The sequence below is a fragment of the Neorhizobium sp. SHOUNA12A genome (assembly GCF_023006505.1).
Lineage (GTDB): Bacteria > Pseudomonadota > Alphaproteobacteria > Rhizobiales > Rhizobiaceae > Neorhizobium.
In genome coordinates, this window is sequence record NZ_JALBGV010000050.1 from 1 (window position 1) to 43,564 (window position 43,564).

45 protein-coding genes are annotated in these 43,564 nt (G+C 60.9%); 21 read left to right on the forward strand and 24 right to left on the reverse strand.

The annotated features are described in order from the left end of the window. The 4 genes from MOV63_RS20615 to MOV63_RS20630 all read right to left on the reverse strand — a co-directional run. Nucleotides 1-1,281, reverse strand: a 1,281-nt coding sequence (locus MOV63_RS20615; protein ID WP_247036379.1) for an ATP-binding protein, incomplete at its 3' end; no start/stop codon positions are given. Between the two features lie 31 nt (nucleotides 1,282-1,312). Next, entirely contained in the window at nucleotides 1,313-2,011 is a 699-nt protein-coding gene (locus tag MOV63_RS20620) for a response regulator (RefSeq protein ID WP_247036380.1), read from the reverse strand. A gap of 14 nt (nucleotides 2,012-2,025) precedes the next feature. After that, the gene (locus tag MOV63_RS20625; RefSeq protein ID WP_157885245.1) at nucleotides 2,026-2,493 is read right to left on the reverse strand and encodes a MarR family winged helix-turn-helix transcriptional regulator; all 468 of its coding nucleotides are present in this window, start codon (nucleotides 2,491-2,493) and stop codon (nucleotides 2,026-2,028) included. Between the two features lie 254 nt (nucleotides 2,494-2,747). After that, nucleotides 2,748-3,419: a DUF1236 domain-containing protein gene (locus MOV63_RS20630; protein WP_247036382.1), complete on the reverse strand. Its 672-nt coding sequence runs from the start codon at nucleotides 3,417-3,419 to the stop codon at nucleotides 2,748-2,750. A 167-nt stretch (nucleotides 3,420-3,586) separates the two neighbouring features. Here MOV63_RS20630 and MOV63_RS20635 point away from each other — a divergent pair, with 167 nt between their 5' ends. Together MOV63_RS20635 and MOV63_RS20640 are read left to right on the forward strand one after the other, a co-directional pair. Beyond that, nucleotides 3,587-3,793 (forward strand): hypothetical protein, encoded by a 207-nt coding sequence (locus tag MOV63_RS20635; protein WP_247036384.1) that lies wholly within the window; start codon nucleotides 3,587-3,589, stop codon nucleotides 3,791-3,793. 70 nt (nucleotides 3,794-3,863) lie between these two features. After that, a complete protein-coding gene (locus MOV63_RS20640; protein ID WP_247036386.1) occupies nucleotides 3,864-4,541 on the forward strand; it encodes an MBL fold metallo-hydrolase in 678 nt (225 codons plus the stop codon). 56 nt (nucleotides 4,542-4,597) lie between these two features. On the opposite strand, the gene MOV63_RS20645 is transcribed toward MOV63_RS20640, so the two are convergent. Together MOV63_RS20645 and MOV63_RS20650 are read right to left on the reverse strand one after the other, a co-directional pair. Continuing rightward, nucleotides 4,598-4,813, reverse strand: a complete 216-nt coding sequence (locus tag MOV63_RS20645; RefSeq protein WP_003494703.1) for a cold-shock protein — start codon at nucleotides 4,811-4,813, stop codon at nucleotides 4,598-4,600. Nucleotides 4,814-5,342: 529 nt separating this feature from the next. After that, nucleotides 5,343-6,293 carry an EAL domain-containing protein gene (locus MOV63_RS20650; protein WP_247036387.1) on the reverse strand — a complete coding sequence of 317 codons (951 nt, stop codon included), beginning with the start codon at nucleotides 6,291-6,293 and terminating at the stop codon, nucleotides 5,343-5,345. Nucleotides 6,294-6,510: 217 nt separating this feature from the next. On the opposite strand from MOV63_RS20650, the gene MOV63_RS20655 reads away from it, so the two are divergent. From MOV63_RS20655 to MOV63_RS20665, 3 genes are all read left to right on the forward strand, one after another. After that, nucleotides 6,511-7,713, forward strand: coding sequence for a pyridoxal phosphate-dependent aminotransferase (locus MOV63_RS20655; protein ID WP_038588280.1), 1,203 nt, complete (start codon nucleotides 6,511-6,513; stop codon nucleotides 7,711-7,713). Nucleotides 7,714-7,811: 98 nt separating this feature from the next. Continuing rightward, a complete protein-coding gene (locus tag MOV63_RS20660) occupies nucleotides 7,812-8,090 on the forward strand; it encodes a type II toxin-antitoxin system Phd/YefM family antitoxin (protein ID WP_038544178.1) in 279 nt (92 codons plus the stop codon). A 2-nt stretch (nucleotides 8,091-8,092) separates the two neighbouring features. Further along, on the forward strand, nucleotides 8,093-8,479 hold the full coding sequence (locus MOV63_RS20665) for a type II toxin-antitoxin system VapC family toxin (RefSeq protein ID WP_247036394.1): 387 nt from the start codon (nucleotides 8,093-8,095) through the stop codon (nucleotides 8,477-8,479). Between the two features lie 39 nt (nucleotides 8,480-8,518). Here MOV63_RS20665 and MOV63_RS20670 read toward each other — a convergent pair whose 3' ends face one another. The 4 genes from MOV63_RS20670 to MOV63_RS20685 form a co-directional block, all read right to left on the reverse strand. Then, a complete protein-coding gene (locus tag MOV63_RS20670; protein WP_247036396.1) occupies nucleotides 8,519-9,745 on the reverse strand; it encodes a PQQ-dependent sugar dehydrogenase in 1,227 nt (408 codons plus the stop codon). A 206-nt stretch (nucleotides 9,746-9,951) separates the two neighbouring features. Next, the gene (locus MOV63_RS20675) at nucleotides 9,952-10,386 is read right to left on the reverse strand and encodes a DUF3597 domain-containing protein (protein WP_247036397.1); all 435 of its coding nucleotides are present in this window, start codon (nucleotides 10,384-10,386) and stop codon (nucleotides 9,952-9,954) included. Nucleotides 10,387-10,491: 105 nt separating this feature from the next. Continuing rightward, nucleotides 10,492-11,610 carry a 5-methyltetrahydropteroyltriglutamate--homocysteine S-methyltransferase gene (locus MOV63_RS20680; protein WP_247036399.1) on the reverse strand — a complete coding sequence of 373 codons (1,119 nt, stop codon included), beginning with the start codon at nucleotides 11,608-11,610 and terminating at the stop codon, nucleotides 10,492-10,494. Between the two features lie 169 nt (nucleotides 11,611-11,779). Further along, nucleotides 11,780-12,886 (reverse strand): calcium:proton antiporter, encoded by a 1,107-nt coding sequence (locus MOV63_RS20685; protein ID WP_247036401.1) that lies wholly within the window; start codon nucleotides 12,884-12,886, stop codon nucleotides 11,780-11,782. Between the two features lie 232 nt (nucleotides 12,887-13,118). Here MOV63_RS20685 and MOV63_RS20690 point away from each other — a divergent pair, with 232 nt between their 5' ends. Further along, the gene (locus tag MOV63_RS20690) at nucleotides 13,119-13,382 is read left to right on the forward strand and encodes a DUF2188 domain-containing protein (protein WP_038544166.1); all 264 of its coding nucleotides are present in this window, start codon (nucleotides 13,119-13,121) and stop codon (nucleotides 13,380-13,382) included. 5 nt (nucleotides 13,383-13,387) lie between these two features. Here MOV63_RS20690 and MOV63_RS20695 read toward each other — a convergent pair whose 3' ends face one another. Beyond that, on the reverse strand, nucleotides 13,388-14,296 hold the full coding sequence (locus MOV63_RS20695) for a LysR family transcriptional regulator (protein ID WP_247036403.1): 909 nt from the start codon (nucleotides 14,294-14,296) through the stop codon (nucleotides 13,388-13,390). Between the two features lie 99 nt (nucleotides 14,297-14,395). Here MOV63_RS20695 and MOV63_RS20700 point away from each other — a divergent pair, with 99 nt between their 5' ends. Then, the gene (locus tag MOV63_RS20700) at nucleotides 14,396-15,415 is read left to right on the forward strand and encodes an NAD-dependent epimerase/dehydratase family protein (protein WP_247036405.1); all 1,020 of its coding nucleotides are present in this window, start codon (nucleotides 14,396-14,398) and stop codon (nucleotides 15,413-15,415) included. 54 nt (nucleotides 15,416-15,469) lie between these two features. On the opposite strand, the gene MOV63_RS20705 is transcribed toward MOV63_RS20700, so the two are convergent. From MOV63_RS20705 to trxB, 4 genes are all read right to left on the reverse strand, one after another. Beyond that, the gene (locus MOV63_RS20705; RefSeq protein ID WP_247036407.1) at nucleotides 15,470-16,591 is read right to left on the reverse strand and encodes an alkene reductase; all 1,122 of its coding nucleotides are present in this window, start codon (nucleotides 16,589-16,591) and stop codon (nucleotides 15,470-15,472) included. Between the two features lie 39 nt (nucleotides 16,592-16,630). After that, on the reverse strand, nucleotides 16,631-16,927 hold the full coding sequence (locus MOV63_RS20710) for a helix-turn-helix transcriptional regulator (protein ID WP_038588257.1): 297 nt from the start codon (nucleotides 16,925-16,927) through the stop codon (nucleotides 16,631-16,633). A 619-nt stretch (nucleotides 16,928-17,546) separates the two neighbouring features. Continuing rightward, a complete protein-coding gene (locus MOV63_RS20715; RefSeq protein ID WP_366518582.1) occupies nucleotides 17,547-18,443 on the reverse strand; it encodes a LysR family transcriptional regulator VtlR in 897 nt (298 codons plus the stop codon). Nucleotides 18,444-18,458: 15 nt separating this feature from the next. Then, complete coding sequence (trxB, locus tag MOV63_RS20720; protein ID WP_038544158.1) at nucleotides 18,459-19,433, reverse strand: thioredoxin-disulfide reductase; 975 nt, start codon at nucleotides 19,431-19,433, stop codon at nucleotides 18,459-18,461. A 235-nt stretch (nucleotides 19,434-19,668) separates the two neighbouring features. On the opposite strand from trxB, the gene MOV63_RS20725 reads away from it, so the two are divergent. Next, entirely contained in the window at nucleotides 19,669-20,136 is a 468-nt protein-coding gene (locus MOV63_RS20725) for an Lrp/AsnC family transcriptional regulator (RefSeq protein WP_038544156.1), read from the forward strand. A 27-nt stretch (nucleotides 20,137-20,163) separates the two neighbouring features. Here the strand turns inward: MOV63_RS20725 and MOV63_RS20730 are convergent, their stop codons facing one another. Continuing rightward, complete coding sequence (locus MOV63_RS20730; RefSeq protein WP_247036411.1) at nucleotides 20,164-20,943, reverse strand: glycosyltransferase family 25 protein; 780 nt, start codon at nucleotides 20,941-20,943, stop codon at nucleotides 20,164-20,166. Nucleotides 20,944-21,285: 342 nt separating this feature from the next. On the opposite strand from MOV63_RS20730, the gene MOV63_RS20735 reads away from it, so the two are divergent. Then, nucleotides 21,286-22,311 carry a glycosyltransferase gene (locus MOV63_RS20735; protein ID WP_247036413.1) on the forward strand — a complete coding sequence of 342 codons (1,026 nt, stop codon included), beginning with the start codon at nucleotides 21,286-21,288 and terminating at the stop codon, nucleotides 22,309-22,311. On the opposite strand, the gene MOV63_RS20740 is transcribed toward MOV63_RS20735, so the two are convergent. Both MOV63_RS20740 and greA read right to left on the reverse strand, forming a co-directional pair. Then, nucleotides 22,295-23,353 carry a glycosyltransferase family 4 protein gene (locus tag MOV63_RS20740; RefSeq protein ID WP_247036447.1) on the reverse strand — a complete coding sequence of 353 codons (1,059 nt, stop codon included), beginning with the start codon at nucleotides 23,351-23,353 and terminating at the stop codon, nucleotides 22,295-22,297. The genes MOV63_RS20735 and MOV63_RS20740 overlap by 17 nt on opposite strands. Before the next feature lie 31 nt (nucleotides 23,354-23,384). Further along, nucleotides 23,385-23,861: a transcription elongation factor GreA gene (gene greA / locus MOV63_RS20745; RefSeq protein WP_038544152.1), complete on the reverse strand. Its 477-nt coding sequence runs from the start codon at nucleotides 23,859-23,861 to the stop codon at nucleotides 23,385-23,387. A gap of 318 nt (nucleotides 23,862-24,179) precedes the next feature. On the opposite strand from greA, the gene MOV63_RS32645 reads away from it, so the two are divergent. Together MOV63_RS32645 and MOV63_RS20750 are read left to right on the forward strand one after the other, a co-directional pair. Continuing rightward, nucleotides 24,180-24,305 (forward strand): hypothetical protein, encoded by a 126-nt coding sequence (locus MOV63_RS32645; protein WP_258719255.1) that lies wholly within the window; start codon nucleotides 24,180-24,182, stop codon nucleotides 24,303-24,305. A gap of 150 nt (nucleotides 24,306-24,455) precedes the next feature. Continuing rightward, complete coding sequence (locus MOV63_RS20750; protein WP_247036415.1) at nucleotides 24,456-25,490, forward strand: alpha/beta hydrolase; 1,035 nt, start codon at nucleotides 24,456-24,458, stop codon at nucleotides 25,488-25,490. A gap of 6 nt (nucleotides 25,491-25,496) precedes the next feature. Here MOV63_RS20750 and carB read toward each other — a convergent pair whose 3' ends face one another. Then, a complete protein-coding gene (carB, locus tag MOV63_RS20755) occupies nucleotides 25,497-28,982 on the reverse strand; it encodes a carbamoyl-phosphate synthase large subunit (RefSeq protein WP_247036417.1) in 3,486 nt (1,161 codons plus the stop codon). Nucleotides 28,983-29,259: 277 nt separating this feature from the next. On the opposite strand from carB, the gene MOV63_RS20760 reads away from it, so the two are divergent. Further along, nucleotides 29,260-30,447 carry a glycosyltransferase family 87 protein gene (locus MOV63_RS20760; RefSeq protein WP_247036419.1) on the forward strand — a complete coding sequence of 396 codons (1,188 nt, stop codon included), beginning with the start codon at nucleotides 29,260-29,262 and terminating at the stop codon, nucleotides 30,445-30,447. Here the strand turns inward: MOV63_RS20760 and MOV63_RS20765 are convergent. Beyond that, nucleotides 30,411-31,214 carry a LytTR family DNA-binding domain-containing protein gene (locus MOV63_RS20765; protein ID WP_247036421.1) on the reverse strand — a complete coding sequence of 268 codons (804 nt, stop codon included), beginning with the start codon at nucleotides 31,212-31,214 and terminating at the stop codon, nucleotides 30,411-30,413. The two genes, MOV63_RS20760 and MOV63_RS20765, sit on opposite strands and share 37 nt — an antisense overlap. A 111-nt stretch (nucleotides 31,215-31,325) precedes the next feature. On the opposite strand from MOV63_RS20765, the gene MOV63_RS20770 reads away from it, so the two are divergent. The 3 genes from MOV63_RS20770 (at nucleotide 31,326) to MOV63_RS20780 (ending at nucleotide 34,168) form a co-directional block, all read left to right on the forward strand. Then, nucleotides 31,326-31,808: a DUF2306 domain-containing protein gene (locus MOV63_RS20770; RefSeq protein WP_247036423.1), complete on the forward strand. Its 483-nt coding sequence runs from the start codon at nucleotides 31,326-31,328 to the stop codon at nucleotides 31,806-31,808. 145 nt (nucleotides 31,809-31,953) lie between these two features. Further along, entirely contained in the window at nucleotides 31,954-33,165 is a 1,212-nt protein-coding gene (locus tag MOV63_RS20775; protein WP_038544143.1) for an MFS transporter, read from the forward strand. A gap of 94 nt (nucleotides 33,166-33,259) precedes the next feature. After that, nucleotides 33,260-34,168, forward strand: coding sequence for a neutral zinc metallopeptidase (locus MOV63_RS20780; RefSeq protein ID WP_151043290.1), 909 nt, complete (start codon nucleotides 33,260-33,262; stop codon nucleotides 34,166-34,168). Nucleotides 34,169-34,456: 288 nt separating this feature from the next. Here MOV63_RS20780 and MOV63_RS20785 read toward each other — a convergent pair whose 3' ends face one another. Continuing rightward, on the reverse strand, nucleotides 34,457-34,939 hold the full coding sequence (locus tag MOV63_RS20785) for an SRPBCC family protein (protein ID WP_247036425.1): 483 nt from the start codon (nucleotides 34,937-34,939) through the stop codon (nucleotides 34,457-34,459). A 47-nt stretch (nucleotides 34,940-34,986) separates the two neighbouring features. Here MOV63_RS20785 and MOV63_RS20790 point away from each other — a divergent pair, with 47 nt between their 5' ends. Further along, a complete protein-coding gene (locus tag MOV63_RS20790) occupies nucleotides 34,987-35,310 on the forward strand; it encodes a helix-turn-helix transcriptional regulator (RefSeq protein ID WP_247036427.1) in 324 nt (107 codons plus the stop codon). Here MOV63_RS20790 and MOV63_RS20795 read toward each other — a convergent pair. Together MOV63_RS20795 and MOV63_RS20800 are read right to left on the reverse strand one after the other, a co-directional pair. Then, nucleotides 35,307-35,786, reverse strand: coding sequence for a DUF2938 domain-containing protein (locus tag MOV63_RS20795; RefSeq protein WP_247036428.1), 480 nt, complete (start codon nucleotides 35,784-35,786; stop codon nucleotides 35,307-35,309). The genes MOV63_RS20790 and MOV63_RS20795 overlap by 4 nt on opposite strands. Nucleotides 35,787-35,869: 83 nt before the next feature. Beyond that, entirely contained in the window at nucleotides 35,870-36,241 is a 372-nt protein-coding gene (locus tag MOV63_RS20800; protein ID WP_247036431.1) for a phospholipid-binding protein, read from the reverse strand. 282 nt (nucleotides 36,242-36,523) lie between these two features. Here MOV63_RS20800 and MOV63_RS20805 point away from each other — a divergent pair, with 282 nt between their 5' ends. From MOV63_RS20805 to MOV63_RS20815, 3 genes are all read left to right on the forward strand, one after another. Further along, nucleotides 36,524-37,783, forward strand: coding sequence for a TCR/Tet family MFS transporter (locus tag MOV63_RS20805; RefSeq protein WP_247036433.1), 1,260 nt, complete (start codon nucleotides 36,524-36,526; stop codon nucleotides 37,781-37,783). Nucleotides 37,784-37,911: 128 nt separating this feature from the next. After that, the gene (locus MOV63_RS20810) at nucleotides 37,912-39,309 is read left to right on the forward strand and encodes an MATE family efflux transporter (RefSeq protein ID WP_051899768.1); all 1,398 of its coding nucleotides are present in this window, start codon (nucleotides 37,912-37,914) and stop codon (nucleotides 39,307-39,309) included. Nucleotides 39,310-39,367: 58 nt separating this feature from the next. Then, nucleotides 39,368-39,772 carry a hypothetical protein gene (locus tag MOV63_RS20815; protein WP_247036435.1) on the forward strand — a complete coding sequence of 135 codons (405 nt, stop codon included), beginning with the start codon at nucleotides 39,368-39,370 and terminating at the stop codon, nucleotides 39,770-39,772. A gap of 12 nt (nucleotides 39,773-39,784) precedes the next feature. Here MOV63_RS20815 and carA read toward each other — a convergent pair whose 3' ends face one another. Further along, nucleotides 39,785-40,990, reverse strand: a complete 1,206-nt coding sequence (gene carA, locus MOV63_RS20820; protein WP_247036443.1) for a glutamine-hydrolyzing carbamoyl-phosphate synthase small subunit — start codon at nucleotides 40,988-40,990, stop codon at nucleotides 39,785-39,787. 324 nt (nucleotides 40,991-41,314) lie between these two features. Between carA and MOV63_RS20825 the strand changes: the two genes are divergently transcribed. Both MOV63_RS20825 and dnaG read left to right on the forward strand, forming a co-directional pair. Then, entirely contained in the window at nucleotides 41,315-41,767 is a 453-nt protein-coding gene (locus tag MOV63_RS20825; RefSeq protein WP_038544126.1) for a GatB/YqeY domain-containing protein, read from the forward strand. A 419-nt stretch (nucleotides 41,768-42,186) separates the two neighbouring features. Further along, nucleotides 42,187-43,564, forward strand: a 1,378-nt coding sequence (gene dnaG, locus MOV63_RS20830; protein WP_247036445.1) for a DNA primase, incomplete at its 3' end; no start/stop codon positions are given.

Here is a 43,564-nt window from a genome sequence, read left to right on the forward strand (position 1 = left end):
CAGGCCGAGGCCGGTGCCGGACGCGTTGAGGTTGCGGGCCTCGTCGAGGCGGTAGAACGGCTTGAAGACATCCTCGCGCGACCCTGCCGGAATGCCGGGGCCGTCGTCGTCGAGCGTCAGCGTCAGCCATTTGGCGCTGTGCCGCGCGTCCACATGCAGCGATTTGGCGTAACGCTCGCTGTTGGACACGAGGTTGGCGACCAGCCGGGTGAAGGCGTTGGGGCGCACGGCGATCTCGTCCTCGCCGTCGATCTCGTAGGTCATGGTCTTGCCGTGCAGGGTAAATTCCAGGCACAGCTTTTCCAGCAGCTCGCTCAGGCGCAACTCGCCGAAGTCCTCTTCAGCTTCGCCCTTGGCGAAGGCGAGATAACCTTCCAGCATCGACTGCATATCGTCGACGTCCTGGCCCATGCCGGCCAGTTCCGGCTTGTTGCCGGCGAGCGCCAGCTGCAGCTTGAAGCGGGTGAGGATGGTCCTCAAGTCGTGGCTGATGCCGGCGAGCATGGCGGTGCGCTGTTCCATCTGCCGCTCGATGCGTTCGCGCATCTGGATGAAGGCAAGCCCGGCGCGGCGGATTTCTTCAGCGCCGCGCGGGGAGAAGCCGTCGGTCCTCTGCCCCTTGCCGAAGCTCTCGGCAGCGCTCGCAAGCGTCAGGATCGGCCGGATCTGGCCGCGCAGGAAAAGGATAGAGATGATGACCAGAACGAAGGCGGCGCCGATCATCCAGACGAGGAAGATGTGGGTGTTCGAGGCATAGGTGGAGCCGCGGCGGACGAAAACGCGCAACACCCTGGTGTCGAACTTGATGCGGATCTCGACGAGTCGGCTGTCGCCCACCGTATCGATCCAGAAGGGCATCTGTATCTGGCGGGTGATCTGCTCGGCGAGGATGTCGTCGAGGATGGCGAAGAAGGGGCGGGAGCGGGGCGGCGGCAGCTGGCCGTTTTCCTCGACCGCGATGGTGAGGTTCAGCGCGTCGCTGGCGATGCGGCTGATGGCATCATAGTTGCTATCCTGGGGATAGGCCTGGATCACCTCGATAATGCCGGCGATATCGCGGACGGTGCTTTCCGACAGGCGGTCGGTGACCATGCGCCAGTGCCGTTCCATGAAGACGGAGGCGACGACGCCCTGCAGAAGCAGCATCGGCAGGATGACGATCAAAAGCGAGCGGGTGTAGAGCCCGGTCGGCAGGCGGCGGCGCAGCCAGCGGGTCATCGGCCGCCAGCCCGGCAAAGTGAGCCGGTCCATGTCGCGCTTCAGAGAGTCGAAAAATGCCATCCTGCCTTCAGCCTGTGCCGGGTCTCTTCGGCTAATCGATACTCAGCCTGTATCCGATGCCGCGCACCGTCTGGAGATAGACGGGATTGGCCGGATCCTCCTCGATCTTACGCCGCAAACGATTGATCTGCACGTCGATCGTGCGCTCGCCGACCTCCGCGTCATCGCCGATCAGCTCGTGGCGGGGAATGGTATCGCCGGCGCGCAGCGCGAAAAGAAGCATGATCTCCTGTTCGCGATCGGTCAGCCGGATGGTTTCGGCGGCCCTGCGCAATTCCTTGCGCGGGATCGAGAAGGTGAAGGGGCCGAACATGATCTGCTCGATCTTCGGCGTATCAGGCGAAGTGCTGCGGCGCAGGATATTGTTGATGCGCAGGACCAGTTCGCGCGGATCGAAGGGTTTCGACAGATAATCGTCGGCGCCCGCTTCGAGACCGGCGATGCGGGATTCCGATTCGGCGCGGGCGGTCAGCAGGATCACCGGCACCGTCTTCTTCTGGTAGAGCGATTGGGTGAGGGAAATGCCGGATTCGCCGGGCATCATCACGTCGAGGATGATCAGATCGAAATGCAGGCCTTCGAGCTTGCGGCGGGCCTCGGCTGCATCGCCGGCGACGGTGATGCGAAATCCCTGTTCCATCAGGTAGCGGTTCAGGAGATCGCGGATACGCGTGTCGTCGTCGACCACGAGAAGATGAGGCGCATCGTCGGAAGGCTGCAGTTTCGTCATCTCAAAGGTCCCACTTAATCCATATCGCTGTCGACAGGCTCGAGGCTTTCGTCGCGGCCGCGCATGCGGCGCAGGAATTCCTTGACCGAGGCCCGCGTGTCCGGGGTCAGTTCCTCCATGGCGCGAGCGATACGGCGCGATTGCGGCTCGGAAAGGGCGAGCGCCAGTTCACGGCCTGCAAGGGTCGGGTAGAGCCTGCGTTGGCGGCGATCCTTGGCGCCGGCCATCTGGCGAATATAACCCGATTCGATCAATTGCTTGAGCACGCGCGCGAGGCTCTGCTTGGTGATCTGTAGCGTATCGAGAAGGTCGGTGACCATCATGCCCGGTTGGCGGGATACGAAATAGACGACGCGGTGGTGGGCGCGGCCCATGCCGATCTTGGCGAGGATCGCATCCGGATCGGACACGAAATCACGGTAGGCGAAGAAAAGCAGTTCGATGGTCTCGAAGTCGATCTGGGCTTCGTCGACTGCCGGCATTGTCGGCAGGACCTTCTTGACGGCTTTTCCCGTCGATGCGCGCGACACTCGCGTTTCCTTTCCCTTTATGGCTCTTGTGCCCACGCTCAGATGCCCGTGGAGCCGAAGCTCTTATTTGCTGATTTCACAGTGTAACCTGACGCATGTCATAAAGCGCGAACAGGCTGAACAATCAACAGCATTTGTTGGGGAAGGCGAGTGGCCGCGGGCCATGGGACAAGGGCGCTGCCAGACAGCGCCCCTTGCGATAAAGCTCACTCGTAGATGTGGACGATGCGGCGGGTGCCGGGATCGACAAGAACCGGGCGGTCGTTGACCACGACATAATCATAATCGTAATCGGGCACTTGCCGGACCACGACACCGGGCGGCAACGTCGCGCCGATCGCCACTTCGTTGCGGACATAGACCGGCTCGGCCGGGTGCTCTTCTATATAGCTGATCACGGTTTCCGGCGGGTCGACAGGCTCGACGGCGCCGACTGGGCCGAGCAGGATATCGCCCGGACCGGGGACGGGGGCCGGCGGAGCGACGCTTGCGGTCGTCTCATGAGCGACGCCTGCAGTCGTCTCATAGGTGACGGACGGCACTTCGTACTGGGTGCGATATTCCTCAACCGCGACCGCCGAGCCGTTGTGGCGGATTGTCAGGTATTCCGCGTAGACCCAGCCGCGCATGCCGTTGACGTCGATGCGGCACCATTTGCTACCCTTGAGGCAACCGTCCATCATGGCCGGGCTGCCGCGGGTGGCCATCCCGATTTCGGGATAGTTCTGGCCGGGACCGGAGCGGACGATGATGTCCGAGGCGGTCGTGGTGGTCATCTGCGCCTGGGCGGGCAGGGCGAGCGCCGAAAGGACGGCGCCGAGGCCCAGCCATGTCAGGTCCCGCCACTTCAATTCCGGGCATTTCAACCAAGTCGTCATGGATTTTCTCCTCATGTTGACTGGCAGGGTAACACCCCGCGTGTCCGGTGGTTCCGCCGAATGCGGGTGGATTCTGCAAGCTGTGGCGGGGGGCCACAGCTATAAAGAGGCACGGAACCTTTATGCCGCCAGTCCATTGATCCCGCCATAAACACCGGAGAGACCTCATGACGACCCAGACGATGACCGCCCAGACCTTTGCCGCGCTGCCCCCGATCCGCATGGAAACATTGAGCCCCTCACATCCGCTCAAGAGCTTGCTGATGACTGTTTTCGTGCTGAAGATCTTGGTTGCGGCTTTCCTGATCGCCACCGTATCGCTCGCGCCACCGGTTTCCCCTGACGCCCATTACACGACCCTTGCCTCGAATTGATCTTTTCGGCTGAAATGCCCTGCGTTTATCGGTATACCCCGGCAAGCATCATCGTTTAGGCCGAGGCACCATGGGCAAGTTACAGGCCGGAATCACTCCGGTTACGCCATTCCAGCAGAACTGCACGATCCTCTTCGACGACGAGACTAAAGAGGGCGTGGTCGTCGATCCGGGCGGCGATGTACCGACCATCCTTCAGGTCATCGAGGAAAACGGCGTCACCCTCAAGGAGATCTGGTTGACGCACGGGCATATCGACCATGCGGGCGGCGCGGACGAATTGCGCGAGGCGCTCGGCATCCAGGTGATCGGTCCCCACGAGGCGGACCTGCCGTTGCTGCAGCGCCTTGAGACGCAGGCGGAAAAATTCGGGGTGAAGATGGCGGTGCGCAACGTCGTGCCGGACCGCTGGCTGAACGAAGGAGACAAGGTTTCATTCGGCGAGCATGTGTTCGAGATCTTCCATTGCCCCGGACATGCGCCCGGGCACGTGATCTACTACAACCGGGCCCAGGGTTTTGCACATCTCGGCGACGTGTTGTTCAACGGCTCGATCGGGCGCACGGATCTGCCGGGCGGAGACCACGATACGCTACTCGCCTCGATCCGCGACAAGGTTCTGCCGCTCGGCGACGAGGTCGGATTCATCTGCGGCCACGGGCCGGGCAGCAGGATTGGCGACGAACGGCGCACCAATCCATTCCTGCGCGGCCTCGGTGGACCGAAGCCGCAACACACGTCGGTTTAAAAAAAACCCGGCATCTTCTGCCGGGCTTCAACTCGAAATGGCAAGCCTCGGAAGGCTTAGCCGGCGATCTGCAGATTGACGGCCTTGGGGCCTTTGCCGCGACGATCCGGTTCCGTGTCGAAGCTTACTTTCTGGTTTTCCGACAATCCGGACAGGCCGGAAGCCTGTACGGCAGAGATATGAACAAAGATATCGGCGCCACCATTGTCAGGCTTGATAAAGCCGAAGCCTTTGTCGGTATTGAAGAATTTTACAGTGCCAGTCTCGGCCATGCAGCAGGTCCTTTTCTCTCTGTCCGTGTTCAGCGGCGGACAGCATCACAGTGTAGCCCCGAAGGGCGGCGGCAGGCAGCTTTAAGAAAGGGTCCCTGTCTTTACCGCGATGACCGGAAGGAATTGCTTTGAAATCTCCGCCCCCGGTCTACCGCCCGAAGTCTTAGCGCCTTCGGAGCGCGTCATTATAGGTCTTCCCATGCTCGTAAATTGCCCGAACTTGCACAGAGTGCTGTGTTTATCGAAAATTGGCAAGAAAAAGTTTTTTGAACTGTTGCCACAATGAGAAATTGCAGATCGCCAGAACCCCTGAAAATGCGGGCTTTGCGCGTTTCTTTGCGCCCCGGGAACGCAAATCCATCGCCGGCAATGCTTCCTTAACCCTGTTCTGTGCCATTTTGGCGCTAAGGGCGCGAAAAGAAAAAATTTCGCCATTCAAAGGTTTCAGGCGGCGCGAAGGCTGCTTAGGTATCGATGATCGCCGCCACGGCGGTAGCCGTCCAGGGCGTGAAAATTGCCGTTTGCCGCATCATTCGCCGTTTGATTGCCGGCGGCCGAAGGCACGGGCAGGTCTTGCGAATACCGGCTTTGGGAGAACCGGAGGAGGGGCAACGACTGCGGCCCGGCCGATGCCGAGTGTGATGTCGTTGCCGCTTGCCTGGGGCGGCGCGAAGTCGGCAAAACTTTCTGGAAAGTTCTCGTTGAATGTCGTCGGTGCCAGTTCGGGCCGGGCAAGGGCATACCCCTGCATCAGCGGCACGCCGAGTTCCTCGCACAGATCCACCTGCCAGAGCTCTTCGAGCCCTTCGAAGATGGGGTCGATACCATCGTCGAGCATCTGCCGAACGATGACGCGCAGCAGCGCGTAACCGGCGGAATTGTCGAGGAAGTCGCGCACCCAGGCGGCCTCGAATTTCACGTAGTCCGGCTTGATGCGCTTCAGACGGTCGAGATCGGAATCGCGGGCGCCGTAGTCGTCGATGGCGATGCGAAAGCCGACCGCCTGCATGTGCTCGGTGAAGGCGACGACAATGTCATCCGACGCACCGGATCTTTCGGAGATCTCGCAGACGATCCGATCGGGCGCCAGGCCAGCCTCGTGGCTGGCGACCTTGATGCGATCGACTTCCTGGCGCATTTCCTGGGACGTGCGGAAGAGGCCGGGATGGAACTTGACGAAGATCCCGGCGCGGGACCGGTTCAGCCGGCCGGTGTTCAAGATGTGAATGGTGCGCAGGATGCTGTCGACATCGGCCATGTCGACGGGGGACACGAGCGGAAAGAACTCGGCCGGCGACACCGGTTCGTTGTCGCGGGAGGCGCGCAGCAGACCCTCGAAAGCTTCGATTTCAAGGCCGGTTTCCGGACCGGAGCGAAGGATCGGCTGCAGCGCGGATTGCAGCAGGAAAGGGCCGTAGACGGTGGAAAACGACCCGTTGTCGCTGCGAACCAGATTGGCGAAGATGCTTCTCGGCGTCATGCCCGTGCCCGTCGATTTCCGTTATCCATCCCTTCTGGTTGTAGCAGCCAAGGGTTACGCGGCTGTAAACAAGGTTTCGAAGGTTTTAATCAGCTTCTTTCATGGTTCTCATTCAAGCTTTGTGCTTGAAACGGCGTCATAGTTTAGACATAGAGCGTACGGGCGGTTTTCGGCGCGCGATGCCGCCTTGTTCCAACAGCTCTTCAGGACGAAGATTATGGCCTTTCTTGCCGACGCACTTTCCCGCGTAAAGCCCTCTGCCACCATCGCCGTTTCCCAGAAAGCCCGTGACCTCAAAGCAAAGGGCCGCGACGTAATCGGGCTCGGCGCAGGCGAGCCGGATTTCGATACGCCGGAAAACATCAAGAAAGCCGCCATCGACGCGATCAATCGCGGCGAGACCAAATATCCGCCGGTCTCCGGCATTCCGCAGCTTCGCGAGGCGATCGCCAAGAAGTTCAAGCGCGAAAACAATCTCGACTACACGCCGGCCCAGACGATCGTCGGCACTGGCGGAAAGCAGATTCTTTTCAACGCCTTCATGGCGACCTTGAACCCTGGCGATGAAGTCATCATCACCGCACCCTACTGGGTTTCCTATCCGGAGATGGTTGCCATCTGCGGTGGTACCTCGGTGATCATCAAGGCGAGCCAGGAAAACAACTTCAAGGTGACAGCCGCCGATCTTGAAAAGGCGATCACGCCGAAGACCAAGTGGTTCCTGTTCAATTCGCCGTCCAACCCGTCGGGCGCGGCCTATAGCCATGACGAACTCAAGGCGTTGACCGACGTGCTCCTCAAGCACGAGCATGTCTGGGTGCTGACCGACGACATGTACGAGCACCTGACCTACGGCGACTTCAAGTTCGTCTCGCCGGCGGAAGTGGAGCCGAAGCTCTACAACCGCACGCTGACGATGAACGGCGTTTCCAAGGCCTATGCGATGACCGGCTGGCGTATCGGTTATGCGGCCGGCCCGCTCGAACTGATCAAGGCGATGGATATGATCCAAGGCCAGCAGACGTCAGGTGCCTGCACGATCGCTCAGTGGGCTTCCGTCGAGGCGCTCAACGGTCCGCAGGATTTCATCCCGGCCAACAAGAAGATCTTCGAAGCGCGCCGCGACCTGGTGGTATCGATGCTGAACCAGGCGAAGGGCATCGTCTGCCCGTCTCCGGAAGGCGCCTTCTACGTCTACCCATCCTGCGCCGGTCTGATCGGCAAGACTTCGCCGTCGGGCAAGGTCATGGAGACCGACGAGGATTTCGTCACCGAGCTTCTGGAAACCGAAGGCGTGGCCGTCGTCCACGGTTCGGCCTTCGGCCTCGGCCCCAATTTCCGCATTTCCTATGCGGCTTCGGAAGAACAGCTCGAAGAAGCCTGCAAGCGGATCCAGCGCTTCTGCGCAAACTGCAAGTAAGCTCTGGCGATTTCTGCACGAAGCCCGCCGGCGACGGCGGGCTTCGTCGCTTTCAGGCGTCCGTTGACCACGGGGGCGACCGGACATACATTTCGGTTATGAAAACCGTTTCTCTTCGCGAAGCTCAGGACCGCCTCGACGAACTTGCCCAGGATGTGGAGCAGGGCGAGACCGTGACGGTGACACGGGACGGCAAGCCGGTGTTCGATATCGTGCCGCATATCGAGGCAGTGGAACCGGAAAAGAAGGGCGGCATCAATCTTGAGGCGGCGCAAGCCTATCTGCGCGCCAGGGGTATTACCAATCCCTTCCCGTATATCGCCGACGACTTCGACGATCCGCTGCCGGAAGATTTCCTGCTGAGGCCGCTGCCTTAGTGATGCGATGTCTGCTCGACACACATATGGTCATTGCCGTTCTGCGGAACGACATCCATAAACGTTTTCCTGAAGCGGGTAGTCTGGTTATTTCGCAAGGCTTTTCTGGATTCGTCAGCGTCGCCAGCCTTTGGGAAATCGCAATTAAATCCCGATTGGGAAAGCTGGATCCCGGAATGGAGTTGGATGCCATGCCGGGAGCCGTGAATGATACGGGCCTCACCATCCTCCCCATCGACATCCCGCATGTTATCACCGCCGCCGAGCCGGAACCTGATACGCGCGATCCCTTCGACCGGCTTCTGTTGGCGCAATGCCAGGTCGAAGGGCTGCAGCTCGTGACGATCGACCGGGCGCTTGTCGGGCATCGTCTGGCATTCAAATTCTAGGTGAGGCGGCATCCGAGGGCGCCGCCTGCCGAATGCTCATCAGCTCTTGGTCAGCTTCACGATCGTCGATTCCCCGCCGCCGCGCTGTTCGGTCACCGCATAAACGGCGCCGTCGGGGCCGACCTTGACGTCGCGGATGCGGGCGCCGAGCGGTACGCGTTCCTCATAGGCCACCTTGTCGCCGTCCATGTGGACGACGACGATGCCCTGGGCGACGAGGCCGCCGATCAGGAAGGAGTTCTTCCATTCCGGGATGGCGTCGCCGTCATAATAGGCCATGCCGGACGGAGCGATCACCGGGTCCCAGAAATAGACCGGCTGTTCCGTCTCCTTCATGGCGGTGATGCCCTTGCCGATCGGCCTGCCGCTATAGTCGATACCGTAGGTGACTTCCGGCCAGCCGTAATTCTTGCCGGCTTCCGGGCGGTTCAGTTCGTCGCCGCCGCGTGGACCGTGTTCTACTGTCCAGAGACGGCCCTGCCCGTCGAGGGTGGCGGACTGCAGGTTGCGGTGGCCGAGCGACCAGATTTCCGGCCGGGCGCCCTGGCGGTCGACGAACGGATTGTCGGGCAGCGCCTTGCCGTTCATGTCGATGCGAAAGATCTTGCCGAGGCCGCTCGCAATATCCTGGGCCTGCACGCGCGGTTGCGGATCGGAACGTTCGCCGACCGTCACGTAGAGTTCGTTGTTGGGGCCGAAGGCGAGGCGTGAGCCGAAATGCTTGTTGCCGTCGTAGCTCGGCATCTGGCGGAAGATGACTCTGAGATTTTCCAGCCTGCCGCCGCCGCGATCGTCAGGAACGAGCTTGGCCGAGGCGACCGACGTGCCGTTGCCGTCGTCGCGCTGCTCGGAGAAGGAGAAGAAGATCATGCCCGAGGTCGCAAAGTCCGGGGCAAGCGCCACGTCGAGCAGGCCTCCCTGGCCGCCGGAAAGCACTTTCGGCACACCTTCGATCTTCGGTCCCGCTTCGCCCTCTTCCGAGATGATGTGCATGGCACCCTGTTTGGCGGTTACCAGCATGCGGCCGTCGGGCAGGAATTCCATCGCCCAGAGATGCGGCAGGCCGTCGGCGACCACTTCCTGGGTGATCTTCGGCATCCGGGCCGGCTGCGGAGCACGCGTCTGGTTGGCGAAGGCGGGTTTCTGGTCGCGAGCGTTTGGCGCTTTGGTTTCCGCGGGCTGGCCGGCGTTTTGGGCAAAAACGGGGCCGGCGACCAAGGCAAGCGAGAGGGCCGAACCGGTCAGGAGAAGACTGAGGCGTTTCATCATGGACTCCCTTTCAATGGGCGGATTACCGCCGAGGCCTGCAATGACACCCCGCACGCGGCGAAGGGGTATCGGGCAATGGCCTTCATCTAGGGCGTTCATCGGCAAGCGCCGAACACAGTTCGTTCAAGATTATTTTATTGACGTGCCGCGAACAAAAGCCCGCCGGTGAAAGCGGGCTCGATGCGTTCGGGGGAGGTCGAGGATCAGTCGGCGAGTTCAGCCGGGACCTTGCCACCGTTTTCGGCGAGTTTTTTCATCAGCGCCTTGTGGAGCCAGACGTTCATTGTCGCGGAGTCGTTGGTATCGCCGGTATAGTGCAGCTCGGCGGCCAGTTCCTTGCGGGCGCTGAGGCTGGAGTCCAGATCGAGGGCCTTCATCAGGTCGACGATCGACTTGCGCCAATCGAGCTTCTGACCACTCTTCTTGACGGCGGCGTCGAGTATGGGCGTGATGTCGACCGGAGCCGACGAGGAGGGGGCTGCGGGCGCTGCCGATGGGATCGGCGTCGGATTGGCCATCGGTGCAGCGGATGCGGAAACCGGAGCGGCGGGTTTCAGAGGTTCGGCGGGCGTGGCGGACTGCGCCGCTTCGGCATGACCGCCCCAAATCGCGTTCTTGATCTTGTCGAATATACCCATTTTAAAAGTCTCCCTGAGTTTATTTGTCAGGAGAACGTCGGGCGGTGACGCGAATTCTCAAGAGCCGGCCGCAGTTAAATCGATACCTGCGGCCGGAGGAGTGGATCAGGCCGTGCCCCAGATGGCTTCGGCGGTCTGAACGACGAGTTCCAGCTTGCGCTTCTGGTCGTCCTCGGTGATCGAATTGCCTTCTTCGGTCGAGGCGAAACCGCATTGCGGCGCAATGCCGAGCTGGTCGATGTCGACGAACTTGGAGGCTTCGTCGAAGTGGCGGCGCAGCGAGTCGAGCGTTTCCAGTTCGCCGGTCTTGGTGGTGATGAAGCCCGGATAGACGCGCTGCTTGGAGCCCTTCTGGAGCAGGCTCAGCGGCTGCAGGCCGCCGGCGCGCTCGGTGTCGTATTCCATGAAGAACATGTCGACGCCGGTCTTGTTGAAGATCGCGTCGGCCGCCGCATCATAGCCGCCTTCGGCAGCCCAGGTGGAGCGGAAGTTGCCACGGCACATATGCATGCCGATCAGCATGTCCTTCGGGCGATCCTTGATCGCTTCATGCATGGTCAATGCGTATTTCTCGATCAGCCAGTCCGGATCGTAGCCTTCCTCACGCTTCATGGCGCGCTGCTTCTCGTCGCCGAGATAGGCGAAGTAGATGTCGTCCATCTGCAGATAACGGCAGCCGGCGTCGTAGAACTTCTGCACGGCCTTGGCATAGGTGCGGGCGAGAGCTGCGAACAGCGCTTCCTGATCCTGGTATTCCGGATAGGTGACGTCAGCACGAGCGGTGCGGTAATGGGCGACGCTCGGGCCGGGGATGGAGATTTTCGGCGTCACCTTGGTGTTGGCGGCGAGGAACTTGAAGTGTTCCAGATGCGGGTGATCGTCCGGGAAGTCGAGCTTGCCGTTGATGGTCGGGAAGGTCGGCGGCAGTTTGACGCCGTGGAAGGTGACGCCTTTGTGGGCTTCGCGGGTGACGAATTCCATGCCGTCGAGCAGGCCGAGGAAGTCGTAGTGCCAGAAGTGGCGACGGGCTTCGCCGTCGGTCACGACCTTCAGGCCGACGCTTTCCTGCAGCTTGACGAGTTCCCGGATGCCTTCGTCTTCGACGGCCTTCAACTCGTCCGCGGAAATGCTCTTGTCTTCATAGAACTTCTTGCGGGCGTCCTTGACGGACGCGGGACGCAGCAGCGAACCGACGTGGTCGGCTCTGTAGGGAGGTGTAGACATTTGAAATCTCCTTCATGCGCAACATGGTGATCGCGCCCATTGCTGGACAACCGGCTGTGAAGCCGGCCTTCGCCGCGGCGGACACGACCATATTTCAGACATTGATTCAACCTCTTCACGACCCGATTCCGTTCCCGCGCGCAAGCCTTTGACGCGGAATCTTTTTCGCTTAGAGGCCCAGTGCCGTCAGCATCACGAATGTCGCAAAGAGAACGAAGTGGGTCATGCCCTCGATGGCGTTCGTCTGCCCGTCGTTGAGGTTGATCGCGGCGGCGATCAGGGTGACGGTGACCATGACGGTCTGGACCGGCGTCATCGCCATGACGAACGGCTGGCCACTGTAGAGCGCGATGCCCTCCATGACAGGCACGGTGAGGATGACGGTCGACAGCGACGCGCCCATGGCGATGTTGACGACGGACTGCATGCGGTTGCGCAGTGCCGCGCGCAGGGCGGTCAGGATTTCGGGCGCTGCGGAAATCGCCGCAACCACGACAGCCATCAATGTCAGCGGTGCCCCGCTGCCCTCCAACCCGGCATTCATGAGCGTAGACATGAATTCGGCAAGGAAGCCGATGATCAGGACGCCGACAAGAATGACGCCGATGGAGATCGCCGCGGATTCATGCTCGGCTTCCGCCTGCGGCGCCTGTGTGCCGGTTGGCGGCTTCGCAGCGCGCGGATAGGTGTAGCTGAAGAAATAGCTGTGCGGCCCGACCTGCATCTTCAGGAATACCGCATAGAGCGCGATCATCGCGCAGATCGTGAAGGCGGAATAATAGTGCCAGCGGTCGCCGGGGATGAATTCCGGGACGATCATGGAAATGCCCATGGCGGTCAGGATCATCACGCTGTAGGTGCGGCTGGAATCGTCGTTATAGGGCTGCTCGCCATGGCGCAGGCCGCCGAGCAGGGCGGCGAGGCCGAGGATGCCGTTGATGTCGAGCATGACGGCCGCATAGATCGTGTCGCGCACCAGGGTAGGGGAACTGGTGTTTCCCATCATGATGGCGAGGATCAGCACCTCGACCGCTACCGCCGACAGCGTCAGGATCATCGTGCCATAGGGATCGCCGACCTTGTGGGCGAGTATTTCGGCATGGTGGGCGACACGGGTGGAGGCGAGGATGATGATGCCGATCAGGACGGCCGCGGCGATCAGCGACGCCGTTTTGCCGGCCTCGAGCACGGAATGCTCAATGGAATAAGCGACGAAACCAGCCGCCAGCGCGACGATGAGAAACCTTTCCTGCTTCAGCAGGGACAACAAACCCACATTCCGCTCCTGACCTTGGCCGATGACAATCTAATGCGGCAACCTGCGGCATCAAGCACGGTTCCGCTTTCGCCTCGAAGATTTGCGGTCGGCGGTCTTTGATGCCATAATTTATGACGTGATTTGCGATGTGGCTTGGAACTTCGTGGCACCTTTTCAATTTTTCACGCCGATGCCGCGACAGGACAAGGATCCGAATGGATCAAGGCAGCCATGAAAGACAGGAGGGAGTATGACCAAGGTTACCTATAAAGTCGTGCCGCATGATGGCGGCTGGGCCTATCGGCAAGGCGACGTCTATTCGGAAACCTTTCCTAGCCATTCAGACGCTTTGCAGGCGGCCCGCATCGTAGCGGCCGAACAGCAGGTCGGCGGAGAGCCGGAAGAAATCAGCTGGCAGGACGAAAAGGGCATCTGGCACACCGAATACAGCGAGGGTGGCGACCGGCCCGAGGCCGAGGTCATGGATGGCGACGAGGCGCCGACCACCCACTGAAAACGTCAGCCGCGGACATAGTCTAGCAAGCCTTTGGTCAGCGCGTCGAAGGTGACGCGCCAGCGGGGCGACGATTTCAGGTTTTCGTGCATGGCGACCCAGGTATCGAGCGGCAGTTCGAAGACGCCGGGCAACACCCGGATCAGATCCGGGTCACGCCGGGCGATGCCGACCTGACAGATGCCGATGCCGACACCGCCGCGGATCGCCGCCAGTTGCGCGAGATTGTTGTCCGCCCGGTAGCTCCAGCGGATATTTTCTATATCGGGAAAGGCCGGGGAGGTCATGCGGATACGGTCCGCAGCGGCGCGAACGAAGGCGGTGGGGCGATCGAAGCCGACCAGCCGGTGGGTGGCCAGGTCTTCAGGGCTTTGCGGAACGCCATGTCGGTCCAGATAACGGCGATGAGCAAAAAGCCCGAGAGGGATTTCGCCGATATGGCGGGTGACGAGCGCGTCCTGGGCCGGGCTGGTCATACGCACGGCAATATCCGACTCGCGCCTTAAAAGGTCTTCCAGCTCGTCCGACAATGACAGCTCCAGCTCCAGCCCGGGATATTCGTCCTGGAGAGCCGCCAGGATTGGCGGGAGAACCTCAACGCCGATCACTTCGCTGGCGCTGATCCTCACCGTTCCCCTGACGGTTCCGATCTCGCCCGAGGCCAGCCGCTGCATGGCAGCGGCCGTGATGGCGAGGTTTTCCGCATAGGGTTTCATCGCCAGCGCCGGTTCGGTCGGCAGCAGGCCCTGCTGCGAGCGAGTGAAGAGCTGGAAGCCCACGGCCTCTTCCAATGCATCGATATGGCGGCCGACGGTCGGCTGGGTCAGACCGAGTTCGCGCGCGGCGGCAGACAGCGAGCCGAGCCGCAGGACGGCGAGGAAGGTGCGGTAAAAGTCCCAGCTGATGTCATTCATTTTTGTATGGATGCCAAAGAAATTCTGCCAATTCCGTATAGGGGCGAATGGCGCGATAGTCCAGCCAACGAAACGCATGCAGCTGGAAGGATTGCCGCCATGTCGGAACTATCGAACTCAAACCCCGTAAAGCCTATCGCACTGGTTCTCGGTGCCACCGGCGGGATCGGCGGCCATATGGCGCGCGGCCTTGCCGCGCGTGGCTGGACCGTCCGCGCCCTTAACCGCAAGGCCGGGGGAGCGGCGAAGCGCGAACCTCGCTTTCACTGGCTCCAGGGCGACGCGATGAATGCCGCCGATGTCCGCCGCGCCGCCCAGGATGCCAAGCTGATCGTCCACGCGGTCAATCCGCCCGGCTACAAGGATTGGGAAAAGCTGGTCCTGCCGATGCTAGACAACACGATCGCAGCGGCCCGCGCCGTCGGCGCCCGCATCCTGCTGCCCGGCACGGTCTATAATTACGGGCAGGATGCCTTTCCTGAGATCACCGAGGAGAGCCCGCAGAACCCGGTAACGCGCAAGGGCGCGATCCGGGTCGAGCTGGAACGCCGGCTGGAGGTTGCGTCGAGCGAGGGTGTGCCGGTGCTGATCGTGCGGGCTGGTGATTATTTCGGCCCCGGTGCAGCAAACAGCTGGTTCGCCCAAGGCCTGGTGAAACCCGGCAAGCCGGTGACCTCGGTCAGCCGGCCGAATGCCCAGGGCATCGGGCATCAATGGGCCTATTTGCCGGATGTCGCCGAAACCATGCTGCGGCTGATCGACCGGGAGGGTGAACTACCGCGTTTCGCGCGTTTCCAGATGCGCGGCTTCTGGGACCGGGATGGGCGCGAGATGATCGCGGCGATCGGCCGGGTCGTCGGGCATCCGATTAAGGTGAGGGCGTTCCCGTGGTGGTTGTTGAAGCTCGGCTCGCCCTTCGTCCCGATCTTCCGCGAACTCGGCGAGATGCGTTACCTCTGGAAGGTGCCGGTGCGGATGAGCAATGACAAACTGCGGGCCTTGCTCGGTGAAGAGCCCTCGACGGCCATCGATGAGGCAGTTCGGACGACGCTTGTCGATCTCGGCTGTATCGAGCCCAAGCCGACCAAGGCTGCAAGGCCGGTGGTGCTTTTAGCCTGAGCGGTATTCTCAAAAGGAAAGGGCCGCTTTTAGGCGGCCCCGTCTCTGTTTCAATCACGCAACGGCTTCGAGTACCGGATAGTCGGTATAGCCCTTGGCGCCGCCACCGTAGAAGGTGGACTTGTCGGCCTCGTTGAGCGGCGCATTGTCCTTGAAGCGCTGCACGAGGTCCGGGTTGGCGAGGAAGAGCTTGCCGAAGGCGACAGCGTCCGCATAACCGCTTTCGACGGCCTTGGAGGCGCTTTCGCGGTCATATCCGTTGTTGACGAGCCAGCCGCCCTTGCCGCCTGCCTTGCGGTAGACATCCTTGAGTTCCTGGTAATCGAAGGGCTTGTCGCCCTGGAAGAAGGCGCGGTCGCCGCCGGTCGCCCCTTCGATCACGTGAATGAAGGAGAGGCCGCGAGGACCGAGCTGCTTGACGACATAGTTGAAGACGGCTTGCGGATCGGGGTCGCTGACGCCATTGGCCGGTGTCACCGGCGACAGGCGGATGCCGACGCGACCGGCGCCGATTTCCTTGGTGACCGCGTCGACGACTTCGAGCAGGAAGCGGGCGCGGTTCTCGATCGAGCCGCCGTATTCGTCCGTGCGCTGGTTGGCGCCCGACCTCAGGAACTGGTCGATCAGGTAGCCGTTGGCGCCGTGGATTTCGATGCCGTCGAAGCCGGCGTCGATCGCGGCGCGGGCGCCCTTGGCGAAATCAGCGACGATGCCGGCGATTTCCGCATGTTCCAGCGCGCGGGGAGCGGAGGTATCGACAAAGGTACCGTTGCCATCCGGATTAATGATGTAGGTCTTGCCGCCGGCGGGAATGGCCGAGGGCGCAACGGGAGCGCCGCCGTTCGGCTGCAGGGAGGTGTGCGAGACACGACCGACATGCCAGATCTGGGTGACGATCTTGCCGCCTCTGCGGTGGACGGCATCGGTCACCTTCTTCCAGCCTTCGATCGCCTGCGGCAGATAAAGGCCCGGCACGTCCGCATAACCCTGGCCCTGCTGGCTGACCGGAGTGCCTTCGGTGACGATCAGACCCGCGCTGGCGCGTTGTTCGTAATAGGTGACGTTGAGGTTGTTGGGGATCGCTTTCGGCGAACGGTTGCGCGTCAGGGGAGCCATGACGACGCGATTGGCGAGTTCGATATCGCCGAACCTGGTCGGATCAAAAATGCTTGTCATCGGAAATTCCTTATGCGGTTGGGAGGAGGGGCGGAGGGATCAGAGGGTCGATCTGAGATCGTCGAGGAAGGCCGCGATGGTTTTTTCGTCGCGGTGGTAGAATGCCCATTGGCCGACCCGGTCGATTTTGACCAGGCGAGCTTTCTCGAGCGTCGAAAGATGCGCCGAGACCGTAGATTGGGAGAGGCCGCAGCGTTTTTCGAACTGGCTGGCGCAGATGCCCATTTCGAGCGGATGCGCCTGATCGCAAAAATGACGTTCCGGCTCCTTCATCCATTCCAGGAATTCGACCCGGGTCGGATGCGCCAGCGCTTTCAGAATTTCCGTCTTGTCCATCGTCAGGATCCAACATCGGAGTTCCCCGATATATAGATCGTCTTGAGCCGATTTAAAGGAAGCAATTTGCGGAGAAGCGAAGGATTGTAAAAAAAAATGGGCCGCCGGATCGCTCCGAGGCCCAATAATTGTGAAGGTCAAAACCTCCAGAGGGGAACAGCCAGCACAAACAACCAGGAGGTCGTCATAGCGCGCCGGCTCAACTCAATATGGGGAGCCGAGTTTCGCTCGACAAGGGTGCGGATGGGATATTGAACAGAAGTTTTTGGCAAGGATGGTTATGAGTAACCAGCGGGATGAGCCAATTCAGGATTTTGGGCAAAAAAAGAGGGCCACTGGATCGCTCCAGGGCCCTATAAGTGTGAAGGTCAAAAAAAACCTCCAGAGGGGAACAGCTGCTGCGGCGGAACTGGGAGGAAAAGCCGCCATATGCATCAGCTATGTGCGATATGGTGGTTTTTTGTGCAGTGAACAATAGTCTTTTGTGCAGGCCAGCCATGCGCAAGCTGCAATGCTTTTATTTCACGCGCTCAATGGTTACATATCAGGCGGCCGCAGAAGCGTGAAACTCTCTGGATTTTAGGGATTTTTTTCGCCGAACGCAGCCCACGCGCGAGCCTCAGAAATTCCAGTTGCGAGCCTTGCCGACCACGAAGTCGCGGAAGACTTTCAGCTTCGCGGCGTTCTTCATTTCATCCGGATAGCAGAAATAGGTATCGAAGGACGGGATGTCGGCATTGATCGCCAGCTGGATAAGGCCCGGGTCGCGGCCGACGATATAATCCGGCAGGCAGGCGATTCCTATCCCCAACAGGCAGGCGCGCTTGATCGACGTCTGGCTGTTGATCTGCAGGTGCGGGGCGCGGGTATTGTCCGACGACCGGCCGGCATATTCCAGCCAGTTGACGTCGAGCAGGTAGTTCGGCGCCGGTTCCCCGAAGGTGATGATGCGATGGTGGTCGAGATCCTCGACGGATTGCGGCTCGCCATAACGGTTGATGTAGGAGGGCGCTGCATAGACGTGCATGTGCACGGTGAAGAGCTTTCGCTGGATCAGGTCGGACTGCACCGGCTGGCGAAGCCTAATGGCGCAGTCCGCATGGCGCATGTTGACGTCGACTTCCTCGTTGTCGAGGATCAGCTGGATCGACATTTCCGGATAGAGCTGCAGGAATTCCTGCACCTTGTCGGTGAGCCAGCCCTGGCCGAGACCGACGGTCGTCGTCACGCGCAGCTTGCCGGACGGCTTTTCCGTCGTCTCGGTAAGCTGCATCTTCACGGTTTCGAGCTTCAGCAGCACATCGTGGGCGGTGCGGTAGAGCAGTTCGCCCTGTTCGGTGAGAATCAGGCCGCGCGCATGGCGGTGGAAGAGCTTTACGCCGACATCCTGTTCCAGTGCGCTGACCTGACGGCTGATCGCCGACTGGGAAAGATGCAGCTTGTCGGCCGCATGGGTGAAGGATCCCGCCTCCGCCGCCGCGTGGAAAATGCGCAGTTTATCCCAGTCGAGCGGCACACCCATCGTTCAACGTCACTCCGCGGCTATGGCGACCGGCTGGATGCCGGAGAGGTAGCGTTCGGCCTCGAGCGCTGCCATGCAGCCCATGCCGGCGGCGGTGATCGCCTGGCGGAAAGTGTCGTCCGTCACGTCGCCGGCGGCAAATACGCCGGGCACATCGGTGGCGGTCGAATCGGGAGCCGTCCAGAGATAGCCGTTCGGCTTCATCTTCAGCTTGCCCTTGAAGAGTTCGGTTGCCGGCGCATGACCGATTGCCACGAAGACGCCGTGGATCGGGAAGTCCGTGACGGCACCCGTCTGGGTATTGCGCAGCTTGACGCCCTCGACGGAGGGCGGCATCGGCGCCTTGGCCGGCTTGCCGGTGATTTCGGCAATTTCGGTGTTCCACAGCACATTGACATTGACGCGCTGGGACAGGCGTTCGGTCAGAATCTTTTCCGAACGGAAACTGTCGCGGCGATGCACCACGGTCACCGACTTGGCGATATTCGACAGGTAGAGCGCTTCCTCGACGGCGGAATTGCCGCCGCCGACCACGATCACGTCCTTGTTGCGATAAAAGAAGCCGTCGCAGGTGGCGCAGGCGGAGACGCCAAAACCCTGGAACTGCTGTTCGGTTTCAATGCCGAGCCATTTTGCCTTGGCGCCGGTCGAGATGATGATCGTCTCGGCGGTCCAGACCTGGCCGGAATCGGTGCGCACCGTGAACGGGCGATGGTTCAGCTCGACTTCGGTGACGAGGTCGTTGACGATCTCGGCGCCCACATGGGTCGCCTGCTTCAGCATCTGCTCCATCAGCCAGGGGCCCTGGATCGGATCGCCGAAACCGGGATAGTTTTCGACATCCGTGGTGATCATCAACTGGCCGCCCTGTTCCATGCCGGCGATCAGAACCGGTTTCAGCATGGCGCGCGCTGCATAGATGGCGGCGGTATAGCCAGCCGGGCCGGAGCCGATGATCAGGACCTCGGTATGACGGGAGGACATGGATTATTTCCTTTCAAAGACCGGTCGACGTTTCTTTGCCCCTCATATAGGTGGTCGATGTCCGGTCTGCCGCTGTAGAAGCGCCATGTAAGATCGATCCATGCAGCAATGCAAGGGCAGCCTTGCACTAACAACAGATCAGTTGGCATGGAACACGAATGCCAGGCGCATCGAGACATATTCTTGCGTAAAATTCGTCTTGCGATAAAAGCACTGCAGAACGAAGGGGACTTCTGTGCTTCGCGCCGATCTTGATGCCATCGACATAAAAATCCTGCGGGAATTGCAACGCGACGGGCGTATGACCAATGTCGAGCTCGCCGAGCGCGTCGGCATTTCCGCGCCGCCCTGCCTGCGCCGTGTGCGCAAGCTCGAAGAGGCCGGGATTATCGAAGGCTATCACGCGCTTCTCAACGCCCCGAAACTCGGCGTCGATCTCGTCGCCTTCTGCATGGTCGGGCTGAAACGGCAGTCGGACGCGGACTTGAAGGCCTTCGCCGCGAAGGTGCAGCAATGGCCGATGGTGCGCGAGGCCTGGATGGTCAACGGCGACAGCGATTTCCTGCTGCGCTGCGCGGCCCAGAACCTCACCGTCTTCCAGGACTTCGTCATCGAAGTGCTGACCGCCGACCAGCACGTCGACACCGTCCGCACCATGCTGACCATCCGGCAGGTGAAGCATCTGGGCCTGGTCGAGATCTGAGGCGCACCGGTATGGCGAATCGCTTCGTCACTTGCTCCCGGCTGACCGAAACCGCTTTTTGTGGATGAAGGCAATCAGCTTGTCTTCCATCAAGCGCCGCTGCTTGGCGAACGCGTAGAACCATTTCCGCTTGTTGGTTTTTCTGGCGCGGCCCGAGCTCGCCAGGATTTCGCTGGCCGCATCCGTTGTCGTGACGGGCGAGGGCCAGAATGAATAACCGTGGCCGGTGCGGGTCAGCCAGTGGCGGAAATAATTGTCAACCGGGGCGAACATCTTGCCATGCTCCTCGACGAAGAGCCGGGCGCCTTCGCGCGACCAGACGATCGCACTCGTCGTCATCGGGAAGTAATGGGCTGCCACCAGTTCGCAGTCGTGGCCGCCGATGCCGTAGCGGGAAAGGGGGGTGGCGATCTTGAGTTTGTTGTTGCCGATATTGATCAGCCGCCAGTCGGGATCGACCTTTTCAAGATCCGGGAGCGCCGCTTCGAGCAGTTCGACCGGGTTGCAGAGCGGCAGTGCGTCGTCTTCCAGCACCAGAGCATAACGGGCGTTGGATTTCAGGAAATGCTCGGCGACCTTCAGGTGGCTGCGATAGCAGCCGATTTCGCCGCCGACGAGGGTGCGGCCCATGTAGCTCTGGGCCCGCTCGGCGTCGTAATCCGGGATCGTCGCGAGATCGAATTTGCGGCCGTCGACGGCGGATATCCGCTCGAAGGCGATGCCGAAGGCTGAAAGACGGTCGCTGATGGTCTGCAGGCGGTCATTGCTGCCATCCAGATTGATGACATAGGTCTCAAGCGATTGCATTTTTCCCTTTTCCGCCAAGGAGGCGCAGCGGCTTTGGTCCGCCACTTCCGCTTCCGTCGCCGGTAGACTTGTGATGATGTAACGATGTGGTCGAAACTGTTCAGACGTTGCTATATCGCGGCCGTATCGTTTTTGGAACAGCGGCGCGTTTATGCCTGATAACATCGTCGAATTGCGGGCTGAAGTCCTTCGGCAGCGCATGCGCAGCAGGCCCAACATTTCAGGGACAACCATTCGCCTACCCCTTGCGCAGGTTTTTCAACCGTAACATATAGGCGGCGCTGCCTATAGATGCTGGTTTCCGGTACAAAGCGGCGGAAACAGACAGGCGAGGCGACATCGATGCGGGTTCACCAGTATATTTTCGGCAAGGACGGCGGGGCGGAGAAGTTCTTCGTGCATCTGGTCGGCGCGCTTGCGCGGCGTGGCGTAGAGCAGACGGCCGTAATGCGCTGGAACCGCCGCTGGAAGCCGGATGTCGAGGCCCATGCCAAGGTGATCGAGAGCAATTTCCGCAACCTGTCGATCGACCGTATCCTTCTGCCGATGAAGGTGCTGTCCATGGCAAAGCGGGACAAGGCCGACGCGATCATTTCCTGGTCCACCCGCGGCGCCCGCCTGATGCCGGACTATAAGGGCGGTATCAAGCTCTCCCGTCTTGGCGACTATCCCACCCACCTCGGCTATTTCAAGAATTCCGACATTCTCGTCTGCAACACGCCGGGCATTGCCGACCATGTGCGCAATAATCTCGGCTGGACCCGCGGCGTCGAGGTGATCTCGAACTTCACGGACACGTCGGTCGTGGCGCCGATCGCGAGGTCGGTTGCCGATACGCCGGACGGTGTGCCGCTGATCATGACGATGGGCCGTTTCGTCAAACGCAAGCGGTTCCACCTGCTGATCGAGGCGATGACGGCGGTGCCGGGCGCCTATCTGTGGATCGCTGGCGACGGCGAGGAGCGGGAAGCGCTGGAAGCGGTCATGCGCGAGCACAAGATGGAGAACCGGGTGCGGTTCCTCGGCTGGCACAAGGATACGCGGCCGTATCTGGCCGCCGCCGACATCTTTATCATGCCATCCAGCCATGAGCCGCTCGGCAATGTCATTTTCGAGGCATGGGCGCAGAGCAAGCCGGTGATTTCGTCGCGCTCGGAAGGTCCGTCCTGGTTCGTGCGCGATGGTGAAAACGGCCTGCTCGTCGATATCGATGACGTGGCCGGGTATTCGCGCGCCATCAACCAGGTGATCGCCGACCCGCAGTTGGCCGCGAGCCTTGGCGAACAGGGCAGGGCGACGCTGGTCGGGCAGTTTTCGGAAGAGGCTGTGGCGAACGCCTATATCGAGCTTTTCAAGCGGAAGCCGTGATCCGGTAGATATTGCCGAGCAGCTTTGCTTCGCCCTCGATGCTGAAATTTTCAAGCGCGTGGGCGCGGGAGCGGATCGAGGCAGCCTTGCGGCGGTGCTCGTCGTCCATGAGGGCGGCGGCCGCTTCGGCCATCGCATCGACGCTGTCGCGGGCGATGATCAGGCCGGTTTCTTCCTCGCCGGTCACCAGCAGTTCCGGGAAGGCGCCGACATCGGTGGCGATTACCGGGACCGCGGTCGCCATGGCTTCCAGTGGCGTCAGCCCGAAACCTTCCCAGCGCTGCGGCGCGATGAAGAGGTCGAGGGCGCGATACCATTCGTTGATATCGGTATGCTCGCCGACAAACAGGATGCGGTCGGCAAGGCCGGCGGCGGCGACCTTCTTCTTCAACCCATCCTCGAAATCCACATGCGGGCCGGTGGCGCGGCCGGCGACGATCGCCGACCAGTCCTTGCGCTCGGCAAGCACTTTGATCATCGAACCGACGAAAAGATCGGTGCCCTTCTGGCGGCGCACGCGGCCGAAACAGCCGACAATCTTCTGTGCGGGATCGAGACCGCGGGCGCGCTTGGCCTCGGCCTTGTCCGATGGTGGTGAGAAGCGGTTGGTGTCGATGCCGTGCAGCACGACGGTGTTCCTGACCGTCAGATAATCGGCCGTCTTGCCGCTGGTGGCGATCACGCCGTCCATTTTCGAGACCAGCCATTTCGTCCAGCCGGTATGGCGGCGCTGCGAGGCTGAGGTGAAGACGATCTTCATCGGCATGCGCAACACGTCACGCATGAAAATTGCCGGCAGCATCTCGATATTACGGCGCGCATGCCAGATCCGGCACCGCCTGCCGCGCGGCGGCGACCAGAGGCGGAAGAGGTCGCGGTAGCGGATATGCGGCAGATCAGCGGGCAGGCCGGGGCCAAGCGCTGCGACCTTCTGGCCAAGCGATCTCTGGACGGGGACGAGCTGGATGATTGTCGACGTGACGCCGGAGAGGCGCCGCTTGAAATTCGGCGCGATGACTTCGACGTCACGGATATCGATGATGGCGGGATCGCCGTTTTTGCCCACGGGCGTATCAGCCCCAGGAAATGGCGAGGATGGCGTAGGCCTTGGAGCCGCCGGGAGCGACCACTTCGATGGAATCACCCTTTTCCTTGCCGATCAGCGCGCGCGCAATCGGCGAAGAGATGGAGATGCGGCCGGCCTTCACGTCGGCTTCCTGGTCGCCGACGATCTGGTAGATCTTTTCCTCGTCGGTGTCCTCGTCGACCAGCTTGACGGTGGCGCCGAACTTGATCTTCGAACCGGACATTTTCGACAGGTCGATGACTTCCGCACGCGCGGTCAGGTCTTCAAGCTCGGTGACGCGGCCTTCGTTATGGCTCTGGGCCTCCTTGGCAGCATGGTATTCTGCATTTTCCGAAAGGTCGCCATGGGCGCGCGCTTCCGCGATTGCCTCGATGATACGGGGGCGCTCCTCCTGCTGGCGCCAGCGCAGCTCCTCCTGCAGCTTGGAAAAGCCACTCTGCGTCATCGGTACCTTTTCAACCATTTCCTTGTCCTTCAGGCGTATGCCCGCGGATGCCGCGGACACAAAAAGAAACAGGTTCCGGAGCGAAACTTCGGAACCATCGTAAAATCAGAATGTAGGTCACTATAACAGGATTTCGACAGCGAGCGCTAGGAATTTCGAAACCTTGTCCGTGTGCCCCTACGTCGGCATGTGGGTACAAGCGGCACCATTTGTCAATGACTTGACGGGCGAAAAAGGAACATTTGGCGAACATTCCAATGAAGAAGTCGCCGAAAGAACGAAGGTCTTTTCCTTTCCTCTGGCATCATCCGCTCTTCCGACCACACGATGGAGGAGATGGTTCGGATCTTCGTTACGGTGCATCCGTCCTATCTGCTGCGCATTCCCGACGAGGGCAGGAAGGCGGAGGAGCTTGCCCGATTCAGGCAGGACATGAGCCGGATCAAGCGCTTGGCGGCGTGAACGGAGAGACTGATTCAGGCGGGAATTCTGCTGTACAATCGGGGCTTGGATCCGTGCGGGTGTTTTTGGAAATATTAAATTAAAGGTTGTGTCTTTTGTGGATGTTGTTCTAACTTAACTGCGATGTGAGGGGTGGTTCCGGGGGCGACAATGACCAGCACATATATAATTTCTGCGAGAAAGCGTGAGGGCACCAACTTCACCGAAGAGCCAGGGCCGATAAGGTTTCTCAAGGTTCCGAGCGGCGTCAATCATTACGATGCCAGTCATGTCATTTCCAGCAGCAAGGATTGGGTCTCCGAAGTACAGGGGCTTGCGGATGGAGACGAGAATCCAAATTCGATTGGCCCGAGTGGCGACGTGCTCATATTCATTCATGGCTATAACAATGCCATTCCCAATGTGATCGAGCGTGTCAGGCAGCTAAAGGAAGATATGAAGGCTGAAGGTTGGCGCGGTGAAATCGTCGCGTTCGACTGGCCTAGCGACAATCAGACACTGAACTATCTTGAGGACCGATGGGATGGTGCGGCCGTCGCTGCCGAGCTTGTCACCAAGGGCATCCTTTTGCTCAGCCAGGCACAGAAGGCCGGCTGTCAGACTAACGTGCACCTGATAGCCCATTCCGCAGGGTGCTATGTCACCCTTGAGGCTTTTGCGCAGGCCGAGAAGAAAGGTGAGCTCTTCAAGAGCGATTGGCGCATGGGTCAGGTAGCTTTTATCGCGGGTGACGTCTCCAGCGATAGTCTTGCTCTGTCAAGCGATTGGAGCCAGCCCATGTTTAGGCGGATCATGCGCTTTACTAATTATTCCAATCCGTTTGATTCAGTGCTCGCTGTCTCCAATGCGAAGAGACTCGGCGTTGCTCCACGCGCGGGGCGTGTTGGCTTGCCGGCCGTCGTCAATTCGAAAGCGGTGGACGTCGATTGTGGTGATTATTTCGAGGGTGTCGATCCGAAGTCGCAGCCGAGTCTCGGCTCCTGGACGCATTCCTGGCATATTGGCAATCGGCTGTTTGCCCGAGACCTCTCCATGACACTAGAAGGTGCAATTGACCGCCAGGCCATTCCAACCCGGAAAATGAAAAATGGCCGCTTGACCCTTCAAGAGGGAACACGGCCAAAGTTCCAGGGCGACTGGCATATCAAGGACGATGCGAAGACGGCGTCCGCTCGCATCGCCTGATATGGCTCAGAAATAGCTCTGCAGCGGCCGGACTTCCAGATTGCCGGCTTTCAGCGCCTTGATCGCGAGTGCCGCGGCTTCGGCGCCGGCCATGGTGGTGTAGTAAGGCACCTTCTGCATCAGCGTCGCGCGGCGCAGCGATTTGGAATCGGAGATCGCCTTGTTGCCGTCCGTGGTGTTGATGACAAGCTGGACCTGGCGGTTGCGGATCGCGTCCTCGATGTGCGGACGGCCTTCCAGCACCTTGTTGATGCGGGTGGAGGCAATGCCCTGTTCGGCAAGGAAGCGGGCGGTGCCGCCGGTTGCCAGCACCTTGAAGCCGATATCGGTCAGGATGCGGATCGCCGGGAGCACGCGGGCCTTGTCCTCGTCGCGCACGGAGACGAACACCGTGCCGTCGCGCGGCAGTTCGACACTGGCGCCGAGCTGCGACTTGGCGAAGGCGAGCGCGAAATCCGTGTCGAGGCCGATGACTTCGCCGGTCGAACGCATTTCCGGGCCGAGCAGCGTGTCGACGCCGGGGAAGCGGGCAAACGGGAAGACGGCTTCCTTGACGGCGATATGCTTCAGGGCGCGCGGATCCGGCTTGGTGCCGTAGGCGGCAAACGTCGCGTCGAGCTTTTCGCCGGCCATGACGCGGGCGGCGATCTTGGCGATCGGCGCGCCGATGGTCTTGGCGACGAAGGGCACGGTGCGCGAGGCGCGCGGGTTGACTTCCAGCACGTAGACGATGCCATCCTTGATGGCGAACTGGACGTTCATCAGGCCGACGACATGCAGCGCCTTGGCCATGGCCTTCGCCTGGCGTTCCAGCTCGTCGATCATCTCGTTGGAAAGCGTGCGTGGCGGCAGCGAGCAGGCGCTATCACCCGAATGGATGCCGGCTTCCTCGATATGCTCCATGATGCCGGCGACATAAACGTCGGTACCGTCACAGACACAATCGACGTCGACTTCGATGGCGTTGCTCAGATAGCTGTCGAACAGAAGCGGGTTCTTGCCGAGCAGTGTGTTGATCTGTCCGGTCTTGTCGTTCGGATAACGCTGCTTGATGTCTTCCGGTACCAGGCCCGGAACGGTGTCGAGCAGGTAGGTCTGCAGCATCGATTCCGAATGGATGATCTGCATGGCGCGGCCGCCGAGAACGTAGGACGGGCGCACGACCAGCGGGAAACCGATTTCGGCGGCGACCAGGCGGGCCTGTTCGACGGAATAGGCGATGCCGTTGTTCGGCTGGTTCAAATCGAGCTTCATCAGAAGCTTCTGGAAACGGTCGCGGTCTTCGGCAAGGTCGATCATGTCGGGCGCGGTGCCTAGGACCGGGATGCCGTTCTTTTCAAGCGCCTCGGCGAGCTTCAGCGGCGTCTGTCCGCCGAACTGGACGATGACGCCGACCACTTCGCCCTTTTCCTGCTCGGCGCGCAGGATTTCGATCACGTCTTCGGCCGTCAGCGGCTCGAAATAGAGGCGGTCGGACGTGTCGTAGTCGGTCGACACGGTTTCCGGGTTGCAGTTGATCATGATCGCTTCGTAGCCCGCATCCTTCAGCGCGAAGGCGGCGTGGCAGCAGCAATAATCGAACTCGATGCCCTGGCCGATGCGGTTCGGACCACCGCCGAGGATGACGACCTTCTTGGCAGTCGACACTTCTGCTTCCGAGCGCAGCTCGCCGACGAAAGGCGTCTCGTAGGTCGAGTACATGTAGGCGGTCGGCGAGGCGAATTCGGCGGCGCAGGTGTCGATGCGCTTGAAGACGGGGCGGACATTCAGGCTGTTGCGCAGTTCCGCCACTTCCTTCGGCCGCTTTTTGGTAAGGCTTGCGAGGCGAGCATCGGAGAAGCCCATCGCCTTCAGCATGCGCAGGTTCTCGGCATCCTCCGGCAGGCCGTGTTCGCGGACGCGGGCTTCCATGTCGGTAATGCCCTTGATCTGGGCGATGAACCACGGATCGATCTTGCAGGCCTCATGGACTTCGCCTTCGGTGAGGCCAAGGCGCAGCGCCTGGGCGACCATGCGCAGCCGGTCCGGGGTCGGCGTACCGATTGCGGCGCGGATGGCGTTCCTGGAGTTCTCACCGTCCTCGAAGCCGGGGATTTCGATCTCGTCGAGGCCGGTCAGGCCGGTTTCCAGGCCGCGCAGCGCCTTCTGCAGCGATTCGGCGAATGTGCGGCCGATCGCCATGACTTCGCCGACCGATTTCATCGCAGTCGTCAGGACCGGCGAGGCGCCCGGGAATTTTTCGAAGGCGAAACGCGGGATTTTCGTCACGACGTAGTCGATCGACGGTTCGAACGAGGCAGGGGTGGCGCCGCCGGTGATGTCGTTGTCGAGTTCGTCGAGCGTGTAGCCGATCGCGAGCTTGGCGGCGACCTTGGCGATCGGAAAGCCGGTGGCCTTCGAAGCCAGAGCGGACGAGCGCGAGACGCGCGGGTTCATTTCGATGACGACGAGGCGGCCGTCCTTCGGGTTGACGGCGAACTGCACGTTCGAGCCGCCGGTCTCGACGCCGATCTCGCGCAGAACCGCGATCGAGGCGTTGCGCATCATCTGGTATTCCTTGTCGGTCAGCGTCAGCGCCGGCGCGACGGTGATCGAATCGCCCGTGTGGACGCCCATCGGGTCGATGTTCTCGATCGAGCAGATGATGATGCAGTTGTCCGCCTTGTCGCGGATCACCTCCATCTCGTATTCCTTCCAGCCGAGCACCGACTCTTCGATCAGCACTTCCGTGGTCGGCGAGGCATCGAGGCCGCCGGAGACGATCTCGAAAAATTCCGAGCGGTTATAGGCGATGCCGCCGCCGGTGCCGCCCATGGTGAAGGAGGGACGGATGATGGCGGGCAAGCCGACCACGTCGATCGCCTGGGCGGCGATCGCCATGGCGTGGCTGATATAACGCTGCTTGCGGTCGGTCTCGCCGAGGTTCCACTGGTTTTCGAGCTCGTCGAGTGCCGTGTCGAGTTCGGCACCCGTCAGGCTTTCCTTGACCCGATTGCGCTCGATCTCATGGGTCTTGCGGTCGGCATCCTTGATGTCGGTGGCATTGGCCAGCATCGACTTCGGGGTTTCGAGCCCGATGCGGGACATGGCTTCCCGGAAGAGGGCACGGTCCTCGGCCATGTCGATGGCGGCCGGCTTGGCGCCGATCATCTCGACATTGTAGCGGTCGAGCACGCCCATCCGCTTCAGGGAGAGCGCGGTATTCAGCGCGGTCTGGCCGCCCATGGTCGGCAGCAGCGCATCCGGCCGCTCCTTGGCGATGATCTTGGCGACGACTTCGGGGGTGATCGGCTCGACATAGGTGGCATCCGCCAGTCCCGGGTCGGTCATGATCGTCGCCGGGTTGGAGTTGACCAGGATGACCCGGTAACCTTCCTCCTTCAGCGCCTTGCAGGCCTGGGTGCCGGAATAATCGAACTCGCATGCCTGGCCGATGACGATCGGACCCGCGCCGATGATGAGGATCGATTTCAAATCTTGGCGCTTTGGCATGGGGCATCTTTCCGCTTTTTGCCTGCGCAGAAAACCGGCACGGCGTGGAATACCACCGGTCGGGTCGCGCGAGCATGTCTTTTCAGGCTAGACGCGGCTTATAGGCAAATGTTCTAGCGAACGGAACCCCATAAATCGCCGAATTTACAGATTTGCTGTGACCGGCGTTACTGCATGCGGATACCGTTTAAGGCTTTGCATCTGCGGAAGGGAATATTCAGGCCTTTGTCGTAAAGACGGACAGGTGTTCGATCGAAGCCTTCGGATGAGCGGGATAATGAGTGCATTTACCGATTCGCGCCGCATGCTGGTACTTCTTGCCGCTTCTGCAATCCTCTGCGCCATCGTCGTTCTGGTCGTCATCCTGGCCGGCCTGACGGATGACAGCGGCCTTGCCTGGACCAATCGCGACTTTTCCAACTACTGGATCGCCTCAAGGCTTGTCCTCGAAGGCCGCGTGCAGGATCTGTTCCAGGGACAGGACATCTATTTTGCTCATATGACAGCCGCTTTCGGTGTGGATTTTCCCTGGCATGCCTGGAGCTATCCGCCACATTTCCTGCTTCTCATCTGGCCGCTCGGATTGCTTCCCTACAGGGTCTCGATGGTGGTCTTTCTGCTGGTGACGCTGCTCATCTATCTGCATGCGGCTTCGCTGATCTGCCAGCGGCGCCCTGAATGGCCGGCATTGTTTCTCCTGCCCTTCATTTCCTGCAATGCGCTGGCTGCCCAGAACGGCTTTCTGACGGCGGCGCTGCTTCTATACGGGCTTGCACTTCGCGACCGCAATCCGGTTGTCGCCGGCTTCGCGATCGGCATCCTGACCATCAAGCCTCAGCTAGGCATTCTTTTGCCCCTGTTTCTGGTCGCGGAGAAGCGGTGGCTCGTCGTGTTGTCCGCCGCGGTCATGGCGATCGCGATGGCGCTCCTGTCCGTGTGGTCCTTTGGTCTGGCGGCGTGGACGGGATATATCGAATATAACTGGCCCTATCAGACGCAGGTGATGAATGGAGGTTCGGGCATTTTCGTCAGCATGATGCTGTCGACCTTCGGTGCGCTGCGCAGTCTTGGCTATGACGCCAGCGTGGCCATGTATACGCATGCACCCGTCGCCATCATTTCGCTCGTTGTCTTTGTCGGGACGCTTTTCACCCTAAAGAGCTTGGAAAGCCGCGCGGCCAGCCTGGTCTTCGCGACGTTCCTGATGTCGCCCTATTCATTGGTCTATGACCTTGGAGCCTTGGTCGCGCTCGGCGGCCTGATCTACAAAGACGGCAGAACCAGCGAGGCGGGACGCAACGAAGACCAGCCGGGTCGAATTGTCTATATGTTGGTGGCCTTTCTTCCGTTCATCGGACCGCTTGCCGCGCTGGTGGGGTTGCCGATCGTTCCGCTGGTATTTGCCGCCGGGTGGGGCGTGCTTATTCTTCAGGACGTGAAACGGGCCCGCACGGCGTCCATATAAGTGCGGCTCACGGGGATTTCCGTGCCGTCCTTCATGATCAGCACGAGCTTGCCGCCGTCGCGTCTCAGTGTTTCGACATGGGCATCCGCCACCCAATGGGAGCGGTGCACCTGGAGGCCGGGCGTGGCCCCAAGTTCCTTCAGGGCGTCGGCAAAACGCAACAGGATCAGTTCGTGGCCACGGCTGGTGACCACGTCAGTATAGTGGTCTTCGACGGAAAGCCGCAGGAGTGCGCCGCGGTTCTGGGGTTTCAAGCGAGCGAGGATTTCGGGTTCCGATGCGGAGGAGACCGCCGGCGCCGGGACAAGCGCGGGCGGGGCGGAAGCCTCGGCGATCTGCCGGTGCATCGCCGTATAGGTCAGAAGACAGAAGAGGGCGCAGAGCGGCAGCGCGAACAGCGCCCGGTGAAAACCATCGCCCATCTCGGTCCAGTGGCCGACGAACGCGAAATCGATGGCGCCGAGTGCAAAGCCGATTGGCAGGGCTGCAACCAGCGAACCGATCATCATGCGGGCGAGCGTATGGTTGATGCGGTTGCGCAGCAGGATTTCCGCCATGATCGACAGACAGATGGCGATCGTCCAGGTGACGGCATGGACGATCAGCCAGTAACCGAGCCGGACGCCGAGCGTCATCCGCTCCAGCGTGCCGTAGGGGCCGGTGACGACAAAGATCAGGATGACGAGCGTAAAGGTCGTCCAGAAGCGCCAGGAGCGGGTGAAGAGCTGCAATTCACGAAGCGTGGAGCTCAAAAACGGGTGATTCACGAAGTTTGTCCGTCGTCTGCGCCATTCCGATTGAGGGCAAGCCAGTCATGGCGGAAACAGGCGATCAATTCAATCGCCTCCCGTTCTCGCTGATTTCGACAGGTACTTCCCATGAACCTTCAACCGCTTCTTGACGCCCCGCTTGCCGTGCAAGTCCATGTCGCGGCTGTTCTGCCCGCCGCCGTGCTCGGCGCCTATATCCTTCTCAATCGCAAGGGCACGCCGGTCCACCGCCTGCTCGGCAAGATCTGGATGGCGCTGATGGTCCTCACCTCGCTCTCCAGCTTCTTCATCCACCAGATCAACCTCGTCTACGGCTTCAGCCCGATCCATCTCCTGTCGGTCTTCGTGCTGGTCGGGGCGTGGCGGTCGATCAGCGCGGCACGCGCTCATAATATAAGAGCGCACAAGGCGACCGTTATCGGCATGTATTTCGGCGGCATCGTCATCGCCGGCCTGTTCACGCTGATCCCGGGCCGGATCATGAACACCGTGGTGTTTTCCGGCGGACCGAGCTGGATTTTACTTCTGACGCTCATCGCGATCGCCGGGATGCTTCTTCTTCAGCAGAGGCTGGCGTCGCGGCGAATTTAGGAGCTTGTATCAAGAATTTCCTCGAAGCGTACCGTTCGGCGCCTTCCTGTCATGGACAGGCCCGGCTTGCGGGATTAGAGCTGCAACCAAGACACTTGCAGCAACGGCCATCCGCGATGACGACCGCTTGCGCGGAGGAAATTCAATGGCCGATGCAACATCCAAACCCGTTTCCGCAACTGCCGCCGAAGTGACGATCCTGCCGATCATCCTGGCGGTCAGCTTCTGCCATATGATCAACGACATCATGCAGTCGATGATCTCAGCGATCTATCCGATGCTCAAAACGGATTATGCGCTCGATTTCTGGCAGATCGGCATATTGACGCTCGCCTTCCAGTGCACGGCCTCGCTGCTACAGCCGGTGATCGGCATCATCACCGACAAGAAGCCGTTCCCCTATTCGCTGCCGGTTGGCATGGGCTCGACCTTCATCGGCCTGTTCATGCTGGCGAACGCGCATTCCTATGGGGTGCTGGTGATCTCCGCCTCGCTGATCGGCATCGGCTCGGCCGTCTTCCATCCAGAATCCTCGCGTGTGGCGCGGCTCGCTTCCGGCGGCCGTTACGGGATGGCGCAGTCGGTCTTTCAGGTCGGCGGCAATTTCGGCCAGTCGATCGGCCCGTTGCTCGCAGCCTTCATCATCGTGCCGAACGGTCAGGGCAGCGTTGCCTGGTTCTCGGGAATCGCGCTGCTCGGCATTGTCGTCCTGTCGTGGGTGGCGCGCTGGTACAAGGCGCATATGCTCGCCAACCAGGGCCGCAAGCGGGTGCTGAAGGCCCATAACCTTTCAAAGCGGACGGTGACCATCTCGCTCATCGTGTTGACCATCCTGACCTTCTCCAAGAACGCATACATGGCGTCGATCAGCAGTTATTATACATTCTTCGTCATCGAGCGCTTCCAGGTGACGGTGCAGCAGTCGCAGATCATGCTGTTCATCTTCCTCGGCGCCGTCGCGCTCGGCACTGTCATCGGCGGGCTGGTCGGCGACAAGTTCGGCTCCAAGGTGGTGATCTGGTTCTCGATCCTCGGCGTGCTGCCGTTCACGCTCGCTATGCCGTTTGCCAACCTGCCGGTGACGATCGCGCTTTCGGCGATCATCGGTTTCATCATGGCCTCGTCCTTCCCGGCGATCGTGGTGATGGCGCAGGAACTGGTGCCGGGCCGGGTGGGGATGATCGCCGGCATCTTTTTCGGGATCGCCTTCGGGATCGGCGGCATCGCCGCGGCGGTGCTCGGCATCTTTGCCGACCGTTACGGCATCACCTTCGTCTACAATGTCTGCGCCTTCCTGCCGGTATTCGGATTGCTGACGGTTTTCCTGCCGGGCAAAAAGGCTCTGCGGGTCGCCTGAAGACGAATCTTCGGCTATGTGATGCGGGGACGGATCGCTTTTGCGGCCGCCAGCGTTATATCGGCCAGGATTCGGTCGAACAGGAGAGCACGACATGGAATGGAGAGGGCGCCGGCAATCGGACAATGTCGAGGACCAGCGCGGCGCTTCCATGGACGGCAGTCCGCTGGGTCGCGGCGGCCTGCGCATCCCGATCGGTGGCGGTGGCCGCCGCGGCGGAGGGCTCGGCATCGGCGGGATCATCGTCATCCTGATCATCTGCTGGATCACCGGCATCAACCCGCTCTCGCTGCTGTCAGGCGAGCTCGGCATGGACGGTTCGGGTTTCGAACAGCAGCAGACGACCGGCAACCGCACGCCGGCCAATGACGACACGACAGCGTTCGTGCGCACCGTGCTGGCGGAGACGGAAGATACCTGGAACGGCATTTTCCAGGCCAACGGTCAGCAATATCAGGAGCCGACATTGGTGCTGTTTTCCGGCAAGGTGAACTCCGCCTGCGGATTTGCGTCTTCCGCAACGGGACCCTTCTATTGCCCCGGCGACCATAAGCTTTATCTCGACACCAATTTCTTCAAGGAGCTTGAACAGCGCTTCGATGCTGCCGGTGATTTTGCCGAAGCCTATGTGATTGCCCACGAGGTCGGCCATCACGTACAGAACCTTCTCGGCATCCTGCCGAAATTCAACCAGGCCCGCCAGCGGATGAGCGAGGCCGATGCCAACCGCATGTCGGTGCGCGTCGAGCTGCAGGCCGACTGCTTTGCCGGCGTCTGGGGCAAGTTCACCCAGCAGAAGGGCATTCTCGATACCGGCGACCTCGAAGAAGCGCTGAACGCCGCCCAGCAGATCGGCGACGACACGCTGCAGAAGCGCAGCCAGGGCTATGTCGTGCCGGAAAGTTTCAACCACGGCACTTCGGCGCAGCGCGCGCGCTGGTTCAAGCGCGGGTTCGACACGGGCGACATGAAGGCCTGCGATACGTTCTCGGGGAATGTTTAGCTTCCAGACCTGTAGGAGAGGGCGGAGCCAGATCGCCCCCCTCTGCCCTGCCGGGCATCTCCCCCACAGGTGGGGAGATCGGCTGGACGCCCGCTCACCACCCTACATTGGCCGTTACATCCTTAGCCGCGGTGCTTTGAGGCAGCGAGAGTGCCTCTTGTAATCTCCCCACCTGTGGGGGAGATGCCTGGCAGGGTTGAGGGGGCATGCTGGCTCCGCCCCTCAATGATCCCGATCCTGAATGTCGTCTGCATTCGCTCACTTCGAGAGGGGAGCTAAGCCCAGTGCCTATTTATACATCCCCTCGCGCAGGTTGATGCCGTATTCCACATAGGCCTTCAAGGCGCAGAGCATCTGCGACCAGCCCTGGCAGTTGCCGTAGGAGGCAGAAAGTCCGCCGGGTGTTTCGCGCCAGCCTTCCTCGGCGATCGTCACCAGTGTGCGATCATCCTCCAGTGGCTCGAAGGTCATGGTGACCGTTGTCTTGTAGTGGGCGGGAGTGACGTTCTCCGGTCCCTGTTCGGCCGCATTGCCTTCCGTCGCGTCCCAGCGCAGCACGATCTTGCTGTTCTTCTCCACCTCGACGACTTCAACGGGAAAGGCGCCCGGGAAGTCGTGAAAATCCCAGGTGACCGTTGTGCCGGTCTCCAGCCGCCCCTTGGCGCCGCCTGTGGTGAAATAACCCGAAAGCTTTTTGGGATCGGCGACGGCCTCGAACACTTCCTCGACCGGTTTTGAAATCCGGCCGGATACCTTGAATTTCAGTTCCATGATCTTTCTCCCTTGTTTCTCCCTGCATTATGTTATAAAAACATAACATGTCAAGCAGTGAAAAAAACGACCGTATTTTCAAGGCTCTAGCAGCTCCGGTTCGCAGGGAGATTCTGGACGAGCTGAAGGACCGGCCGCAGACGACGGGCGATCTCTGTGCCCGGTTTCCGAAGCTCGACCGCTGCACCGTCATGCAGCATCTGAAAGTTCTGGAGGGGGCCGACCTGGTGCTGGTGAAGCGCGAGGGCCGGGAGCGCTGGAACCATTTGAACCCGCTGCCGATCAAGGCGATCCACGACCGCTGGATCGGCGCCTATGCGGCGCATGCCGTGGATATGCTCGACCGGATGAAGCGGGATCTGGAAGACTAGCGGATCAGCAGCGCTGTGCCGTAAAGCCCGAGCGCGAAAACGGTGTGGGCGGCGAAGTTGAGAAAGCGAACCTTGTTCGGCCTCGGCGTCTTCGAAGCGGCCCAGCCAAGGCCAAGGCCGGGCTGCATCAGAAACCAGCCGGCGCCGATGGTGACGATGCCGAGGATCCAGGCGGGAATGAAGGTGGGCGCAGCGAACCAGTTCTGCCCCATGACCAGGGCGAGGATCAGACCGTAGAGAACACCGATGGCGTAATGGCCGGCCCAGCCGAGAGCCAGTTCATGTTCGTAGGGTTCGGCTGCCGCGATGCTGTCGTGAAACACCTTTCCGCGGTGCAGGTGCCAGAACCAGCGCCCGGCCGGAGCCCAGTTGGCCTTGGGCTGGCCGAAGACCCTGTTCAGCACGATCGCCCAGAGGTCCATCAGGATGGTGGCGCCGAGCCCGATGAGAATGCCGCGCCAGAGAAGTTCGATCATGAGAGGCCGCCGGAGAGAGGGAAGTTCAATTTCAATCTCTATGAGGTCCGGTTTGGGCTGTTGAGATCCTGCAGGCTCCGAGACTAGGGAAACATCTTGTCGGCGGTGGCGGTCGCGAGCGTCTTGCCTCCGGCGTCCAGAGCATTCACCGTGAAGCGGTATTTGTGCTTGCCGGAGGGAGGGCAGGGGCCGGTATAGCTGAAGGCGCCATAGGCGAGCGATTTCTGGCCGGAATAGTCGACCTTGCCGCCGCCGTGGTTATAATCCGGAACGTTCATATCCTTCATGCGGATATCGAGCGCCTTGGTGCCGGCCGGCACGCCCGACAGCGAGATCGGCGGCGATTTCGAGTCGAAACATTTCTTTGTCGGTCCCCAATCGAAGGAGACCTTCATATCCGCCATCGCGGCGGTACACGATGCCAGGAGAAATGCGATCACCATCAATCCGCGCATGACAATCCCCCAATCGATCACGGTCAAAGCAACAGGAGGTAGACTAGGCTTTCGCGTGCATCTGTCAACGAAGGTCGCGCATAAATGGTGTATGGCCGGGCTGAGGAACTAACGTTCTGGAAGCAGAGGAGCGCCGGGTTGCATGACTATGCGTTGCGGTTGTGCCTTTCATCAAAAACTTTGAAATGTTCACGTATTGTTTCGGTTTTCCTTTACCGCTATGTAGGCAGCCCGGCGAATTGATCGTCTTTCAAGAAAACACCATTGCTAGAGAGACATTTAATGCTCGACCCGAAATTTGTCCGCCGAGGCCTTTTCCTCGTCTTCATGATCCTGTTTCTGGATATCATCGGGATCGCAATCATCATGCCGGTGCTGCCGACCTTCCTGCGCGAGCTGACCGGCGACGACATGAGTGCGGCGGCCGTCGACGGCGGCTGGCTGCTGCTTATCTATTCCGGCATGCAGTTTCTGTTTGCGCCGCTGCTCGGCAATCTCAGCGACCGTTTCGGCCGGCGGCCAATCCTGCTCGCCTCGGTCCTCACCTTCGCTCTCGACAACCTGATCTGCGCGGCCGCCACCAGTTTCTGGATGCTGTTCGTCGGTCGTGTGTTGGCCGGTATTTCCGGCGGCAGTTTTGCCACCTGCTCGGCCTATATTGCCGATATCAGCAATGAGAAAAATCGCGCCAAGAACTTTGGCCTGGTCGGGATCGCCTTCGGCGTCGGTTTCACGGTCGGGCCGGTGATCGGAGGGCTGCTCGGCGAACTCGGGCCGCGTGTGCCGTTCCTTGGCGCCGGGCTCTTGTCGCTTGCCAATTTCGTCGCTTCCTGGTTCCTGCTGCCGGAGACGCTCGACAAGGCGAACCGCCGCAAGTTCGAGTTGAAGCGCGCCAATCCGCTCGGTGCGCTGCGCCAGATGCGCCATTATCCGGGCATCGGCTGGATCATGCTGGTGATGTTCCTCTATTGGTTGGCACACGCGGTCTATCCGTCCGTCTGGTCCTTTGTGTCCACCTATCGTTACGGCTGGAGCGAGGGGCAGATCGGCCTGTCGCTCGGTCTGTTCGGTATCTGCGCCGCGTTTGTCATGGGCTTCATCCTGCCGAAACTGGTACCTGTGCTCGGCGAATGGAAGACTGCGGTGCTCGGGCTTTGTTTCTGCTGCCTCGGCCTTAGCGGTTATGCCTTCGCGTGGCAGGGGTGGATGGTCTATGCCGTCATCCTTGTGACGACGATAGAGAACATCGCCGATCCGGCGCTGCGCAGCATTGCTTCGGCCAAGGTGCCGCCGTCGGCCCAAGGGGAGCTGCAGGGCGCGATGACGAGCCTCACCAGCCTGACGACGATCGTCGGTCCGGCGATCTTCACGCAGCTGTTCAGCGCGTTCACGGGGGAGCATGCGAAAATGGAGTTCGCGGGCGCGCCATACATGATGGCGGCGATTTTCATGGCTTGTGCCATTTTGGTGTTCCTGAGCCGGATTTCACGGAAAACACAGGTGGTTGGGCGCGAAACCGAGCTCACGCATCAGATTTCTTGAAGAAACGTCCAAAAATACTGCTGAATCGCCTGTAAGTGTTGCCGCACGGATGATGCTCCTCTATAGGCTGTGTCATCCGCCGCTCGCCAGTTTCTGGAAGCGGCTTTTTTCGTCTGCGGAGGAGTGTCATGTCGAGCCTTTCCACCACCATGGCTGTGACGGTGACGGACAATTCCTGGTCCGCACATATGCGCGCGACCCTTGCGCTCGGCGTGCCGCTGGTCGGGGCGCAGCTGGCGCAGATGGCGATCAACACGACCGACGTCATCCTGGTCGGCTGGCTCGGCACGACCGAGCTCGCTTCCGTGGTGCTCGCCACGCAGATGTTCTTCCTGGTCTTCATCTTCGGCACCGGGTTCACCAGCGCCGTGGTGCCGATGGTGGCGCAGGCGCTCGGGCATGGCGATAGCCGCTCGGTGCGTCGGTCGGTTCGCATGGGGCTGTGGATCGTGCTTGCGTTCGGGGTGCTGACGGCGCCGATTCTGTGGTTCTCGGCACCCATCCTTCTGGCGCTCGGGCAGCAGCCGGATGTCGCGGCAAATGCACAGAGCTATTTGCGCATCGCCCAATGGGGCATTTTCCCGGCGCTGGGGCTGATGGCGCTTCGAAGCTTCGTCACCGGGCTCGAGAAGGGCGGCATCGTGCTTTACGTCACGATCGTGATGTTCCTCATCAATGCCAGCCTTGCCTATCTGCTGATCTTCGGTCATTTCGGTGCACCGGAAATGGGCCTGCACGGGGCGGCAATCGCTTCCGTCGCCGCCAACCTGTTCGGTTTCGTGGCCGCTCTCCTTTATGTGGAAAGCCAGCCGAAGATGCGCGCTTACGAGATCTTCGTGCGCTTCTGGCGGCCGGACTGGAGCATGGTGCGCGAGATTGTCGTGCTCGGCCTGCCGATCAGCTTCACCATTCTGGCGGAAACCAGCCTGTTTTCGGCTGCCTCCCTGCTGATGGGCATCATCGGCAAGCTGGAACTCGCAGCCCACGGCATCGCGCTGCAGCTCGCAGCGATCGCCTTCATGATCCCGCTCGGCCTGTCGCAGGTGGCGACGGTGCGCGTCGGGCTGGCCAATGGCCGCGGTGATCTTCTCGGCGTCAAGCGGGCGGCGCTTGCCGTGCTTGCGGTCAGCGTCCTGTTCACCACAATCGGCAGCGTGCTGTATGCGACGATCCCGCACTTCTTCGGCAATCTGTTCCTGGATACACGCAAGGAGGACGCCGCGACCGTGCTGAAATTGGCGGTGCCGCTGATCGTCATCGCCGGGGCTTTCCAGCTGGTCGACGGGCTACAGGTGGTTGGCGCCAGCCTGTTGCGTGGCCTCAAGGACACCAGGGTGCCAATGGTGCTGGCGCTGATCGCCTATTGGCCGATCGGTTTCGCCTGCGCCTGGGTCTTCGCGTTCCCGCTCGGGTTTCGCGGCGAAGGCGTCTGGTTTGGCTTCGTCACCGGCCTCGCAGCGGCCGCGGTTCTGCTTTGCGGCCGCTTCTGGCTGCTGGTGAGACGCCAGGCCAGAACGACCCGCTGAAGAGCCAGCGGACCGTCTTTGTTGGTCAGGCCGGTTGGAGCTCTTGTAAAACCGCCCTGTGGTAGAAGCCGACATTGGTCTCTACGCCGAGGCGTCGGCTCAACGCCTGCCTATCGATGCCTGCCTCCTCATCGGATTTTGCGACTGCGGCAATGATCGGCTGAAGAGCGTGCTCGCCTTCGAACTGGAGGATGGTGATGACGTTGAACAGTCCGGCGCTGGAAGCCTGTTCCAGGATCAGATCGTCGACGAATCCCGGCTGGGCGCGGATAACCTTATGCGTCCTGTGAACCAACGCCATGAATTCTTCGCGCCCTTCGACCGGGACCGCAAACCTGTTGACGCGAAAAATGCGTCGATTCTGTATTTCGCTCATATGAAAAACCCCTGCTCGATCTTGAACAGGGGCGTTTATGGGACCTCAACCAATGTTGAGGTCAATAGGCGGCTGCGGATTTTTTAAGGGCGCCCGAATTCAGCGCTCGGCGAGGGCAGGTTCGCCCTTCTTCTCGCGCACCATGTTGATGAAGCGACGGAAGAGATAGTGGCTGTCCTGCGGGCCGGGCGAGGCTTCCGGATGGTGCTGGACCGAGAACACCTGCTTGCCAGTGACGCGCAGGCCGCAATTGCTGCCGTCGAAGAGGGAAATGTGAGTCTCCTCAACGCCTTGCGGCAGAGACTTCGAATCGACCGCGAAGCCGTGATTCATCGAGACGATCTCGACCTTGCCGGTGGTGTGGTCCTTGACCGGGTGGTTGGCGCCGTGATGGCCCTGATGCATCTTTTCGGTCTTGGCGCCGAGCGCCAGGCCGAGCATCTGGTGGCCAAGGCAGATACCGAAGGTCGGGATATCCGTATTGATGACGTCCCTGATGACCGGCACGGCATATTCGCCGGTCGCGGCCGGGTCGCCCGGGCCGTTCGACAGGAAGATGCCATCCGGCTTCAGAGCCATGATGTCTTCCGCAGAGGTCTGGGCGGGCACCACCGTCACCTTGCAGTCGAGGCCGGCGAAAAGGCGCAGGATGTTGCGCTTCACGCCGTAGTCGACGCAGACGATATGGTATTTTGCGTCTTCCGGCTTCAGGTCGTCATACCCTTCATTCCAGACCCAGGGCTTCTGGTTCCATTGCGAGGACTGACCGGAAGTCGCTTCCTTGGCGAGGTCGAGGCCTTCGAGCCCGCTCCAGGCGCGAGCTTCGGCCTTCAGAGCCTCGATATCGAAGACGCCGTTGGGGTCATGGGCGATGACGGCGTTCGGTGCGCCGTTCTGGCGGATCCAGGCGGTGAGCGCGCGGGTGTCGATGCCCGAAAGGCCGATGATGCCGCGGGCTTTCAGCCAGCCGTCGAGATCCTTAGAGGCGCGGTAGTTGGAGGGTTCGGTGATGTCGGCCTTGAAGATGGTGCCGACCGCGCCGCGGCGAGCTGCCGGCGTCAGGTCCTCGACGTCTTCTTCGTTTGTGCCGATATTGCCGATATGCGGGAAGGTGAAGGTGACGATCTGGCCGAGATAGGAAGGGTCGGTCAGGATCTCCTGGTAACCGGTCAGCGCGGTGTTGAACACCACTTCGGCCGGCACCTTGCCGGTTGCGCCGATCCCGGTTCCTTCGATCACGGTGCCATCGGCCAGAACGAGCAATGCGGTGGGTTTCTTGGTGGTCCAGGGAGCGGTCGCGGTCATATCCATCCTTCTGCCTCACCGGTCCCGTCCCTTGAAGAGACAGGCTGCGAGGGCCATTTATGGTCGTGAGAGACGGGCGCGCGGAATCCCGGCGCAAGCCCTAACCTCTAAATCTCGTGCAGGTGCCGGAAAATAGACAAAGCAGGCGAGGTGGTCAATCTCGGCGCCGAAGAATTCCATGGGGATTATAAGCCATCGGATTCAAGGATTTGGGCGAATTGATTTGATCGCCTCCGGCCCGTCGTCTATGACAGCGGTGTGAATGCCAAGGAAAAGCCACAATTCACGACGCCTGCGCCCAGGCTTTTCCCAAGGAGAAAAATGATGTTGCGCGACAAGCTTTCGGATGCGCTCAAGGACGCCATGAGGGCCAGGGAAACCCGCCGGCTTTCGACCGTGCGGCTGATCCAGACTGCGATCAAGGATCGTGATATCGCCAATCGCGGTCTCGGCAAGGACCCGGTCAGCGACGACGATATCCTGCAGATCCTGCAGAAGATGGTGAAGCAGCGCGAGGAATCGGCGAAGATCTACGAAGACGCCGGCCGTGCCGAACTTGCAACGCAGGAGCGCGAGGAAATCGACGTCATCAAGGGTTTCATGCCCGAGCAGCTTTCGGACGAGACGGTGCAGGAATTGATCAAGGCGGCGATTGCCGAGTCGGGCGCCCAAGGCCTGCGCGACATGGGCAAAGTCATGGCGGTGCTGAAGGAAAAGCATCCGGGCCAGATGGATTTCGCCAAGGCTTCCGGCGTGGTGAAAGAGCTTTTGAAGTAGGCGGCCCTTTTGAGGCCGGTAAACGAAAGGCGGGAATCCGGTGACCGGATTCCCGCCTTTTTGCTCTTCCGGATCTTGCCGGCCGACTGCGGACTTGCCACCGGCGAGATGGTCCGGGGCGCTGCGATACACTGCGACACGCCCCGTCCGAAGAGCGAAGGAGCTGGCTTCGCAGCGCCCCGGACACACCGCCGACATTTGCGAATTCAAGGAGAGCTAAGTCCCGCCGCGGCTGTCTTGCAAATTACAAAAAGATAATTTTGCGTGCTCGCGATTTGCCTAAAATTTGCCGAATGTCGGCGCTGAAAGATGTGGCGACTCTGTCCGGGAGCAGCCTGTGAATAGCGGGCAGCAATTTCCTTGTTGGTGGCTTTCCTGAAAGCCTGCGCTTATATGGAAACTGGGCCCAAGAGGTAGAAATGCGCTTTTCCAACAGTTTTCTCGACGAGATTCGCGACCGCGTGCCGATATCGGGCGTGATCGGCCGGCGGGTGACGTGGGATCGGAAGAAGACCAACGTCTCGCGCGGCGACTACTGGGCCTGCTGCCCCTTCCATGGCGAGAAGAGCCCGAGCTTCCATTGCGAGGACCGCAAGGGCCGATACCACTGCTTCGGCTGCGGTGTCACAGGCGACCATTTCCGTTTCCTGACCGATCTCGAAGGGCAGAGTTTTCCCGAAGCGGTGCAGACTGTCGCAGATATGGCCGGCATCGCCATGCCGCAGCCGGACCCCCAGGCCGAAAAGCGCGAGAAGGAACGCACGACGCTGCTCGATGTCATGGAGCTGGCGACGCAATTTTTCCAGGACCAGCTCCAGAGCGCCGTCGGGGCGAAGGCGCGCGCCTATTTGCGCGACCGCGGGCTGACCGGCCGTACCATCGAGACCTTCCGTCTCGGTTACGCACCGGAAAGCCGCAATGCGCTGAAGGAACATCTGGCCGGCAAAGGCGTGCCGAAGGACCAGATCGAGGCTTGCGGCCTTGTCGTGCACGGGGAGGGGATCGCCGTCTCCTATGACCGCTTTCGCGATCGTGTAATGTTCCCGATCCTGTCGTCGCGGGAAAAGGTGATCGCGTTCGGCGGCCGTGCCATGGCGCCGGATGCGCCGGCGAAATATCTCAATTCCAACGAGACCGAGCTCTTCCACAAGGGGCAGGTGCTCTATAATTTTTCACGGGCACGACGGGCGCAGGGCATAGGCAAGCCCGGACAGGGCGAGGGCACGATCATCGCCGTCGAAGGTTACATGGACGTCATTGCGCTGTATCAGGCGGGCGTCGAGAATGCCGTGGCGCCGCTCGGCACGGCGCTGACCGAAAACCAGCTTGAGCTTCTCTGGCGGATGACACCGCAGCCGGTGCTCTGCTTTGACGGCGACGGCGCTGGCCTCAGGGCAGCAAGCCGTGCCGCGGATCTGGCGCTGCCGTTCCTGAAGCCGGGAAAATCGGTGCGTTTCGCGCTGCTTCCCGATGGCAAGGATCCGGACGATCTCGTTCGCCATGAAGGCCGCGCGCCCTTCGACAAGGTGCTCAACGAAGCAAAGCCGCTGGTGGAGATGATCTGGCAGCGCGAGGCGGCTTCGGCAAGCTTCGATACTCCGGAAAAGCGTGCCGAACTCGAGGCGCGGCTGAAGCAGATCGTTTCCGTCATCGCCGACGAGAATGTGCGCCGCCATTACCAGCAGGCCATCCGCGACCGGCTGAACAGCTTCTTCGCGCCGGCTCAGCGCGGCGGCAATGACCGGCGCCAGAATTTTCAGCGCGGCGGCGGTGCTGGTGGCAGGCCGGGGCAGGGTG

Bases quoted from the DNA above. Each gene is read 5' to 3' on its own strand.
- MOV63_RS20710 (WP_038588257.1), bottom strand. From the start codon at position 16,927: ATGGACAAGACGGAAATTCTGAAAGCGCTGGCGCATCCGACCCGGGTC.
- MOV63_RS20660 (WP_038544178.1), top strand. From the start codon at position 7,812: ATGAAAACCGTTTCTCTTCGCGAAGCTCAGGACCGCCTCGACGAACTT.
- MOV63_RS20695 (WP_247036403.1), bottom strand. From the start codon at position 14,296: ATGAATGACATCAGCTGGGACTTTTACCGCACCTTCCTCGCCGTCCTG.
- MOV63_RS20635 (WP_247036384.1), top strand. From the start codon at position 3,587: ATGACGACCCAGACGATGACCGCCCAGACCTTTGCCGCGCTGCCCCCG.
- MOV63_RS20640 (WP_247036386.1), top strand. From the start codon at position 3,864: ATGGGCAAGTTACAGGCCGGAATCACTCCGGTTACGCCATTCCAGCAG.
- MOV63_RS20730 (WP_247036411.1), bottom strand. From the start codon at position 20,943: ATGCAATCGCTTGAGACCTATGTCATCAATCTGGATGGCAGCAATGAC.
- MOV63_RS20795 (WP_247036428.1), bottom strand. From the start codon at position 35,786: ATGATCGAACTTCTCTGGCGCGGCATTCTCATCGGGCTCGGCGCCACC.
- MOV63_RS20785 (WP_247036425.1), bottom strand. From the start codon at position 34,939: ATGGAACTGAAATTCAAGGTATCCGGCCGGATTTCAAAACCGGTCGAG.
- MOV63_RS20705 (WP_247036407.1), bottom strand. From the start codon at position 16,591: ATGACAAGCATTTTTGATCCGACCAGGTTCGGCGATATCGAACTCGCC.
- MOV63_RS20780 (WP_151043290.1), top strand. From the start codon at position 33,260: ATGGAATGGAGAGGGCGCCGGCAATCGGACAATGTCGAGGACCAGCGC.
- greA (WP_038544152.1), bottom strand. From the start codon at position 23,861: ATGGTTGAAAAGGTACCGATGACGCAGAGTGGCTTTTCCAAGCTGCAG.
- MOV63_RS20680 (WP_247036399.1), bottom strand. From the start codon at position 11,610: ATGTCTACACCTCCCTACAGAGCCGACCACGTCGGTTCGCTGCTGCGT.
- MOV63_RS20775 (WP_038544143.1), top strand. From the start codon at position 31,954: ATGGCCGATGCAACATCCAAACCCGTTTCCGCAACTGCCGCCGAAGTG.
- MOV63_RS20760 (WP_247036419.1), top strand. From the start codon at position 29,260: ATGAGTGCATTTACCGATTCGCGCCGCATGCTGGTACTTCTTGCCGCT.
- carA (WP_247036443.1), bottom strand. From the start codon at position 40,990: ATGACCGCGACCGCTCCCTGGACCACCAAGAAACCCACCGCATTGCTC.
- MOV63_RS20735 (WP_247036413.1), top strand. From the start codon at position 21,286: ATGCGGGTTCACCAGTATATTTTCGGCAAGGACGGCGGGGCGGAGAAG.
- MOV63_RS20825 (WP_038544126.1), top strand. From the start codon at position 41,315: ATGTTGCGCGACAAGCTTTCGGATGCGCTCAAGGACGCCATGAGGGCC.
- MOV63_RS20750 (WP_247036415.1), top strand. From the start codon at position 24,456: ATGACCAGCACATATATAATTTCTGCGAGAAAGCGTGAGGGCACCAAC.
- MOV63_RS20645 (WP_003494703.1), bottom strand. From the start codon at position 4,813: ATGGCCGAGACTGGCACTGTAAAATTCTTCAATACCGACAAAGGCTTC.
- MOV63_RS20620 (WP_247036380.1), bottom strand. From the start codon at position 2,011: ATGACGAAACTGCAGCCTTCCGACGATGCGCCTCATCTTCTCGTGGTC.
- MOV63_RS20665 (WP_247036394.1), top strand. From the start codon at position 8,093: ATGCGATGTCTGCTCGACACACATATGGTCATTGCCGTTCTGCGGAAC.
- MOV63_RS20805 (WP_247036433.1), top strand. From the start codon at position 36,524: ATGCTCGACCCGAAATTTGTCCGCCGAGGCCTTTTCCTCGTCTTCATG.
- carB (WP_247036417.1), bottom strand. From the start codon at position 28,982: ATGCCAAAGCGCCAAGATTTGAAATCGATCCTCATCATCGGCGCGGGT.
- MOV63_RS20800 (WP_247036431.1), bottom strand. From the start codon at position 36,241: ATGCGCGGATTGATGGTGATCGCATTTCTCCTGGCATCGTGTACCGCC.
- MOV63_RS20675 (WP_247036397.1), bottom strand. From the start codon at position 10,386: ATGGGTATATTCGACAAGATCAAGAACGCGATTTGGGGCGGTCATGCC.
- MOV63_RS20790 (WP_247036427.1), top strand. From the start codon at position 34,987: ATGTCAAGCAGTGAAAAAAACGACCGTATTTTCAAGGCTCTAGCAGCT.
- MOV63_RS20810 (WP_051899768.1), top strand. From the start codon at position 37,912: ATGTCGAGCCTTTCCACCACCATGGCTGTGACGGTGACGGACAATTCC.
- MOV63_RS20670 (WP_247036396.1), bottom strand. From the start codon at position 9,745: ATGAAACGCCTCAGTCTTCTCCTGACCGGTTCGGCCCTCTCGCTTGCC.
- MOV63_RS20625 (WP_157885245.1), bottom strand. From the start codon at position 2,493: ATGCCGGCAGTCGACGAAGCCCAGATCGACTTCGAGACCATCGAACTG.
- MOV63_RS20700 (WP_247036405.1), top strand. From the start codon at position 14,396: ATGTCGGAACTATCGAACTCAAACCCCGTAAAGCCTATCGCACTGGTT.
- MOV63_RS32645 (WP_258719255.1), top strand. From the start codon at position 24,180: ATGGTTCGGATCTTCGTTACGGTGCATCCGTCCTATCTGCTGCGCATT.
- MOV63_RS20690 (WP_038544166.1), top strand. From the start codon at position 13,119: ATGACCAAGGTTACCTATAAAGTCGTGCCGCATGATGGCGGCTGGGCC.
- MOV63_RS20655 (WP_038588280.1), top strand. From the start codon at position 6,511: ATGGCCTTTCTTGCCGACGCACTTTCCCGCGTAAAGCCCTCTGCCACC.
- MOV63_RS20630 (WP_247036382.1), bottom strand. From the start codon at position 3,419: ATGACGACTTGGTTGAAATGCCCGGAATTGAAGTGGCGGGACCTGACA.
- MOV63_RS20650 (WP_247036387.1), bottom strand. From the start codon at position 6,293: ATGACGCCGAGAAGCATCTTCGCCAATCTGGTTCGCAGCGACAACGGG.
- trxB (WP_038544158.1), bottom strand. From the start codon at position 19,433: ATGTCCTCCCGTCATACCGAGGTCCTGATCATCGGCTCCGGCCCGGCT.
- MOV63_RS20770 (WP_247036423.1), top strand. From the start codon at position 31,326: ATGAACCTTCAACCGCTTCTTGACGCCCCGCTTGCCGTGCAAGTCCAT.